This window comes from Variovorax sp. LARHSF232 (assembly GCF_052871435.1).
In genome coordinates this window covers 1-55,950 of sequence record NZ_JBIXJS010000012.1, presented here as the reverse complement: position 1 = coordinate 55,950, position 55,950 = coordinate 1, and the positions used below count along the sequence as shown (strand labels likewise).

Genomic DNA, 55,950 nt, shown 5'->3' with positions numbered 1-55,950 from the left:
CTTGGCAACCACACGATGCGCTGGTTCGACACGCCCCATCTTCCGCATGGCTGGGAATGCGGGCTGATGATGGACACGCGCACGCACACATTCTTCTGCGGCGACCTCTTCACGCAGCCGGGCAACAGCGAGAAGGCGCTCACCGATGCCGACATCCTGGGCCCCAGCGAGGCCTTCCGAAACCAGATGGACTACTACGCGCATGCACCGCAAACGGCCGCATTGCTGGCCGGGCTTGCGCAGCAGGAACCCCGCACGCTCGCCTGCATGCACGGCAGCGCATGGCAGGGCAACGGCGCGTCACTGTTGCGCCAGCTTTCAGTCGCGTTGTCCGCGCAGCGTTGAGTCAGGCGCACGGCCGCAGCGAAGGCCCGGTCTTGGCCGCATGCAGTCGCGAGAGCAGACCTAAGGTCGTGATGCAAGTAGCGGAAGTTCAATCGAAGCTGAAAGCGGAACTGCGTCCAGCTGCGCTGCGCTTGCCACAACGATGGCACGGCCGTTGGACCCAGCTACGTCGGCAAGCGCACGCCACAGGAAGCGGATAGACGCGTTGTCAAGCGCGGCTGTGGGCTCATCAAGCAAGGTCAATGCGCGTCCTGAAGCGAGCGCAGCCGCGAGCCAAACCTTGCGCTTCGAACCGGTCGAGAGCATGTACATCGGCTTGGCAAGATGCGGGGCCAAAGAGAATCCCTCAACACAGCTTTCCCACCTGGCTTCATCGAAGCCGGCATCGCCGGCCCGGAGCATTGAAGTGCACTCAGTCGCGGTGACCTCGTCGAACTCGCCTGTCACCGGGTCCACGAAGAACACGCTTCGCTGATAGGACTTGGGGTCTACGTTGCTGCTCGCACCCGCAAGGCTCAGTTGACCCTTTGCAGTCAACCTGCCTGCAATCAATCGAAGAAGCGTTGACTTTCCGCTGCCGTCGTCACCGTACAGCTGGGTGAGCCCCGCCCTGATGGACGCGCTCCATCCGGATAGGAGCGGCGGCTGACCTGGATAGGCGAAGCACAAGTCTTTGACGACAAGAATGGGCGCGGATGCCGCTGAGTTCATGCCCGAACCCTACCGCATCCCCGCACGAACACCGTTGCCGCTAGCACGCGCAATCGCCCCGTGAGATAGGAGTTATGAAGGCGCGCTCCCGCTACAGGCGGCAGAGCCTGCAGCAGCTGCTACTACCTTTGCATGCGCCTGGGCCGCTTCGACCTGCTTCACTCCCGAACATCGGGCGAGGCTGGTCGACTAGCATGCTCGGCATGAACCCATTGCAGTTCGAACTCGATCGCCTGTACGGACTTGGTGCGAGCGCCGCGCAAGGCGCTGCCCCGGCGGCTGCCCAGGGCGTTCGTGCCTTGGTGCTGGAGCTGAGGGCACCCGCGGGCTGGACCCAGCTTTCTTCGGTCTGGACGGGCGTGCAATCGGATCTCGGCCTTCCTCCCCCGGCCATCGCGGTATCGGGCGTCGACGGACTGCAGCTGTGGTTCTCCCTTGCATCGCCGACTTCGCCGGGTGTCGGCGAGCTTTTCCTGCAGGGCCTGCGTGCACGGTATCTGCCGGACGTCGGGTCGACACACGTACGTCTGATCGCCGACGCGGCGCAATTCCCGCCCGCGCCGCCCTTCGAGACCGGCCCGGATCGCTGGTCGGCGTTCGTCGCCCCCGATCTAGCCTCGGTGTTTGCCGATACGCCGTGGCTGGACGTTCCGCCCAACGGCGAAGGCCAGGCAACGCTTCTGCGCGCGCTTGGGCCCATGCGGCAAGTTGCCTTCGAAGCCGCGTTAAGCCGGCTTAGCGTCATCGAGGAAGGGCTGGCTGAATTGAAGCTGTCCGGCCCACCCGAAGTGCGCACCTTCGAACAAGGGGGCGCCGACGCGGAGCGCTTCCTAAGAGGCGTCATGAACGACGAATCGGTGCCTCTGGCTTTGCGGATAGAAGCCGCAAAGGGCTTGCTTGCCCATGCCAAGCGCTCGTAGGCGACCGCCGGAACCATCAGACAGATCCTTGGATGAAACTGCTGTCTCGCCTTCGGCTCGGTCGGCTGGCTGTTTCGCAGCGGGAGCGGTCCGTCGATCGCGGTCACCGAGTTCACGGTGTCAGCCACATCACGATCATTGAGGTGCTGGGCCTGGTGCGCCGCGGCCGACCGGTGCTGAGGGTGCTGCTGACATTCACGAGGTGACTGAGCAACACCTCGTGTCGCACCTCGACCAAATGACGGCTGCTCCCGTAGGCCTACTCACGCACCCGACCCATTGCTGCTGGTAGCGAATTTCGAGTCGAACGCCTGCTTGACTTCGAGACCGGCCATTGCCACCCGAGTTCCGCAGGGGGGGGCACGCTGTTGGCTCCACGCGTGCCCACGCAGCACGATGCCTTGACATCGCTTTCGAGGCGAGCGCACGATGTGGCCCCCTTCGATACAGCAGGAGGAAGGCATGTCACAGCTTCCACGGTTTACGCGCGGTTCGGCGTTCCTCGGCGCGGCGGTGCTGGGCCTAGTGCTCGCTGGCGCGCCCGATGCGGCGCGCGCGCAGGTGCTGATCAGCGGCTTGAGCCTCAACCCCGACGGCGGCAACCCGAACAACCCGCTCGCCGTCACCGCGTGCAACGGCGCGCCGCAGCTCGGCGTCGTCTATCGCAACAGCGAGTCTGAACCCTACCTCGCGGTCAACCCGACCAATCCAAGCAACATGATCGCCGGCTGGCACCAGGACCGCTGGAGCACCGGCGGCGCACAAAGCCTCGGCGCCGCGTATACGTTCAATGGCGGCGCGACCTGGCAGCAGGTGGTCATTCCGTTCACGCGCTGCTCCGGCGCGGTACCCCGCTCGGCCGGCGATTTCGAGCGCGGCAGCGATCCGTGGATCAGCTTCAGCCCGAACGGCACCGCGCACTACATGGCACTGGTCGTGCAAGACTCGGTTAACGAGAACGCGATGGTCGTCGCCCGTTCGATCGACGGCGGCGCGACGTGGTCGCCGCCCGTCGTCATCGCGCGCAACCCGGCGCAGGATCCCGGGCGCTCAGTGTTCCACGACAAGAACGCGATCACCGCCGATCCGTTCGATTCGCGGCTCGTGTACGCGACGTGGACGGTGTTCCGCACCGGGTTCGTGTCGCTCGTGTTCGCGCGCTCGACCGACGGCGGGCAGACGTGGTCGCCGGCGATCCCGATCGCCACGATGGGCAACGCGGCGCCTGCCCAGCAGGCCGTGTTTCGCCAAGGCGCGCAGATCGTCGTGCTGCCGAACGGCACGCTGGTGAACGCGTTCTTCCGCATCCTCGTCGATCGGGCCGCGGGTCGCGTCACGTTCGAGCAGGCGATCCTTCGCTCGGTCGACCAAGGCAAGCATTGGACGCGCGTCGACGCGCGCGTCGCCTCGTTCGCGAGCATCACCGCGGTCGATCCGGAACTCGGCATCCCCGTCCGCGATGCGCAGGAGATCCCCAACATCGCGGTCAACCGCACGACCGGCCAGCTCTACATGACCTGGCAGGACGGCAACGCCAACACCCAAGGGGGCGCCGGCATCGTCGTCGCGCGCTCGAGCGACGGCGGCGCCACGTGGTCGACGCCGGTGCGCGTCAACCAGGGGACGCCCGCCAGCGTGCAGGCGTTCCTGCCGGTCGTTGCGGTCGATGCGCAAGGTCGGGTCGGCGTGCTCTTCTACGACTGGCGCAACGACGTGCTCGGCGATCCGGCGTTGAGCACGGACGTGTGGCTGTCGCTGTTCGACGCCGACCTGAACTACCTCGGCGAGCGGCGGCTCACGCCGCAATCGTTCGACATGCGGCAGATGGTCATCACCGGAGAGCGCGGCTTCTTCCCCGGCGACTACGTCGGGCTTTCGACCGTCGGCACCGATTTCGTCGCCGCCTTCACCGTTGCCAACAACCTAGGTCTGCCGGTCATCTTCCCGCAGAACAACAATGGCGTGTTCGTCGACAGCCACGACCGCCAGAGCATCGTTTTCATCCGGCAGCCCTGACGATGGCCGTGTGCGAACGGTTCGGGCGGTGCTTGCGAATTGGGCGTCGCTGCGGCGGACCTGAGTCGTGGATCGGGCGCAGGCATCGCGGCAGAGATGGACGATCTGCGCGTACAGGTCCTTCGCGGCGCTGAACAGGCCGAGCGCCGGGTGTCGATGAAGGCCTCCGCGTTGGAGCGCGCGGATGGCATCCGTTGCAGGGCTGCGGAGCTGACGATCGACCAGCTTTCGTGTTGTCGCCCACGGCCCACGATGCAGGTCCGCCCTGGAGAAGTTCCCACGCCCTACGTCGACGTATGTCTGCAGGCAGCGATCGTTGCCTGCGGCGCCTTCGGAGCACACGGATGTCTCTTGATGGCCGAGTCCGTGAGTTCGCCCGTTCGCTCCAAAGCTGACCCCCAGCGCCGACCCGCCGGACCATCATGGGTACCGCAGACAATGCCGTTCATCGCGAGCCGTGGAACAAGGGGAAGCTCGTCGGGCAGAAGGCGCCGTTCAAGCTCAAAGACATATGGGCCCTGCGCGTTCGGCTACAGATGGAGGGCCGGGTTCGCGAACTGGCTCTCTTCAACCTCGGCATCGACAGCAAGTTGCGCGGATGCGACCTGGTCGGTCTCAAGGTCCGCGACATATGCCATGGAGACCAGGTGGGCGCACGCGCCATCGTCGTCCAGCACAAGACCCAGCGCCCCGTTCAGTTCGAGATCGCGCCCGCCGCCCGAGACGCCGTGCAGGCGTGGATCAAGCTCGCTAGGCTGAAGCCGGAAGACTTCCTGTTTCCCAGCCGGCTTCACGACTCGCCTCATCTCGGTACCCGTCAGTACGCCAGGATCCTTGGGCACTGGGTCGACGAACTGGGGCTGGACCGCGCCGACTACGGGACACACTCGATGCGAAGGACGAAGGCGACGCTGATCTACCGGCGCACGAAGAACCTCCGCGCCGTGCAGTTGCTCCTTGGACACTCCAAGCTGGCGTCGACGGTGAGGTACCTCGGCATCGAAGTCGATGACGCTCTCGAGATCTCCGAGCAGACAGAAATCTGAGGCAGTCGACCGCGGCCGCGCCCGACATGCTGCCGGAGCGGCCGCCTGAACGGCCGCTGTGTGGCGCCGGGGAGAACTGGAGGTCCCGGCCAGGAAGAGTCATCCACAAGAGCCAGAAGCGGTCCTTCGCCAGTACCCCGATGTTCGCAAGGCGCAGCACTTCATTTGATCACCTCGTAGGCGCGCAGCAGCACGCTTTGCGGGATCGTGAGTCCGAGCGCCTTCGCCGTCTTCTGGTTGATCGTCAGGTAGAACTTGCTCGGCTGCTCGACCGGCAGCTCCGCGGGCTTGGCGCCTTTAAGGACGCGATCGGCGAAGTACGGCAGCCGGCGCACGTCGTCGATGATGTTCGAGCCGTAGGACATCAGAACCCCGTCGCGCGCGACTTCCTGAAACGGAATGATCGCCGGCAGCCGCTGCTCGATCGCCAGCTTCGCGACCCGCGCGCCGTGCGCGAACAGGAATCCCTGACCGAAGATCAGCAACGCATCGACCGGCTCACGTGCGAGCGTCGCGAATGCGGCGTCGATATCGTCGGGCGAACGCAGCTCGATCGGTCGCAGCGTGACGCCGAGACTGCGCGCCGCCGGCTCGACTTCGGCAGCGATTGCTGCATGGAACGAGAGCGCTGGATTGAACAGGTTCGCGATGCGCGACGCTTTCGGGACTACTTCCCTGAGCAGCTCCAGTTGCTTCGCGTGCACCCCGGGGCCCAGTCCGCCCCGGCCAGTGACGTTGCCGCCGGGCCGGGCCAAGCTCGCGACGAACCCCGACCCGACCGGGTCGCCGACATAGTAGAAGAGGATGGGGATCGTCGCCGTCGCGTTTTTCAGCGCCGCCGTATGCGGCGATCCTGATCCGACGAGCAGATCGACCTTGCGCTGTACCAGATCGGCGGCAAGCGCGAGCACCCGCTCGCTGCGGCCCTCGGTATAGCGGTTGTCGATCATGTAGTGCCGGCCTTCGACCCAGCCCAGCTCGCGCATGCCCTGGTTGAACACTTCCAACGGCTGCGTGCCGGCCCACGGACCGCTGCTGAGCCAGCCGATGCGATAGACCTTGCCGGGCGTCTGGGCGCGGCCGGCGCGCCCTGCGGCGAGCAGCGCGACTGCGATGGCGCAGATCAGCGTTCGGCGTGTGCTCATTCGATCACCTCATCGGCGCGCAGCAGCAGCGATTACGGAATCGTGATGCAGAGGGCCCTGGGGGCAATGAAGGGAACCTGTGTGCGTCCGACCTGGCTCATTTCCACTGCTGCACGAGTTGCAGGGATACTCTACGCTTTAAACGACTGCTTCGGCCGAACTGAGACGTTCCCGTCTACTTCGGCTCTGGGCGGGTACAGCCGATCACTTCGGACGCAAGCAGTCGATCGCGAACCGCAACCCGATCGGGCATGGTCGAGCGACCGGTGACGAGGTGCAGAGGTCACTCAAGGCTACGTTTCTCGAACGACCGGTGATCGCCGCAGCTGCCGTTCAGGCCCTTGATCGCGAGTGACTGGGCCCAGTCTGAACCCGAAGTCCGGTGGGACTGCGGCGGCCCGCTCCGCGTCGGATCGGTTGGAGCATGATGCCGAGGTCGCCGCCCACGGAGAATGGATGGGGCCATCCGTCCCTGGCCCAGGTCGCGGCTGAGCGCGAGGATGTTTTCCGGGCCCGGTGCGACAAACACCACCAGGCAGGCCAGCGCGCAAGTGAGCAGCAGATCCGGTGGGGAACGTCGGCAGCTACCCCGCGAGTCCCACGAACACGTTCTGCACGTCGTCGTTTGCATCGATGGCGGCTAGGAAGATCTCGACCTCTTCCAACGCCTCAGCGCTCAGGCTGCCCGGATCGATAGGGTTCTTGGCCTTGTAGCCGAGCTTCGCGGACAGCACGGAAAAGCCCTGCGCCGGCAGCGCGCGGCTGACCATGTCGAGATCGACGGGGTCGGTCAGGAAGACCGTGACCCCCTCCTCGCCGCGCTCGAAATCCTGTGCGCCGGCCTCGATGGCGGCCAGTTCAGGGTCGGCCCCCGCTTGCTGCGGTTCGGCCTCGATCATGCCGAGGTGGTCGAAATCCCAGGCGACCGACCCTGAGGCGCCCAGCTGACCCTTGCGGAACAGCACCCGCATCTCCGGCGCGGTGCGGTTCACGTTGTCGGTCAGGCATTCGACCATCACCGGCACCCGGTGCGGCGCGAAGCCCTCGTAGACCACATGTTCGAAATGCACCGACTCGCCGGTCAGGCCGGCGCCCTTCTTGATGGCCCGCTCCAGCGTTTCCTTAGGCATCGAAACCTTGCGCGCCTGCTCAACCACCAGCCGCAGCCGCGCATTCGATGCCGGATCAGCCCCGCTGCGCGCGGCGATCATAATTTCCTTCGCGAGCTTACCGAACAAGCGTCCCTTGGCGTTGGCCGCAAGGTCCTTGTGCTTGGCTTTCCATTGCGCGCCCATGTGTGATGTTCCTCGAGTCTCGGCTTTGCCGCGGGTGAAGGATTCTGCCGCAGGCCCGAAGGACCGTGGCGCGAGGGCAGCTACAGATCCAGTCGGGCCAGACCGCCGAATTGCTTCCCGGCGGCACTGAAGGCCGCCTCCACTCCGCCGGCGCGCGCCCAGCTTGAGCCCTACGCTCTTGATCGACAACAGCTTCGCAGCGATAGCGGAATTCCGGGCATGCTGGCCGAAACGACTGCTTCGTGCCCCGAGAATCAGTAGAAGCTCCGCGACAAGTTTCGCCGCTGCGCCCGCTGACGGCGCAATTCGTGCCGCCCCTAGTTCAGTTCCTTGTCCTTCCAGACCTTCGAGCCTCCCAGGGCGACTCCCGCCTGAAGGCCGGCTTTGGTCAGCACATACGCATTGCCACCCGTGAAAGCAATTGCACCCGCCTTGACATTCGCATCGTCCTTGCCGGTGCCTGCGCCCGCGCCCGCGCCGACAGAGGCATCCCAGCCTTTTTCGATGAAATCGGCCAGCGACTTAGCGTCCTTGAAAATGAAGAGATAGCGTGTATCGGACGCCCCGATCTGCAGGCCCGCACTCGCCTGCGCCATGGACATATAAGTGTCCTTCTTGGATTTGCTGTCGTGCGCTATGCCCTTGCCGCCTGCGCCGCCAAGGCCGAAGCTCAAACCGTAGGTAGTGAACACAGCGTAGCCGGGCGCCTTGCTTACCGCGTCTTTGATCTTGGCGTCGGACTTGTAGAAGTCCTGGAGTGCCTGCATGGCCTTCGCCTTGACCTCGGCCTGCTGTGCGGCCTTGTCCTGCGCATATGCGCCGCCGGCCAGCAACGAGGTCAACGCTGCACTGATGACGAGTAACTTGCGACGATTCACAGCATTCTCCTTTTCAGGTGTCGTGAGGCCCCAAGCACGAGGGGCGGCAGGCTCGGAGGCACGTCTGCCCTCGGGCGATGCGGCGAATGTTGCCACGATCCGACGTTATTTGCTATCCAACTGCACCTCCGATAGCCTTTGCCCAATGGGGCAATCCATCGCATGCTGAAAGAGCTTCGCAGCGCTAGCGGTCAGTGCCGAGGCTTCTTGAGCGCACGCTCGCAAGATTTGCAACTCTCAAGACGCGCGTCCGCTGTAACGGCGCTGACACTCCAGCGCTCTCCAATGTGGGCACCCCACACCCACAGGAGTTCTCATGTCGCTCAATTCCCGCCGCGGCTTTCTGCGCGGCTCGACCTCGATGGCCGCCCTCGCCTTCGTCGGCACCATGCAGGCGCTGCAATCTCGCAACGCCAACGCGGCCACCGGCAGCAGCGGCCTCGTCGCCAGCCCCTACGGCCCGGTCGCGCCGGCGCTGGACGAAGCCACGGGCCTGCCGCTGCTGCAGCTGCCTGAAGGCTTCGCCTACCGTTCCTACGGCTGGAGCGGCGACCCAATGAACGACGGTCAGCCTTGCCCGAGCAACCACGACGGCATGGCGGTGGTGGCCTCCTACGGCCGCGGCAACAGCGTCGACGTGGTGCTGGTGCGCAATCACGAGCGCGGCCAGTCGGCCAACCTGATCCAGGCCCCGGCCATGTACGACACCGCCGCCAGCAGCACGAACGGCCGCTTTGCCGGCGGTGGCACCACCAACCTGCGTTTCAAGGGCCGCCAGTGGATCGGCATGGAAGCCAGCCTGGGCGGCACCCTCACCAACTGCGCCGGCGGCCCCACGCCCTGGGGCACCTGGCTCACCTGCGAAGAGACCGGCAGCAACCTCGAGTCGCAAGGCGGCAAGAAGCACGGCTACGTATTCGAAGTGCGTCCCAACGCGGCCGAGACCACCGGCAAGCCGATCGTCGCGATGGGCCGATTCAGCCACGAAGCCGTGGCCGTCGACCCGACGACGCGCTACGCCTACCTCACCGAGGACAGCCGCAACAAGTCGGGCTTCTATCGCTTCATCCCCAACGACGCGAGCGGCCGGTCGGGCAGCTACGAAGCCGGCGGCAAGCTGCAGATGGCCAAGGTGGTCGGCAAGACCAACGCGGACCTCAACGTCGCGTCCACCGGCGACACGCACCGCATCGAATGGGTGGACATCGCCGATCCCGATGCGAACCCGGTGGCGATCGCCCTGCCCGGCTTCGTGGGCACCACCTCGGTGGCCGGCCCCTTCGCGCAGGGCTGGGCGCAGGGCGGCTTGCGCATGGCGCGCGGCGAAGGCATCTGGCACAGCGACGGCAAGCTCTTCATCGTGGACACCGCCACCGGCGTCAATGCCGCGGGCGTGGGCGGCAACGGCGAAGGCGCGGTGTGGGAATACGACCTGGCCACGGGCCTGCTCAAGGCCGCCTTCGTGTCGCTCGACGCGGTGGCCGCCAACAACCCCGACAACATCACGATCAGCCCGCGCGGCGGCGTGCTGCTTTGCGAGGACGGCGGCGGCGTCGACGACCAGGGCCTGGGCCGCATCGAGCGCCTGGTTGGCCTGACCGCCGACGGCGCGAGCTTCGTGTTCGCGCGCCACAACGTGAACCTCGGTGCCGGCCAGATCGCCGCGGCGGGCAAGTTGGTCGCGCCGGGCGACTACCGCAGCAGCGAGTTCTGCGGGGCCTGCTTCGACCCGGCGGGCAAGGTGCTGTTCGTGAATGTGCAGCAGCCCGGCATCACCTTCGCGATCTGGGGGCCTTGGGCACGCGGCCCGCTTTGAGCCGCTCTACACCATCGTGTGCCAATCCGAGGCCTGCAGACGATCGTCGATCACGCCGACCACCCCCGGCGTGCCTTCCGCGGCAACCCGGGCGGCATCACGCGATGCCTCGTTGTCGACCATGCCGCTGAACATCACGATGCCCTTGTCGACCGACAGCTGCGACCAGATCGGGTTCCACCAATCCTGGGCCTCCAGCTTGGCATTCAAGCGCGCTTCGATGTCCTCGTCCGCCCGCACGCTCTCAGGCGTTGGCCGCGTGAGCCTCAACAGCGCTTCCATCATGTCCGAGCCGGTGACGATGCCGACAAGGTGATTGCCATGCAGCACCGGCACGCGGTGGATATGCCGTCTGCTGAGCACTTCAGCGATCACGCCGAGCGGCGCGTCGTCGTTCACCGAGATGACTTCACGCGTCATCACATCCGCGGCGCGCGTGCCGTGCGATCTGACGTAGTGCAAGGGCGAGGCACTCGGCCGAAGCAACCGGCCCCACCAGTTGCGCGACGACTCGACCGCACCATCCGCTTCATGCAGATGCAGCAGGTCGGCTTCGCTCACGATGCCGAGCACGTCCTCCCCCTCGACCACCGGCACGCCGCTGATGTGCCGGTCCAGGAGGAGTTCCGTGACTTCGCGCACCGGCGTGCGCGGTGCAATGGTGATCACGGGCGAGGTCATCACGTCTCTGGCGTTCATGGTGTGAGCTCCTTTGCGGCTCATCTTCCGCCTCGGATCAATCCGTGTACAACGAATGTTATTTTCGATTGAATGCAATTTTCTTGCATTCAAGCCATGGCGCGCAGCAAGCCGCGAGTCTGTTCAAGCTCCCGGCCTTGAGCCCTTAGCCGGTGCGCTCCGCGAAGGCGCGAACCTCGCCGGGCTTGCGCAGCATCTTGTCGACGTCAGCGGCATGGAGCTCTTCGGCATGGATCATCTGCCGTGCGAATTCCTCCAGCGCCACCGATCGCCCCTCGACCAGCGACAGCAGCTGGCGATACAGCGCCAGCGCGTGCCCCTCGGTTGCCAGCGACTCCTGCAGGATGGCTGCCATGTCGTGCTTGTGCGAATCGAGCAGCGGCCCGATGCCCAGCGAGGGATAGGCGCCCAGCGTGGTGATCCATTCGCCCACCTGTTGCGCGTGCAGAAGCGACTCGTCAGCCTGTGCCCGCAACCACGACACGATGGGAATGCGCGAAAAGCCGAACACCAGAAACGAATAGTGCGTGTAGCGCACCACGCCGGCCAGTTCGGCTTCGAGCAGCTTGTTCAGAACACCGACGACCTGGTCCTTGTCGAGCTGGGACATGGTTCACCTCCTGGGGTGTGATGGACGCCTGCACGAGCGGCGCGGCTGCAAGACTTGCACGATCCTCGCGCTTGTGCAAGCCTTGACTTGCCGCGCGTCCTGCCAAGTGCCCCGGGCACCGAAGTCAATCCACGTGAGGGATCTATGAACTTGCTGCGTGTCCTGCCGCTGCTGCTGTCGGTCTTGCTCGGCGCCTGCGCCAGCCGACCCGTCAATCCGCCCATCACACAGACCGACCCGCGCGGAGGGTATCGCCTGGAGTCGCGCCAGGCCGAGGTCAGGAACAAGGACAACCTGGTCATCCTGGCGTTTTCAGGAGGCGGCACACGGGCCGCCGCTTTCTCGTACGGTGCGCTCGAATTCCTGCGGCGTACCGAGATCGAAGGAGCCGGCGGCAGGCGAGTGCGCCTGCTCGACGAGGTCGACGTGATTACCGGCGTGTCGGGCGGCAGCTTCACGGCTCTCGCCTACGGCCTGTACGGCAAGCGTCTGTTCGGCGAATACGAGCAGCGCTTTCTGAAACGCGATGTCCAGGGCGAACTCATCGCCCGCTTCCTGAGCCCGACCAATTGGGGGAACCTGTGGTTCACGGGCTGGGGTCGCTCCGAACTCGCGGCCGAGCTGTACGACGAAATCCTGTTCGACCGCGCGACCTTTGGCGATCTGAAGCGCGGCAAGGGCCCGCTGATCCTGGCGTCCGCCACGGACATCTCGACCGGCTCGCGTTTCGTCTTCAACCAGGCGGTCTTCGACGTCATCTGCTCGGACCTCGATTCGGTGCCGCTGTCCCGCGCGGCGGCAGCATCCTCGGCCGTGCCGGTCGTGCTCTCCCCCGTCACGATCAAGAACTACGGCGGCACATGCAACGCGACCACGCCCGAGTGGGCGAAGCTGTTCCTCGACAAAGACAACCCGCCGCGGCCCGCAGCACGGGCCATACGCTCGCTCAACGCTGGGCTGGCCTATGGCGACAGTGCGCGTCGGCCCTATCTCCACCTCGTCGATGGCGGCGTATCTGACAACGTGGGCATGCGTGCCGTGCTCGATTCATTGCAGGTGCTCGAGGCGCTGCAAAGTGCCGGTGTGCCATCGCCGCTCGATGGCGCGCGGCGGATTGTGGTGTTCGTCGTCAACTCGCTATCGTCGCCGCCCACCAATTGGGATGAGTCGGAGACCCCGCCCGGCACCGCGAACATCCTGCTCAAGTCCGCTGGCGCGCCGATCGATGCGTTTTCCTACGAGACGATTGAACTGCTGCGCGACACCGCGGCGCGCTGGGCGACCCTGCGCCGGATCCGCCAATCTGCAGCCTTTGCCGGCAACAAGGACCCTGAAGTGGCCGCGGCTCTGCGCGTGCCTGCTGCCGAGATCTATGCGATCGACGTGTCGTTTCCCGCGCTGAAGGACAAGGCCGAAATCGCTTACCTGAATCAGCAGCCAACCGCCTTCTTTCTGCCAACGGAAGCCGTTGATCGCCTCCGCGCCGCGGCAGGCACGATCATTCTCGAGTCACCCGAATTCAGGCGGCTGCTGAAGGACGTGGACGCAAGAGTTGTCAGTTCGCAGGATGGGCCGTCGAAAGGAGCGAAGTGATGACACCTCGTCGATCGGCGCATTCCACAACACGCCCTGTTCGAATTGGTCCGCTCTGGGCCTGCGCTGCAGCGTTACCGGTAGCGAGCGTGCTGCTGCTCGCACCCCGCCCCGCCGCCGCCGACGAAGGCGGTGTGAGCTTCTGGCTGCCCGGCCAGTTCTCAAGCTTCGCCGCCGTGCCGGGTGAAGCGGGCTGGAGCCTGCCAGCCGTCTACTACCACACCAACGCCGAGGCAGGCGGCAGCCGCTCGTTCCCGCTGAGTGGCCGCGTGACGGCCGGGCTGGAGGCAAGGGCCGATCTGATGTTCATCGCACCCACCTATGTGCTTGGTGCACCGGTCGCCGGCGGGCAGGCGTCGTTCACCCTCACCGGCGTGTTCGGGCGAATGAACGTCGACATCAACGGCACGCTCACCGGACCGGGGGGTGGCGTGCTCACCGGCAGCCAGAGCGACTCGCTCACCAATGTGGGCGACCTGTACCCCATGGCGCAGCTCAAGTGGAACCACGGCGAGCACAACTTCCTTGCCTACACCATGGCCGGCGTGCCGGTGGGCAGCTACGAAGCGGGTCGCCTGGCCAACCTCGGCACCAACCACTGGTCGCTCGACGCTGGCGGCGGCTACACCTACCTCGATCCCAAGAAGGGCCATGAGTTTTCGGCCGTGCTGGGCTTCACCTACAACTGGAAAAACAAGGACACCGACTATCAGAACGGCGTCGACGCCCACCTCGATTGGGCCGCCTCGCAATTCGTCTCCGAGCAGCTCCACGTGGGCGTGGCCGGCTACTTCTACATGCAGCTGAGCGGCGACAGCGGCTCCGGCGCGGTGCTGGGTGACTTCAAGTCACAGGTATCCGGCATCGGACCGCAGGTCGGCTATTTCTTTCCGGTGGCGGGCAAGAAGTGGTACGTGAACTTCAGGGGCTACTACGAGTTCGATGCGAAGAACCGGCCGGAGGGCTGGAACACCTGGCTGACGCTGGCCATCCCGCTCGGCGCGTGAGGCAAGTGAAGTCAGCGCACTGGAGTGCAAGAGGAACAGATGATGAAACGAATCCACAGACCCCAAGTTGTTGCCGCGCCTCTCAGCCCTTCCCCAGCAAGAACAACAAGCGTGACAAGCTGATCGTCAACGCCGACGGGTCGGTCGACCTTTTCTTCGGCCCCAAGGCACCTGCCGGCAAAGAGGCCAACTGGATCCAGAGCGTGCCCAAGAAGGGCCGGTTCGCCGTCATCCGGCTCTACGGCCCGCTGGAGCCGTGGTTCAGCAAGACATGGCGACCGGGCGAGATCGAAGAGGTCAAGCCATGATTCCGTGAAGGGCCAATCGCCCGGGACGCGCACGCGGGCGTTGCGAACAAGTCCGCTACGCCACGGCCTTCAGCGGCCCCAGCCGGCGCATCTTGTCGTACAGCGTCTTGCGCGGCAGGCCCAGCCGCTCGGCCGCGGCGGCGGCGCTGCCGTTGCAGGCTTCCAGTGCCTCGTTGATCAGGTAGCGCTCGAATTGCGCCATCTGCTCTTCCAGGCTGCGCTCGCTGCGCGCGGCCTCGTGCATGCGCGCTTCGCCATCCCACAGGCCCAGCACGAAGCGGTCGGCGATGTTGCGCAGTTCGCGCACGTTGCCCGGCCAGGCGTGCGCCATCAGCGCTTCCAGGTGGCGGCTGTGCACCGGCGGCAGTTGGCGCTCGTGGCGCAGTGCGCCCTGGGTGGCGAAATGGGTGAAGAGCAAGGGAATGTCCTCGCGGCGCTCGCGCAGCGGCGGCAGCTGCAGCACCACCACGCCCAGGCGGTAGTAAAGATCGTCGCGAAACTTCCCTTCGCGCGCAGCGGCCAGCAGATCGGCCTTGGTGGCGGCGATGACGCGGCTGTCCATGGGCCGCAGTTCGTTGGAGCCCAGGCGCTCGAACTGCCGCTCCTGCAGGGTGCGCAGCATCTTCACCTGCAGGCTCATGGGCATGGTCTCGATCTCGTCCAGAAAGAGCGTGCCGCCCCGCGCGTGCTCGACCTTGCCGATGCGCCGCTTTGCCGCGCCGGTGAAGGCGCCGGCCTCGTGGCCGAACATCTCGCTTTCGAACAGCGCCTCGGGCATGCCGCCGCAGTTGATGGCGGCAAAGTTGCCGCCGCGCCGCCGGCTGCCCTCGTGCAGGCAGCGCGCCACCAGTTCCTTGCCGGTGCCGGTCTCGCCCAGCACCAGCACGTCGGCGTCGGAGCTGGCCAGGTCGCGCACCAGGCGGCGCAGCCGCTGCATGGCGGGCGAGCGGCCGATCAAGCGGGCTTCGATGGATTCATAGCCCGCCAGTTGGCTGCGCAGGCGTTCCACCTCCAGGCTCAGCGCGCGCTTTTCCAGGGCGCGCAGCACGACCTCACTCAGCTGCTCCGGCGAGAACGGCTTTTCCAGGAAGTCGTAGGCGCCAAGGCGCATCGCGTGCACCGCCATCGAGATGTCGCCATGGCCCGTGATCAGGATCACCGGCAGCGTGGGTTCGATCCTGAGGGCGCGCGAGAGCAGTTCCAGCCCGTCCATTCCCGGCAGCCGCACATCGGTGACCAGCACCGCGGCCAGGCCCGGCACGACCTGGGCCAGCACCTTCTCGGCCGAGCCGAAGCCGGATACGCGCAAGCCCGCCAGTTGCAACGCCTGGGTGCTGCCCAGGCGCACGGCGGCGTCGTCTTCCACGAAAAGTACTTCCAGCGCTTTGGGTTCAGTCATGGGCAATCTCGCAATGTCCGTTGCGCAAGGAGACGACGAAGGCCGCGCCGCCCAGCGTGCTGCGGGCCGCCCGCAGCAGCCCGCCGAAGTCGCGCACGATGCCGGCCGAGATCGCCAGGCCGAGGCCCAGGCCCCGTCCCTGCTCCTTGGTGGTGAAAAAAGGTTCGAAAAGACGGGGCATCGCCTCGGGCGCGATACCCGGGCCGTTGTCATGCACCTCCAGCGCCACCCCTTCGGGCGTGCGCTGCGCCACGATGCGCACCCGCCGCGACAGGCCACTCGCCGCGGTGGCGTCGAAAGCGTTGACCAGCAGGTTCACCAGCACCTGCTCGAGCCGGTTGCCTTCGCACAGCGCGCACAGGCCGGGCTCGATGTTCTGCTCCAGCGCGATGCGTTCCTCGCGAATGCGCTGGCCCAACAAGAACACCGCATCGGCAATCACGTCCGCCAACGGCACCGGCTGCAGTTCCACGCCCGAGCGGCGCGCAAACTTCTTGAGCTGCGCGGTGATCTGGCCCATGCGGTCGGTGAGCTGGCAAATGGTGCGCAGGTTCAGGTCCACCTGCCCGGCCTGCCCGCGCTGCAGGAAAACCACCGCGTTGGCCGACAGCGTGCGCAGCGCCGCCAGCGGCTGGTTGAGCTCGTGCGTGATGCCGGCCGACATCTGGCCCAGCACGGCCATCTTGCCGGTCTGCACCAGGTCTTCGAGGGTGGTTTTCAGAATTTCCTCGGCGCGCTTTCGCTCGGCCACTTCGGTCTGCAGGTGCAGGTTGGCCTCGCTCAGCGCCTCGGTGCGCAGTTGCACCTTGTGCTCCAGTTCGTCATAGGCGCGCTGCAGTGCCTCGCGCGCCGCCAGCCGCTGGTGAACGATGCGCTGCCGTTGCTGGAAGAACAGCACCAGCAGCGTGAGAAAGACGAGGGCGAACATGGTCATCACGGCGGCCGTGCGCGCGAAGGCATGCACCGGGCCCATGTCCGAGAGCATGATCAGCTTCCAGTCCGTGCCGTCCACCGGGCGGCTGTCCAGCAGAAGGTCGGGGCCGAAACCGCCGTTGGCAGCCTTTGCGCGCGGCGCGTCGGTGCCGATCTGCACCACCGTTGCCGCGCCGCCCGACCAGGGCTGGTGCTCGCGCAGGTCGAGCGCGGTGAGCACGCCCGCCTCGGTGTACTGGCGCGTCTGCGCCAGCTGCTGCAGTGTCTGGGTGGACAGCGGGCGCAAGGTGCGGAACTTCCACGCCGCAACCGACGACAGCACCACCACGCCGTTGCGGTCGATGGCCAACACTTTGTCCGCCGAGTTCGCCCACGGCGCGTCGAGCTTGTCCAGGCCCACCTTGACGGTGGCCACGCCGATCCGCCGCCCGTCATGGGAGATCGGGAAGGAGAAGTAGTAGCCCGCCTCCCGGCTCACCGTGCCGATGCCGTAGAAGCGGCCCGGCACGCCGCCCATCGCGTCACGGAAGTAGGGCCGGTACGAGAAATTCATTTGCACGAAGCTGCCCGGCTGGCCCCAATTGCTGGCCGCCAGCGTCAGGCCCGCGTCGTCCATCACGTAGCTCGCGCTGGCCTGCGCATGCGCGTTGACCGTTTCCAGGTAGACGTTGGCGTCGCGCCGCAGCACGTCGTTGCCGGGAGACCGGAGCAGGTCCAGCACGTCGGGGCTGAGCGACAACACCTGGGGCAGGTATTCGTAGCGGCTGAGCTCGCTGCGCAGACCGGTGGCGTAGATGTCGAGCTGATGCAATGTGCCCTGCTGCAGCGAGCGGATGCCCGCCCGCTCGGCTGCCAGATAGGCCAGCGCGCCAGCCACGGCGAGCAGGCAGCCCCACACGCCCACGGCCGCCCAGCGCCGCCACCGCGCGCGCGGCGCCGAATGCTCGCGAAGCTCGCCCAGGGAGCCGGCCAGGCTGGCGCGGTACGGCTGGGAGAGCCTCAGCACGGCGCGTCCTGCCGAAAGAAGCGATGACACGGGAATGAAAAGCGGCGCGGCTTGAGTTGGCGACAACGGGAAAGGATCATAGGGATGCCCTCCTCCAGCCGCGAAGGCGGAATTACCCTCGTGCTGCACGGCCGCATGACCGCCGCCCCGCGTCAGTCCGCGTAAATCCCCGCGGCCTTGATGACGGGCCCGAAGCGCGCCACTTCACTCTGCACGAACTTCTTGTGCTCGGCCGGCTCCACGCGCTTGTCAGCCACCACCACCGCGCCCAGGCCCTCCTGCTTCTTGATGAACTCCGGGTCCTTCAGCGCCACCTTCAGCGCATCGTTGAGCTTCTTGAGCACCGGCGCCGGCGTGCCCTTGGGCGCGTACAGGCCGTGCCAGATGGTCACTTGGAAGTTCTTCAGCCCGGATTCGTCCAGCGTGGGAATGTCCTTCAAGGCCGGCGTGCTCAGCTGCTTGAGCGTGGTCACCGCGTAGGGCTTGACCTTCCTGGCCTCGATCTGGCCCGTGGTGTTGGTGGTCTGGTCGCACAACAGGTCGATCTGCCCGCCGATCAGGTCGGCAATGGCCGGGGCGGTGCCCTTGTAGGGCACGGTGGTCATCTCGGCCTTGAGCTCGCTTTGAAAAAGCAGGCCGCACAGGTGCGACGCCGAGCCGATGCCCGCGTTGCCCAGGTTGACCTTGCCCGCGCTCTTGGCGATCCACTCGCGCAGGTCCTTGAAGTTGTTGGCTTCCAGCTGCGGCTTGCCGATGAGGGTCATGGGCACGTCGTTGATTAGCCCCAAGTACTCGAAGTCGGTTTCGTAGTTGTAGCTGAGCTTGCGGTACAGCACCGGGGTGGTGGCCATGCCCACGTGGGTGACCAGCAGGGTGTAGCCGTCGGGCTTGGCGCGCGCCACCTTGGCGTTGCCGATGGTGCTGCCGGCGCCGGCAGCGTTGTCGATGACGACGCTCACGCCATCCAGCGGCTTGCGCAGCGCCTCGGCCAGGTCGCGGGCCACGCGGTCGGTGGGGCCGCCGGCGGAAAAGGGCACCACGATGGTGATGGGCTTGCCGTCGGGAAAGGTCTGGGCATGCAGGCCCAAGGAAGCGGTGGCTGCTGCAGCAACCAGGACCAGGGATTTGAGTTTTGTTGAAGCGTTCAAGGTGTCACTCCGCAAGGCGGACAGATCGTGGAAAAAGGGAACGAGGAAGGCGGCCGCCGGGCGCACCCGGCGGCCCATGCATCACTACTGCAGCACGCTTTGCGTGACCAGGCCCGTGATGTCGAACAGCAGGTTCACCGGCGAGGGCCCGAAGGACAGCCAGGTGCCGGCCAGCGGCTGCTGCCCCACGCCGGGCTTGGTCCAGTCGCACACGCCTTCAGGGAAGACGGCGGCCAGCCGCGCCCATTGCGCGCCGCTGAAGATCACGCCGTAGTCGGACGGGTTGAGCGGCTTGAGCTGGCACTTGGCGATGTCGTCGGCCAGCGGGCCGCCGGCCGCCATGCGCGGCGTGGTGCCGGCCGGGTAGAAGGTGTTGCAGGCGCCGGGGCCGAACGCGGTCTGCTCTTCCTCATACTTCAGGCCGTTGGCCCAGCAGGCGTCCTTCAGGTCGGCCGGGCGGTCCGCCCTCACCTTCTGCGCCAGCGTGCGGTCCGAGGTGTCGGCCTTCACGGCGCGCAGCCAACGGCCCATGGCATCGAAGGCCTCGGCGCTGCTGGCGCCCTTGGTCCACATCACGTGGTTGCCGATGTCGCCGTTGGCGCGGCGCAGGCGTTCACGCATCGAGAAGGAGTGGATCTTGGTGTGGATGTCGCCGTTCACCACCTGGTCGTTGTAGTCGCGCAAGTCGATGACGGCGGTGGACGCCAGCCCGCCGCCGCCGTCGACGATGCGGCCCGACTGGTAGGCCCGGCGCAGCGCGTCGATGTCGCCCACGGTGCGGGTCGCGGTGCGCTTCATGTCGCGGTCCACGCCGCCCACGCGCTCGTTCAGGTCGAGGAACTTGTCGATGCCGAGCTTGCCCTCGTTGAGCGCGTTCAAGCCGTACTGGATGCCCACGTTGTCGATCGGCCGCAGCGCGAAGCCTTCGGCCGCCGTCTTGCCATAGACGTTGACCGTGTGGTCCCACACCGTGGCGCGCGCGCCGGTCGGGTTGTTGACCGGGTGATAGCGCTGGGCCGCCGGCACGCCCGAGGGGAAGGACACCACCGGGTCGAGGCGCCCGGCGCTGTTGCTCATGTTCGGGATGTTGCCGATCTGCAGGTAGCCCGATATGGCTTGCTTCTCCGCCACCGTGTAGCTCAGCGCGGCGGTCGCCGGGTCGTTGAAGTAGTTGTTCAGCACCCGCGAGTCGTGCAGCTTGAAGATGGTCGACGAGGTGACGTCGGCGAACACCGAACTCACCACCACGCCGTCGAACAGGCCGGGGTAGTTGTCGCTGGTCTGGTGGCTCTGGTAGGAGCCGCCCGAGCCACCGGTGCCGATGGTGTAGTCGGGCACGCCGAAGTTCTCGACGAAGCGCTCCTTGACCATGGCGATGGTCTCGGACGAAAGCTGGTCGTTGCAGTTGGTGCCGAATACGTTGAGCGTGGAGGTGGTCACCGCCAGGCCGCGGCTCTGGTAGGTGGGGTTGATCAGCGTGGCGAAGTCATTGCCCTGCTGGAACCAGCCGCCCTGGCAGCCGCCGCCCAGCGGGTAGATCAGGCCCCCGGTCCAGCCGGCCGGCCTCGACGTGGGCGACGGCGGCGGCTCGTTGAGCACATCGTGCAGGATCGCCGACTGGTAAAGGCCACGGTTGATGGTGCCGCTTTCCAGCCGCACCACGTAGGGCACCGTCTTGCCGTTGACCGTGAGGTAGGCCATGTTGGCCGGGTAGGCGGTGATGCTCTCCGGCACGAAGCGCGTGTTGCCGCCCGAGGTGGTGCGGTAGTAGTAGTCCACCCGCGTCACGACCGAGCACTTGTCGTCGCCGGTCGGCGTGAGCTTCTGGCCGCCCATGCGGGTGAAGGTCTCGTAGCCGCAGACGAAGGGCTGCTCGTGCGGGCCCGAGATCATGGGTCCGGTGACCGGGTAGGTCGTGAGCACCTGGTGCGCGCGATAGCCGCGGAACTTGGCCACCAGGTCGTTGTCGCCGAGCTTGAGGCCCGTGAGCCTGGCGATCAGCCGGCCGGTGACCGGATGCGCCTGGAACGCATCGGTCACGTCGGTTCCGTTGAGGGTCACCGAGAAGTCCGTGCTGGGCTGGGGCACCAGCTTTTCCAACTCGACCAGGGCGTCGTCGCCCGACACCAGGTGCGGCTTGGAAGACAGCACGCCGATGCGGATCGTCGGCTCGCTGTTGCGCGGCTCGCCCGGCACCGTGGGCTTGGCCGAGGCGGCGGCCCCGGTGGCGCTGCCGGAGCCACCGCCGTCGCTGCCGCCGCCACAGGCAGCCAGGAGCAGCGCGGCGGACAAGGCGCTGAGCCTTGCGGGCAGTTGGCGCGTGCGAAACCTCTTCTGGGCTTGGAACATCGTCTTTGTCTCCTTCATGGGTGTTGGAATGACCGAAGGGCGCGGGGCCCTGCAGGCCAGCGCTCAAAAGCAATGCGCATGCCACGCCGGGCATGGCTTGCAACCCATTGAATTCAAAGGAAACGCGGGACGCGGATCGTGGTTTTCCCGGGCCGATGCGGCTGGAAATCCGGACATGCAACGGTCGCGCTGTCCGGGAAATGGCACGCGCGGTGCCGGCCTGGCGCCGTCAGAGCACGGGGAGCGTGCCGTCAGCCGAGCACGTCATTCACCTGCTCGTTGAACTCCGCCAGGCTCCAAGCCGTTCCCAGCTCCCTGGGCAGCGCATCCCGGACCGAGAACACGCCCAGCACCTTCTTGCCGGCCACCAGCGGCAGGTGCCGAAAGCCTCGCTCCAGCATCAGGCACACGGCGTCCGACACCGGCGTCTCGGGCGGAATGCAGATGGGGTTGGGCGTCATCACGTCGCGCGTCTTGGTGCGCTCCGGGTCCAGCCCCTTGGCCAGCACGCGCGTCATCAGGTCGCGCTCGGTCAGGATGCCCAAGAGGATGTCGGGCGGTTCCATGATCAGGACGCTGCCGCAGTTGGCATGCGTCATCACGCCGGCGGCTTCGCGGATGCTGGCCTGCGGGCCGATGCACAGCACGTGCTTGCGCGAGATGGATTGGAAGACGGTGCGCTCGTCACCGCCGTTGCTGCCGTAGCGGCTGCCGGTTGTCGAGATGGTGATGGCCATGGCATTGCCCCTCTCTTCGAACGACGACGATTTCGAAGCGCGTGATGTTGAAGCAGCCGCCGCCTCAGCGCAAGGCCGCGTTGAGATTTTTCAGCGCGCCGGCGCCCGGGCACAACTCGGCGGGACCCAGGCTGTTGAGCGGCCGGTCGGTGGTGTTCAGGGCCGTGTGCAGGTCGGTGGCCAGCGGATCCACGTACAAGAGGCCCGTCAGCACCTCGCCCATCTCCTGGTGTTTCTGCATGTACGCCATGGCGGCGTAGCGGTCGCCAGGGTTGTAGTCGGGGTGCAGGCTGCGCAGGCGCAGCAGGGTGCCGTCGTGCTGGCGCACGTCCATCACCTCGCCGGGGCCGATGTCGGCGGTGATCTCGTCCTTGCTGCTGATGAAGTCGATGCGGCTCACCGCTTCGTTGTGTTCGCGCACATAGTCGTAACTCTTCGTGCTGCCGGGGTGGTTGTTGAAGGCCACGCAGGGGCTGATGACATCGATGAACGCCGCGCCGCCATGGCTGATGGCGCCCTTGATCAGCGGCACCAGCTGCGCCTTGTTGCCCGAGAATCCGCGCGCCACATAGCTCGCGCCCAATTGCAGCGCCATGGCCACCAGGTCGACGGCGCTGTCGGTGTTGACCACGCCCTTCTTGCTCTTGCTGCCCTGGTCGGCGGTAGCGGAGAACTGGCCCTTGGTCAGGCCATAGACGCCGTTGTTCTCCACGATGTAGGCCATGCGCACGCCGCGCCGCATGGCGTGGGCGAACTGGCCAAGGCCAATGGAGGCCGAATCGCCGTCGCCCGACACGCCCAGGTACAAGAGGTCGCGATTGGCCAGGTTGGCGCCGGTCAGCACACTGGGCATGCGCCCATGCACCGTGTTGAAGCCGTGCGATGCGCCCAGAAAGTAGTCCGGCGTTTTGGAGCTGCAGCCGATGCCCGACAGCTTGGCCACGCGGTGCGGCTCGATGTCCAGCTGCCAGCAGGCCTCGATGATGGCGGCCGAGATGGAGTCGTGCCCGCAGCCGGCGCACAGGGTGGAGATCTTTCCCTCGTAGTCGCGCCGCGTGTAGCCGACCTTGTTGGTCGCCAAGGTGGGGTGGTGCAGACGGGGCTTGGCCAGGTAGGTCATGGGCTCTCCTTCATTTCGCCGACGCGCCGATCATCGGCGGCGGCTCGGCAACAACGTGCTCGGGCCCGGCCTTGCCGCGCGCCTTCTCGCTGATGGCCTTGGCGATGAAGCGCGCGGTGATCGGCGTGCCGTCGTAATGCAGCACCGGCACCAGCCGTTCGGGCGCGATGCCCAGCTCGTTGACCAGCAGGCTGCGCATCTGCGCGTCGCGGTTCTGTTCCACCACGAACACTTGGCCATGCGTTTCCAGAAACTTCGCCACGCTGTCGCCAAAGGGAAAGGCGCACAGGCGCAGCGCGTCGAGGTGCACGCCCTCCTCTTCTTCCAGCACGGCCAGGGCTTCCCGCATGGCCGGGCTGGTCGATCCGAAGTAGATGACGCCCAGCTCGGTCTTGCCTGCGGCCGGCCGCAACACCGGCGCCGGCACCAGCTTGGCGGCGCTGGCAAATTTGCGCAGCAGCCGTTCCATGTTGTAGATGTAGTCGGGCCCGCGCTCCGAGTAGCGGGCATAGGGGTCGCGCGTGGTGCCGCGGGTGAAGTAGCTGCCCTTGCTGGGGTGCGTGCCCGGCAGGGTGCGCCACGGAATGCCGTCGCCGTCCACGTCCTTGTAGCGGCCGAACTCCTTGCCGGCTTCCAGCTCTTGCGCGCTCATCACCTTGCCGCGGTCGTAGGATTTGGCGTCGTCCCAGGCAAAGGGCTTGCACAGGCGCTGGTTCATGCCGATGTCCAGGTCGGTCATGACGAACACCGGCGTCTGCAGGCGATCCGCCAGGTCCAGTGCCGCGGCCGCGTGCTCGAAGCACTCGTGCGGGTCTTCCGGGAACAGCAGCACGTGCTTGGTGTCGCCGTGCGAGGCATAGGCGCAGCTCAGGATGTCGGCCTGCTGTGTGCGCGTGGGCATGCCCGTCGATGGGCCGCCGCGCTGCACGTTGATGATGGTCACGGGGATCTCGGCGAAGTAGGCCAGGCCGATGAACTCGGTCATCAGCGACACGCCAGGGCCGGATGTGGCGGTGAAGGCGCGCGCCCCGTTCCACCCCGCCCCCACCACCATGCCGATGGAGGCGATTTCGTCTTCCGCCTGCACGATGGCGTAGCGCGCCTGGCCGGTGGCCGGGTCGGTGCGGAACTTGGCGCAGTAGCGCTGAAAGGCCTCGGCCACCGAGGACGAGGGCGTGATCGGATACCAGGCTGCCACCGTGGCGCCGCCGTAGACGCAGCCCAGCGCGGCGGCGCTGTTGCCGTCCACGAAGATCTGGTCGCCCACCCGGTCGGCGCGCCGCACCTTGAGGCCGATGGGCTCGCGCAGGTTCTCGCGCACGAAGTCCAGCCCCAAGTGCAGCGCCCGCACGTTCGAATCGAGCAGTTTCTCCTTGCCCTTGTACTGTTCGCCGAAGAGCTTCTCGATCACCTCGGGCTCGATGCCCAGCAGCACCGCCAGCGCGCCGACGTAGACGATGTTCTTGAACAGCTGCCGCTGGCGCGGGTCTTGATAAACCGCGTTGCAGATCTCGGTGAGCGGCATGCCGATCACGCGGATGTCCTCGCGGAACTTCGAGGGCGGCAGCGGCCGGGTGCTGTCGTAGAACAGGTAGCCGCCGCTTTCCAGCTCGGCCACGTCCGCGTCCCAGGTCTGCGGGTTCATCGCCACCATCATGTCGGTGCCGCCGCGCCGGCCCAGGTGGCCCTCTTCGTTGACGCGCACCTCGTACCAGGTGGGCAGGCCCTGGATGTTGCTGGGGAAGATGTTGCGCGGGCTCACCGGCACGCCCATGCGCAGGATGGCCTTGGCAAAGAGCTCGTTGGCCGATGCGGAGCCCGAGCCGTTGACGTTGGCGAACTTGATGACGAAGTCGTTGGTGGCTTGAATCTGTTTCATCACGCGGCCACCTCCTGCGGCACGGCGGAACGGCAGGCCGGCCCGGCCGGCGTGATCTCCAGCAAGAACTTCTGCATGTCCCAGGCGCCCGTGGGGCAGCGCTCGGCGCACAGGCCGCAGTGCAGGCAGACGTCTTCGTCCTTCACCATCACGCGGCCAGTCTTCAGGCCACCGGACACGTACAGGTCTTGCGCCAGGTTGAGGGCGGGTGCCTTCAGCCGCGTTCGAAGCTCCCGCTCTTCGCCGTTGCTGGTGAAGCTGATGCAGTCCATCGGGCAGATGTCCACGCAGGCGTCGCATTCGATGCAGGCGCTTTCGGTGAACACGGTCTGCACGTCGCAGTTGAGGCAGCGCTGCGCCTCCTTGAAGGCGGTGGCGGCATCGAAGCCCAGTTCCACCTCCACCTTGATGCTGGCCAGCGCCTTCTCGGCCTTGGCCCAGGGCACCTTGAAGCGCAGGTCGTTCGAGGTGTCGTTGTCGTAGCTCCACTCGTGGATGCCCATCTTCTGCGAGACCAGGTTGGTCATGGGCGGCGGGCGCTCGCGGACGGGCTCGTCGTGCAGCAGCTTGTCGATGGAGACGGCCGCATCGTGCCCATGCGCCACCGCCCAGATGATGTTCTTGGGGCCGAAGGCCGCATCGCCGCCGAAGAAGACGTGCGGCACGGTGGATTGGAACGTGACCTTGTCCAGCTTGGGCAGCCCCCATTCGTCGAACACGATGCCGCAGTCGCGCTCGATCCAGGGGAAGGCGTTCTCCTGCCCCACCGCCACCAGCACGTCGTCGCATTCGAAGTAGGGATCGGGCTCGCCGGTGGGCACCAGCCGGCGCCGGCCCTTGTCGTCGTACTCGGCCTTGACGATCTCGAACGTCATGCCCACCAGCTTGCCGTCCTTGTGGACAAAGGCCTTGGGCACATGGAAGTTGATGATGGGAATGCCCTCGTGCGCCGCGTCTTCCTTCTCCCAGGGCGAGGCCTTCATCTCGTCGAAGCCGCTGCGCACGATCACCTTCACGTCGCTGCCGCCCAGGCGGCGGGCGGAACGGCAGCAATCCATGGCGGTGTTGCCGCCGCCCAGCACGATCACGCGCTTGCCGATGGTCGTGACATGGCCAAAGGACACCGAGGCCAGCCAGTCGATGCCGATGTGGATGTTCGCCGCCGCCTCCATGCGGCCGGGCAGGTCGAGGTCGCGACCGCGCGGCGCGCCGCAGCCGACGAAGATGGCGTCCCAGTCCTCGTCCATCAGGGCCTTCATCGACGCGATGGCCTGGCCGCCGCGAAACGCCACGCCCAGGTCGAGGATGTAGCCGCACTCCTCGTCAATCACCGACTCGGGCAGTCGAAAGCGCGGGATCTGCGTGCGGATGAAGCCGCCGGCCTTGGCCTCGCCGTCGAACACCGTCACCTCATAGCCCAGCGGCGCCAGGTCGCGCGCCACGGTGAGCGATGCCGGCCCGGCGCCGATGCAGGCAATGCGCTTGCCGTTTGGCGGTGCGACGGTGGGCATGCGCGATCGCACGTCCTCCTTCATGTCGGCCGCCACCCGCTTCAGGCGGCAGATGGCCACCGGCTCCGGATCCTGCGCATTGCTTTCTTCCACCCGGCCCCGGCGACAAGCGGGCTCGCAGGGCCGGTCGCAGGTGCGGCCCAGGATGCCGGGGAAGACGTTCGACACCCAGTTGACCATGTAGGCATCGCCGTAGCGGCGCTGCGCGATCAAGCGTATGTATTCGGGGACGGGGGTGTGCGCCGGACAGGCGTATTGGCAATCGACGACCTTGTGAAAGTAGGCCGGGTTCGCAATATTCGTACGCAGCAAAGTGGTCTCCTGGCTGCCGCCCGCGGCTCCCGGGGGAGAAGCCGGTGCGGGTCTTTCTGTGTCCGCTCGGTCAGCGGACTGCTGCCAGTATGCGCCGCTACAAAAGGTGACAAGACTTGGTGGATTCCCGCAGCCCCGCCCCACCCACTTCCGATTTGGCACTGTCTTACTGTCTTGTGGCCTCGGGATAATCGCCGCCGCGAGCACCAGACCACCCATGACAAAAATTCTTCTCTTGAGCGTCAGCGCCGGCCACGGCCACGTGCGCGCGGCCCAGGCCCTGGAGGCCACCGTCCGGCAGCACCATCCGGATTGCAGCGCGGTGCACATCGATGCCATGGCGCACGTGGCGGCGGGCTTTCGCAAGATCTACGCGGACGGCTATATCCGGCTCATCAACCGCGCGCCGGAACTCTGGTCCTACCTGCATCAGAAGAGCGACAGCACGCCGCACCACGCGGCTTCGCAACGGCTGCGCCGGGCCATCGAGCGGCTCAGTTCCACGGCGCTGCTGCGCGCCATCCGCCGCGAGCGGCCGGACGCAGTGATCTGCACCCACTTCCTGCCGGCCGAGCTGCTGATGCGCGAGCAACTGAAGGGGCGCCTGGCCTGCCCCGTGTGGCTGCAAGTGACTGACTACGACCTGCACAACATGTGGCTGGTGCCCGGCATGGCCGGCTACCTGGCGGCCACGCCGGAAGTGGCCTTCCGGCTGCAGGCGCGCGGGATGGCGGCCGACCGCATTCACGTCACCGGCATTCCCGTCATGCCCGCCTTCACGGCGCTGGCTGCCGCGCCCGCCCCGCGCCCGGCCTTGTTCGAAGCACTCGGCCTCGACCCAGCGCGCCGCACGGTGCTGATCACGTCCGGCGGCGCGGGCGTGGGCGATCTGCCCAGCATGGTCCGGCGCCTGCTGGCATTGGGCGATGGCTTCCAGGTGATTGCCGTGGCAGGCCGCAATGCGGACGCGCTGGCGACGCTGCAGGCCATGGCGCCGCACCATGCGGGCCGGCTGCGGCCCTTGGGCTTCACCCACGAGATGGAAAAGCTGATGCACGCCGCCGACCTGGTGGTCAGCAAGCCCGGCGGCCTGACGGTCTCCGAGTGCCTGGCGCTGGGCCGGCCCATGCTGCTGATCTCGCCCATTCCGGGCCAGGAGGAGCACAACGCCGGCTTCCTGATGGAGGAAGGCGCGGCCTGGCTGGCCTACGACGCGATCGGCCTCGAGTACAAGATCGGCCAGCTCATGCGCATGCCCGCCAAGCTGGCCGACATGGCCGAGCGCAGCCGCGCACTGGGACGGCCCGATGCGGCCCGCGAGGTGTTGCGCCATGTGCTCGGCGGCGCCGCTGGCGACAAGGTGAACGCATGACCCGGACCGCGGTCTACCTGGCCTGGGTGGCGCTCATGGCCTTTTTCTTTGCAAAGGTCGAAGTGCAGATCGAAGGGGCCGCCGGCTGGGCCACCGCCTTGCCGACCTGGCGCATCGAACAGCACTGGCTGCTCGACATCTTCTGGGGCGGCCGCCCCATGACGGGCTACCACGCCTGGGTGTTTTCCTTCATGGCACTGGCCTTCCTGGCGCCGCTGGCGTTCAACGGCCGCTGGCGCCTGGGCGATGCGCTGCTGGCGCTGGCCGGGCTGTCGCTGTTCTGGGTGGCGGAGGACTTCCTGTGGTTCCTGCTGAACCCCGCCTGGGGCTGGCAGCGCTTCGGTCCCGCGCACATCCCCTGGCACACGCGCTGGCTGGGCGGTGCGCCGGTCGACTACTGGCTGGGCTTGCTCGGCTGCGCCGCGCTGCTGACCTGGCGCCAGCGCCGCGGCGTCTAGGAGCCTGCTCCTAGGGCGCCTCGGTGCTTCGGTCGGGCGACGAGCCGCTGCGCAGCACCCGCAGCTGGCTGCTGTCGAACACTGCGGTGAAGACCATCGGCGAGTTGGGCGGCTGAACCCAGCGCCATTCCCATTCCAGCTCGTTCTTCAGCGGATAGGGCGTGCGGCTGGCCGGCTTGCCCAGCATCTTGCGCAGGTCTTCCGCGCCCATGCCGGGCTGTACCTTGGCAAAGTTGGCCGGCGTCAGCACCTGGCGCAGGGCGGCCATCTTGCCGTCCGGGCCGATGGTGATCATGTAGTTCTTCTGGCCGGCCGGCTGGCGGTTGTATTCGAACACCCGGCCCGCGGACGAGTCCCATACGGCCTCGGGTTCGCCGAAGGTCTTGCGCACATCGGCCTCGGTCGACACACCCTCTTCCAGCTTCTCGATGCGCCGCGAATCGCAGCCCAGCAAGGACAACGCGGCGCCCAGCAATCCACCCGCCATCAGGCACCTCCATCGTGTCGTCGATCGGTTCGTCATGGTCATGCGCCTATTGGATCACCTTGTCGGCGCGGTTCAGAACCGAGCGCGGAATCGCGAAGCCCAGGCGCTTGGCGGTCTTGAGGTTGATGACAAGCTCGAACTTGGTCGGCTGCTCGATCGGCAGGTCGCTCGGCCTGGCCCCCTTGAGGATGCGGTCCACGTAGCGGGCGCCGTCCTTGCCCTCGGTGTCGTAGCCCGGGCCGTAGGCGATCATGCAGCCGTTTTCCGCGTAGTCGCCACGGGCGCAGATGGACGGCAGTCGGTTCTCGACGGCCAGCTCGGCGATCAGCTTCTGGTTGGAGTTGGCGACCGGGTTGAGCGTGACCCACACCGCGGTGCTGCGCGCCTTGAGCGCCTCCTGGAACGCAGCCGCGTAATCCTGAGGACTGCTGGCCACCATCGAATGCAGCTGCAGCCCCAGCTTGCGGGCCGGCTCCTGGCTGGCCTCCCATTGCGGAATGGAGCCTGGCGCCTTCGGATCCCACAGCACCGCCACGTGCACCAGCTTCGGCACGGCCTCCTTGAGCAGCTCGAGCCGCTTGCCGGTCAGCACGGCCGCCACGTTGGTGATGCCGGTGGCGTTGCCGCCCGGCCGCGCCAGGCTTTCCGCCAGACCGGCGCTGATGGGGTCGGTCACGCCCATGAAGACGATGGGCACCGTGGACGTGCTCTTGCGGCCCGCCTGCGCCGCATTGGTGGTGACGGTCACCAGCACGTCGATGTCCTGGGCGACCAATTGCGCTGCCAGTTCCGGCAGGCGCCGCAGGTCCTGGCTCTCGTGCCGGTATTCGACATGGATGTTCTGGCCTTCGACATAACCCAGCTCGCGCAGGCCGCGCCGGAAGGCCTCCAGCCGCGGCGCGTCGGCGCTGGCCGAGACAGCCGCCAGGTAGCCCAGGCGCGGCATCTTGCGCGCCTGCTGGACCTGCGCCGCAATGCCCAATGATGCCGCCGCCATCAGCAGCAGCCCACGCATCACGGCCCAAAGGAACTTGTTGCCGCGCATCGAAGCGCTCCTTGTTGCAGCATCGGCAAAGCGCGAATTTTGCGCCTCCGGCGACCCTTTGCCTGTGCCGCATGCGGCCGGCTGCCCTCGGCCAATCGCACTAGGACAGTGGTCTTCCCATCGCCCGAAGCCCGATGTCCAATTGACAGGCCATGAAGCCGCCGGATTCTTCGCCTGCCTCCCTGTCGGGCGAGCTTGCGCCGACGGCCCAGGATGCGCGCGGCATTCTGCGCGGCCGGCTGTTCCGCAAGTACCTGCTGCTGATCCTCTCGCTGGTGACCTCGGTGCTGCTCGCTTCCAGCGCCATCAGCCTGTATTTTTCCTACCAGGAGAACAAGTCGGCCGTGGCCAGCATGCAGCACGAGAAGGCCGTGGGCGCGGCCTCGCGCATCGAGCAGTACGTGCTGCAGCTGTCGCAGCAACTGGCCTATGCTTCGCTGGCACAGATCGACGCGACCGACCTGGAGTCGCAGCGAACCGAGTTCTGGCGCCTGCTGCGCCAGGCGCCGGAGGTGACCGACATCGCCCAGCTCGACCACGCCGGGCGCGAAGAGATCGCGGTGTCGCGCCTGGGCCTGGACGTGCAGGGCTCGGGAAACGACCGCTCGGCCGAGCCGGCCTTCCGCCATGCGCTGCCGGGCACCACCTGGTACGGCCCCGTGTACTTCAACCGCGACACCGAGCCCTACATGACGGTGGCGATCCGCGCCGAGGGCGCGCAGGCGCCGGTGACGGTGGCCGAGCTCAACCTCAAGTTCATCTGGGACGTGGTCTCGCGCATCCGCATCGGCGAAAAAGGCAAGGCCTACGTGCTGGACGGCAACGGCCTGCTGGTGGCCGACCCGGACATCGGCCTGGTGCTGCGCAAGACCAGCCTGGCCGCCCTGCCCCATGTGCAGGCCGCGCTGGCCGACGACGGGCTGCAAGAGCAGGCCATGGTCTCGCGCAACCTGCGCGGCGCCACCGTGCTCAGCTCGATGGTGCCGATCAAGCCGCTGGGCTGGAAGGTGTTCGTCGAGCAGCCCATCGCCGAGGTCTACGCCAAGCTCAACGCCTCCATCCTGCGCGCCGCCATCCTGCTGCTGGCGGGGCTGGCGATCTCGGCGCTGGCGGCCTCGCTGCTGGCGCGCAGCATGGTGCGGCCGATCCGCACCCTGGCCCGCGGCGCGCAGCGCATCGGCCGGGGCGAGCTCAGCCAGCAGATCGTGGTGGGCACCAACGACGAGCTGGAAGGCTTGGCCGAGCAGTTCAACCGCATGTCGGCGCAGCTGCGCGAGTCCTACGGCGAGCTGGAACGCAAGGTGGAGCTGCGCACCGCCGAGCTGCGCGCCTCGCTCGAGTTCCAGACCGCCACGGCCGACATCCTGCGCGTGCTGAGCCGATCGCCCACCGACCTGCAGCCGGTGTTGCAGGCGGTGGCGGAGCGCGCCGTGCGCCTGTGCCGCGCGCACGGCAGCCGCGTCTGGCTGCCCGATGGCGAGCAGCTGCGCGCCATGACCGGCTACCAGGTGGACGGCGGCGTCGACGCCGGCCGCGACGACGTGCTGGACCAGGCCGGCACCACGGTGGTGGGCCGCGCCTTCGTGGAGCACCGCACCATCCACGTGGAAGACGTCACCCGCTTGCTCGACTCGCGCTACCCCGCCTCGCGCGAGGCGCAGACGCGCCTGGGCTTTCGCACCGTGCTGGCGGTGCCGCTGGTGCGCGAAGGCGCTTCCATCGGCGTCATCAACGTGCTGCGCAAGGACGTGGCGCCGTTTTCGAGTGCCGAGGTCCGGCTGGTGGAGACCTTCGCCGACCAGGCGGTGATTGCCATCCTGAACGCCCGCCTGTTCCGCGAGATCGAGGACAAGAGCCGGCAGCTGGAGGACGCCAACCGCCACAAGTCGGCCTTCCTGGCCAACATGTCGCACGAGCTGCGCACGCCGCTCAACGCCATCATCGGATTTTCCGAAGTGCTGACCGAAGAAATGTTCGGCCCGCTCAACGACAAGCAGATGGAGTACCTGCGCGACATCCATTCTTCCGGCCAGCACCTCTTGACCCTGATCAACGACGTGCTGGATTTGTCGAAGATCGAGGCCGGCCGCATGGAGCTCGAGCTGAGCTGCTTCGACCTGGGCCTCCTGCTGGACAACGCGCTGATGCTGGTGCGCGAGCGGGCCCAGCGCAGCGGCCTTGCGATCTCGCTCGAGGTGGGCGAAGGCCTGGCCGATTGGGTGGCGGACGCGCGCAAGCTCAAGCAGGTGGTGGTGAACCTGCTGTCCAACGCCGTCAAGTTCACTCCGGCCGGCGGCAGCGTGCGCGTGACGGCACGGCGCATCGATCAGGACGGGCGGACGCTGGCCGAGCTGCACGTGAGCGACACCGGCGTTGGCATCCCGCCCGAGGACCAGGCGCTGGTGTTCGAGGAATTCCGCCAGGCCGGCGGCGACTACCTGCGCAAGGCGGAAGGCACCGGCCTGGGCCTGGCGCTGGCCAGGCGCTTTGTCGAGCTGCATGGCGGCAGCATCCGCGTCGACAGCCGCCCGGGCGAAGGCACCACCTTCACCCTGTCGCTACCGCTGCAGACCCTGGAGGCGGTGATATGAGCGCCGCGCCGAGCCGCCCCAAGCAAGCTCGCGCCCCGTCGGGGGCAGCGCAGCACACGAAGTGGCAAGCGTGGGGGTAAACATATGAGCAAGATTCTGATCGTCGAAGACAACGAGAAGAACATGAAGCTGGTGCGCGACGTGCTCCAGCACCACGGCCACGCCACGCTGGAAGCCCGCACCGGGGAACAGGGCGTGCAGCTGGCCATCGCGCAGCGGCCCGACCTGATCCTGATGGACATCCAGCTGCAGGCCATGGACGGCATCGCCGCCCTGCGGGCCATTCGCGAACATGCGGCGCTGGACGCGGTGCCGGTGATTGCCGTGTCGGCCTCGGTCATGCCCGAGGACCAGCGCCACATCGGCAGCTCCGGCTTCGATGCCTACCTGACCAAGCCGATCTCGCTGCGGCCTTTCCTGGCCGTGGTCGAGCGCCTGCTGAAGGAGGGCCGCGCGCCATGACGAGTGAACACATCCTGGTGGTGGACGACGTGGCCAAGAACGTGCGGCTGCTGGCCGACGTGCTGGGCGCGCGGGGTTATCACACCAGCACCGCGGCATCGGGCGCCGAGGCCTTGGCCTGCATCGCCGCCGACCGTCCCGACCTGGTGCTGCTGGACGTGATGATGCCTGGCATGAACGGCTACGAGGTCTGCCGCGCGATCCGCGCCGACCCGGCCTGCGCCGTGCTGCCGGTGGTGCTGGTGACCGCGCTCGACCCGGAGCAGGAACGCATCAAGGGCCTGGAGGCCGGCGCCGACGACTTCTTGAGCAAGCCCATCCACCAGGCCGAACTGATGGCGCGCGTGCGCTCGCTGCTGCGCGTGAAGTCGCTCTACGACGAGGTGCAGCGCCAGCGCGCCGAGCTGCAGGCATGGAACATCACGCTGGAGCAGCGCGTGGCCGACAGCGTGCAGCAGTTGGAGCGCGTGGGCCAGCTCAAGCGCTTTTTTTCGCCACAGCTGGCCGAGGCGATCCTGGCCGGCGGCGCCGACGATCCGCTCAAAAGCCACCGGCGCGAGATCACCGTCGTCTTTCTCGATCTGCGCGGCTTCACCGCCTTCACCGAAACCGCCGACCCGGAAGAAGTGATGGGCGTGCTGGCCCAGTACCACGCCGCCATGGGCCAACTGGTGCTGCAGCATGAAGGCACGCTGGAGCGCTTCTCCGGCGACGGCATGATGATTTTCTTCAACGACCCGCAGCCGATCGCCGACGCACCGGCGCGGGCGCTGCGCATGGCGGCGCAGATGCAGGCGCAGATGGCCGCCCTCAGTGGGCAATGGCGCCGCCGCGGCTACGACCTGCACATGGGCATCGGCATCGCGCAGGGCTTTGCCACCCTGGGCGGCATCGGCTTTGCGGGGCGCATCGACTACGGCGCCATCGGCACCGTCACCAACCTGGCGGCGCGGCTGTGCGGCGAGGCGGCGGGCGGCCAGATCCTGATCTCGCAGCGCGTGCGCGCCGCGCTGCAGGACATGGGCGAGGACGGCGGCTGGGTGATCGAGCCGGCGGGCGAGCTGGAGCTGAAGGGCTTTGCGCGCAAGGTGCCGGCCTGGCGGGCGAGCGCTGGCGCTTGAGGTTCGGGATATTCGACGGCGCGCAATCCTTCACATCGTTGCATTGCTTTCCTACTCGACTTTGAGGAAAACGCGCGCGCATCCGCCCGCCTCTGCGGGATAACTTGGATGCGTCGACTCACATCCTGGTTCATTCAATGCGCGCAATTCGCTCCACCTGTTTCGCTATCGCTGTGCCACTCACGCTTGTCGCCTGCGGCTCCTCCGGGCCTCGTTACGTCAAACAGGGAATCAGCGAGGAAGATGCGCAGACGGCCATGTCTGAATGCGAATACCAGATCCGACTGAACAAGACACCCAAGGCGGAGCAGGACGAACTTCGCAATTTGTGCATGCAAGGAAAAGGCTTCCGGGCCGGTAAGTGATGCAGTGCGCTGCGAGCCTTCACAGGGCCTCGCTCTTCAACTTGCGCAGTTGCTCCTCTGCATGGTCGAGCTCCTTGCGCAGTTCCCGGATTTCTTGCTCCAACCTCTCGATGCTCGCTGCGCGGCTCTCCTCCGGGGCGAGCGCCTCGCAACGCGCTTGCAACGCGGCCAACGCCTCAGCAAGTTGCCGGCGGCGCAGCATTTGGCCTTTGGAGCGGGCCAAGTCCATGTCCCGCTCGATAGCGGCTATTTGGGCCTTGCATTCAGCGTTGTCCACCTGGCCCGCGGGCTGTGCGATGGCGGGAGTCGCCAGAGCCAGCGCGATGGCCAAAAAGCAAGGGTTCACGCGCATATAGGCAGCATCAGCCCACCGGCTTGGCCGCAGGCGGATCGCTCCACAGCTTGCCGCCGGTAGCCCAGTCCTCTTTGGCGATCTCGAAAAACAGGACGTCCACCGAATCGGGCGAGGTGCCCAGGGTGCGCGCGGCAACCTCGGTCACGGCTTGGGCGAAGGCGCGCTTCTGCTCGACCGTGCGGCCTTCGAACATTTCGACGCGGATGGTGGGCATGGGTTGTTTCTCCTGTGAATGAATGAATGAATGAATGAGTGAATGAATGAATCAGTCGCGGTAGCCGGGCGAGTCGCGGTCCAGCCGGCGCAACAAGGCCGGCCACTCCACGTCGCCGTCCCACTCGCTGCCGTCGCCGACCCATTCGGCGTACGTTCGCGCCGCCAGCTCGTCGCTCACCGCACGCACCACGCCGCCGGCCGCGGCCATGGCGCGCAGCTGCGCCTTGGCGGCGCGCTCCAGCAGGTGCATCAGCATCCAGGCCTCGGCCACCGTGCGGCCGACGACCAGGGTCCCGTGGTTCTCCAGGATCAGGCCGTCCAGATCGCCCAGGGCCTGCACCAGCCGCTGCTGTTCGTCGGCGCCCAGGGCCAGCCCTTCATAGGCATGGCGGCCCAGGCGATTGAAAAGGCGCATGGCGTACTGCGACGTGGGCTGCAGACCGCCCGGCAGCATCGACAGCGCCACGCCCCAGGGTGTGTGCAGGTGGATCACGCACTCTGCGTCGGGCCGCGCCGCATGCACCGCGCCGTGGATGGCAAAGCCGCTGGGGTTGACGCGTGCGCCCGAGCCATCGACCACTTCGCCGCGCACGTTGACCTTGACCAGGCTGGAGGCCGTGATCTCGTCGAAGGTGGCGCCAAAAGGATTGAGCAGGTAGTGCCCCGGCTCGCCGGGCACGCTGGCCGACAGATGCGTGTACACAGTGTCGTCCCAGCCGTTTTGCGCGGCCATGCGGTAGGCGGCGGCCAAGTCGATGCGGACTTGCTGTTCGGTGCGTGTGGGACGCTGGCGGGTGGCGGCGTTCATTCGATGGATCGAGGCATGTGGCCGGGCCGAGGGGGCCGCCACTTTAGCGCGAGGACGCCGGGCGGCGCGATCGAAGGCTTCCATTCCGGAACCGCTTCCTGATAGCCATCCAGCCGACGGAACGGCGAGCAGGCGCTATCGGCACTTCTTTCCAGCAGCATCCTGCGAACGCAGCGCATCGACCACCAACGAAAAGGCGGGTGATGGCTGTCGTCGACTTGGGTAGTAGAGATAGTAGCCCTCGAATGGCACACACCAGTCTTCCAGCACCCGGACGAGTCGCCCTTCGTCAATGTGCGGAGCAAATTCTTCTTCCGGGAGATACGCAATACCCAAGCCGTCCAGTGCCGCAAGAACGATATGCGGAGTGCTGTTGAGGGTGACTTGGCCATCGACGCGAACATTCAACTGCTTCCCCCGGCGGCCGAACTCCCAGACGTACAGCCCGCCATGCGTGGGAAAGCGCAAGTTGATGCAACTGTGCTTGGTCAGGTCTTTTGGTGTTTTCGGCACAGCATGCTTGGCGAAGTATTCCGGCGTTGCAACCGCGGCCATTCGCAGCTTGGGACCAATCGGCACCGCGATCATGTCCTTGTCGATCGTGTCGCCCAAGCGCACGCCCGCATCGAAGCGATCCGCCACGATGTCCCTCAATCCATAGTTCACGTCGAATTCCACCCTGACGTCTGGATACTCGTGCAACAGTGGCGCGACCTTTGGCAAGAGCGTGGTTTTGAGCACATGGTCGCCACAGGTGATGCGCACCGTGCCGGCCGGCTTGTCGCGCAGCTCCGACAACTCGTCCAGCTCCGATTCGATCTCGTCGAAGCGATGCCCGATGGCCCGCAGCAACCGTTCTCCGGCGGCCGTCGGCGACACGCTGCGGGTCGTTCGGGTCAGCAAGCGGATCTCCAGCCTGGCCTCCAGGCCACTGATGGCCTGGCTCAGCGCCGATTGGGTCACGCCCAGCAACGCGGCCGCGCGCGTGAAGCTGCCTTCCCGCGCTACCGTCACAAATGAGAGGAGATCGTTGAGGTTTCGTCTGACCATGCTTTCAGTTTCCCATGGCTTTTGATTAGTCTTTCTTATAGACCTTTTAAGTATTGATTAGCTAGTCAAGGTGTTCGACACACGGGAAAATTCGCTACATACCGATGGACGGGCCTGCGCTTTCGGCCGAGATGGAAGCATGAAAGGAAATTCACCATGGACAATTCCAATGGAGGTGGCAACGCAATTGCCGATGTGGGCGTTGCCGGTGCAAGCCGTCGCAACTTGCTCAAGATGACCGGCACAGGCATCGCCGCGCTGAGTGTCGGCGCGATCGCCACGGCGCCCGCCTTCGCCCAATCGCGCGTGAAACTCAGCGACAAGTGGGACAAGACCTTCCCCAAGAGCACCAAGGTCGACCACAAGAAGGTCACCTTCAAGAACCGCTATGGCATCCTCCTGGCGGCGGACCTGTACCGGCCGAAAAATGCCGGCGGCAAGCTGCCGGCGATTGCCATTGGAGGCCCGTTTGGCGCAGCGAAGGAGCAATCGTCAGGCCTCTATGCGCAGACGATGGCAGAGCGCGGCTTCGTCACGCTGGCGTTCGATCCGTCCTGCACCGGGGAGAGCGGCGGCGAGCCTCGCAATGTCGCCTCGCCAGACATCAACACCGAGGATTTCAGCGCGGCAGTCGATTTTCTTGGCCTGCAATCCACCGTCGATCGCGAGCAAATCGGCATCATCGGCATTTGCGGCTGGGGCGGCATGGCGTTGAATGCCGTCGCGGTGGACAAGCGCGTCAAGGCCGTCGTAGCCAGCACCATGTACGACATGACACGCGTCATGTCCAAGGGCTACAACGACAGCGTGACTCTCCAACAGCGCACGCAGATGCTGGAGCAACTTGGCCGGCAGCGATGGAAAGATGCGGAAAATGGAACCCCGGCCTATCAACCGCCCTACAACGAACTAAAGGGTGGCGAAGCGCAGTTCCTGGTCGACTACCACGACTATTACGGGACGCGGCGCGGTTACCATGCGCGCGCGGTCAACTCAGGCAACTCCTGGACGCAGACTACGCCGCTGGCGTTCATGAACATGCCGATCCTGACCTACATCGCGGAAATCTCCCCGCGTCCGGTCCTGTTCATCCATGGCGAAAAGGCCCACTCGCGCTACTTCAGTGAAACCGCCTACGCGGCTGCGGCGCAGCCGAAGGAACTGATGATCATCCCGGGCGCCAACCACACCGATCTGTACGACCGTGTGGACGTGATCCCGTTCGACAAGCTGACGTCCTTCTTCAAGCAACACCTGGCATCGGCATGACGGCTTGAAGGAGCCGCATCCAGGCGGACGGACGGTGCGCGTCCGCCGGACGCGTGGCGGTTCCCTTTGAGCATCGGAGCACAACAACGAACTCCATGACACCCAACACATCTGATGCCCCCGCGGGGGCTCAATCCGAAGCTGGAGATCGACCCGCCTACTGGAGCGGCATCTTCGCCATGTCGCTGTGCGTGTTCGCACTCGTCGCCTCCGAGTTCATGCCCGTCAGCCTGCTGACGCCGATCGCCACCGACCTTCGGATCACCGAAGGGATGGCCGGTCAAGGCATCGCGATATCGGGCGCATTCGCGGTGCTGACCAGCCTGACGATTTCGGCGCTGGCCGGCACCATGGATCGCAAGACGCTGCTGCTGGTGATGAGCATTTTGATGGGGATCTCCGGCGCCATCGTGGCGCTGGCTCCGAACTATCTGATCTATATGGCCGGCCGCGCACTCATCGGTGTGGTGATCGGCGGCTTCTGGTCCATGTCCGCAGCCATGGCGATCCGTTTGGTGCCCTCCAGCCTGGTGCCGAAGGCCTTGGCCATCTTCAACGGCGGCAACGCGCTGGCCACCGTGATTGCCGCACCACTGGGGAGCTATCTGGGATCCATCATCGGATGGCGCGGGGCGTTCTTCGCCCTGGTGCCCGTGGCGCTGATCGCATTGGCCTGGCAATGGATCGCATTGCCTCCCATGAAAACAGATGCACGCGCACCGGGCTCCGGCAACGTGTTCAAGATGTTCAAGAGCCGCACCGTCGCCTTCGGCATGGCAGGGTGCGGCGCGTTCTTCATGGGCCAGTTCGCGCTGTTCACCTACCTGCGTCCGTTCCTCGAAACGGTGACGCACGTCAACGTGTCCGCGCTGTCGCTGCTGCTGCTGGTGATCGGGATAGCGGGCTTCATCGGCACCCTGGTCATCGGCGCGATCCTCGAGCGTGGCCTGTACGGTCCGCTCATCACCATCCCGATCCTCATGTCGGTGATTGCCGTGGCGATGATTCCGCTTGGCGCCTGGGTGGTTCCGGTGGCCGTGCTGCTGGGTCTGTGGGGATTGATGGCAACGGCCACACCCGTGGGTTGGTGGAGCTGGATCGCGCAGGCGATGCCGCATAACGCCGAGGCGGGGGGCGGCCTGATGGTGGCTGTCATCCAGTTTGCCATCGCCCTGGGTTCGACCGTCGGCGGTGTGCTGTTCGATACCAGCGGCTTTCGAAGCACCTTTTTGGCAAGCGCGGTCGTGTTGCTGATCGGCGCCTTCCTAACCTTTCAGACCTCACGCGCGCATGCGCAGCAAAGCGCCTAATCCATTTCCGCGCTGCAAGTAGAACCCCATGGCCAACGAAACCTTTGATGCCGGCAAAGGCAGCCGATACGTCCCGGTTCCCGTGGCGAGCCGTCGTCATTCCTGGCACCTGCGGGTCATGCGACGGCTGAGTCTTCCGCTTCTTCTCCTTGCGCTCGGTGGCTGCAATGCCGACCAGTCAACCGCCCCTGCGGCGCCTGCTGTCGCCGCGCCGGATGCCGCTCAGGCATCCATGAGATCGGAGGAATCACGCATGTGGATGATCGTCGGCAAACGTCGCTTCGCTATTACCGTGGCCGACACCGATGCTGCTCGCGCATTCGCCGCCATGTTGCCGCTGACGCTGGACATGGAGGAACTCAACGGCAACGAGAAGCACGGCGAGTTGCCGAAGGCGCTGCCGACGGATGCGAACCGGCCCGGCACGATCCGCGACGGCGATCTCCTGCTGTGGGGCTCGCGCACCGTGGTCGTCTTCTATCTGACCTTCGATTCGCCCTACTCATACACGCGTCTCGGCCGCGTAGACGACCCCGCCGGTCTGGCCCAGGCGCTCGGCCGGCGCGACGTACGGGTGGTCTTTTCCAAGAACTAGAAAGCCGGATGCCGAGTTGGGGCGCCACTTCAGCGTGAGGACGCGCTCCCTGCTGACGACGCCGCAATGCCGCCCTTGATAGTCTTGCTTCATGCCCAGCATCAGCTTCCGTCCGCTCGCACGCGCCGACTTTGCGCTGCTGGGCCACTGGCTGTGCCAGCCGCACGTGGCGCGCTGGTGGGCCGACGACCCCTCGCCCACGGCGCTGGAGCAGGACTACGGCGCTTGCATCGACGGCCGTGAGCCCGCCCAGGTCTTCATCGCCCTGGCCGACAGCGCACCCTTGAGCCTGGTGCAGCGCTACCGGCTTGCCGCCTACCCCGAGTACCTGGCCGAGCTTGCAGCGCTGATCGACGTGCCGGCACGCGCCAGCAGCATCGACTTTTTCCTGGGCGAACCGACCCTGCTGCGCCAGGGCCTGGGCAGCGCCATGCTGCGCGCCTTTGCCGACGCCAGCTGGCGCGCCGACCCCGGCGCCTCGTGCATCCTGGTGCCGACCCATGCGGACAACCTGCCGTCGCAGCGCACGCTGGAGCGCGCCGGCTTCGCGCGCGTGGCGCAGGGCGAGCTCACGCCGGACAATCTCGCCGATACGCGCGCGCATGTGCTCTACCAACTGGATGCGCCCGCCACCCATACCTCGCTTCCGGAAGGCAGACCAAGTTGAAGCCCACCAATGTTTTCTTCACTCTGCCTTGATTGAGATGGCAAGAAACATCGAGATCAAGGCCCGCGTTTCCGATCTTCGCCCCATCGCCGAAGCGGCGCAGCGCCTGGGTGCACAAGGCCCCATCGACATCCAGCAGGACGACAGCTTCTTCCCCTGCCCCAATGGCCGCCTGAAGCTGCGCGCCTTTGCGGACGGCACGGGCGAACTGATCTTCTACCGGCGCGCCGACCAGGCCGGCCCCAAGGAATCCTTCTACCTGCGCACCGCGACCGGTGAGCCCGATGCCTTGCGCGAGACATTGGCCTTGGCGTACGGCAGCGCGGGCCGCGTGCTGAAGCAGCGCATCCTTTACCTGGCCGGACGCACGCGCATTCACCTGGACGAGGTGCAGGGCCTGGGCAGCTTTGTCGAGCTGGAGGTGGTACTGAACGAGGGCGAATCCGCCGAGCACGGCATGCAGGAGGCGCACCGCCTGATGCGCGAGCTGTCCATCGAGCCGAGCCAGCTCGTGGAGGGCGCGTACGTGGACCTTATCGCGTGGGACGCGTGATTGCGCAGCTCGCGAGGAAGCGCAAGACTTGTCATCCTCGATCCCCTTGGAGCCACATGCCATGACCCCAAAGCGACAACGCCTGCGCGTCAACTGTTTCGCCCTCTCCCTCGACGGCTACGGCGCCGGTGTCGACCAGAGCCTGCAAAACCCCTTGGGTGTGCACGGCGAAGAGCTGCACGGCTGGATGCTCACCACCCGCACCTTCAAGAAGATGATCGGCCAGGACGGGGGCGAGACCGGCACCGACGACGATTTGGCGCAGCGCGGCTTCGACAACGTGGGCGCCTGGATCCTCGGGCGCAACATGTTCGGCCCGATCCGCGGTCCCTGGCCGAACGACGAGTGGAAAGGCTGGTGGGGCGCAAACCCGCCTTATCACGTGCCGGTGTTCGTGCTGACGCATCACGCCCGCGCGCCCATCGAAATGGAAGGCGGCACGACCTTTCACTTCGTCACCGATGGCATCCATGCCGCACTGAAGACCGCAAAGGCCGCCGCCAAGGGCAAGGACGTGCGACTGGGCGGCGGCGTGTCGACCGTCCGCCAGTATCTGCAAGCCAAGCTCATCGACGAGTTGCACCTGGCCGTATCGCCGGTGCTGCTGGGCGCCGGCGAATCGCTGTTTCACGGGCTCGACTTGCGCGCGCTCGGCTACCGCTGCGTCCGGCAGACGCCCACCGAAAAAGCTGCGCACGTGTTCCTGCAGCGAGAGGCGCCGTGACCAGGCCCTGGTGTGCTTACTTAGGTTGTACGAACGCGGCGCAAAGCATTGCTTTGCATCGCATCTCGGCGCGCCGTCTTACACGGCGGCCGCGCGACGGGCAGATAGCCTAGCTCCATACAGGAGTACCGGCATGCCGCTTCGCACAAGTCCCAAAGGTAAATGGTCTCCCCTCATGTACGGCGTCACGCTGACCCTGGGAACGGTCGGCGCGATTGCGCAACCGCCCGAGCCCAGCGCGCATGAAATCGTGAAGGCCACCATCGGCTGGTGCCCCGCGCCGCACGAGACCGGAGCGGATGCGCACGACGGGCAGCCGGGTGCTGCCGCTCAGAGCGTGAGTCCCTAGTGTCCTGTCCCAGTAATTCGCCCGCAGAGCCGGGCGAATTTCCCAAGGATTGAATCGGCGGTGGCGGTCCAGGTGAACGGCTTGCAGTTTTCGTTGTATTGCAGCTGGCCAGCACCGCTCCATTGAGCACGTTCAGCGCCGCGTGGTCGTGCCATGACGCACGTAGTCATGGGTGAAGGATGCCTCAGCCCATGCAGTTTCTCTGCCTATGAATTAACGGGACAGAACACCAGGCGATCACGCCCGCGACCACATTGATGCTGTGGGCCAGCACCAGCATGTTGGAGCCGAAAGAAAAGAAAACACGCTGTGCACGCGCGTGATGCGGCGCAGCCCGGACCTCTCAGGCAATGACCTTCGTTCGTGCCAGCTCGGCTTTGAGCCACGTTGCGATCGCGCCCGGCTTGGCCTCGACGCTCCAGATCAGGTCGAGCCCGATCGACCATTCGGTGAATGGATAGGCCTCTAGCGTGAGTTCCTTCAGCTCGCCACTGGCAAGTTCTGCCGCGATCAGGCGCCTGGGCACGATCGACCAGCCTATTCCGCTCTTGAGCAACTCGATCAACGCCACTTCACTCTGCACGAACCACTTCTTCGGCGAGTTGAGGTACTCGCTGGTCAGAAGGTGGGCGGTTTGGGCCAGCAGCAGCAATTGGAGGTGGTCGGCCAATTGTGCGAACCGAACGCGCTCCAGCCGGGCCAGCGGATGGTCGTGGCGCGCCGCGTTGACCAAAGTGACCTGTCCGAGGCGGCAGAAGCCGATGCCCTTGGGATAGTTGGCCCTCGCGCAGCCCAGCCCTAGTGCAGCGACCCCCGACAACACCATGTCGAGCAGTTCCGCGCTGGACGGTTGCAGCAAGTCCAGCCGGACCCCGGGATGCTGCTGGTGCAACTCCCCGAGGACCTCCGCCAGCGCCGTGCCCGGAAACGCATCTTCAATGGCCAGGGCCAGTTGCGCTTCGGACGTACTGGTCAATGCACTCGCGCGCTCCTGCAAGCTCCCGCAACGCGACAGGATGGCCTCGGCCTCTTCCAGCAGGGCTTCGCCTTCGGGCGTGAGCAGGGGATAGCGGCCGCCTCGATCGAACAGGGCAACGCCAAGGTCCACCTCGAGGTCGGCAATAGCAGTGCTGATGGCCGACTGCGTCTTGCCCAGCCTCCGGCCGGTCGCCGAGAAGGATTTTTCGCGCGCTGCAGCCACAAAGACGGCCAACTGGTCGAAGGAGAACCTCATGCCGATGCATCTGGATTTTTGATGGATCCCATTTTTACACCTCGCGGCTCCACTACGAGAATTTCCTCGACCTCACAAGCCGACCCCGTTGGCCATCAAAGAAAGGAATGGAGACATGAACTCGAGGGACAAAACGCCTGACCCGGTGGATCAACAGTTGCCCGCAGGGCGCACGGCCCTTCTGGGCTTCCAGCACGTGCTGGTGATGTACTCAGCCTGCATCGTGGTGCCGCTCATCCTGGGGGCGGCCCTCAAGCTGCCCCGCGATCAACTGATCCTCATCATCAACGCAGACCTCTTTGCGGCCGGGCTCGCGTCCCTGGTCCAGTCGCTGGGCTTCTGGAAATTCGGCATTCGCATGCCCGTCATGATGGGCGTGACCTTCACGGCCGTCACTCCGATGATCGTGATCGGCAGCAACCCATCGCTCGGATTGCCGGGCATCTACGGCGCCATCATCGCCTCGGGTGTGTTTGGCATCCTGTTCGCGCCATTGATGGGCCGCTTCCTGCGCTTCTTTCCCTCGGTCGTGACGGGCTCGGTGCTCCTGGTCATCGGCATCAGCCTGATGAAGGTCGGCATCGACTGGGCCGCAGGCGGGCAGCCATTGCTGCCCGACGGCAGCGCCAACCCGAACTACGGCCGTCCGTTGTACCTGGGCATCTCGCTTGGCGTTCTGCTGGTGATTCTGCTGCTGTCGCGCTTCGCCAAGGGCTTCGTTGCCAACATTGCCGTGCTGCTCGGTGTCGCGTGCGGCTTTGTTGCCGCTTGCCTTTTCGGCGAGGTTCGACTTGACGAACTGGGGGCGACGCCGTGGGTCGGCGTGATCAAGCCCTTTGCCTTCGGAATGCCGGTCTTCGACCCGCTGGCCACCGTCTCGATGTGCCTGGTCATGCTGGTCACGCTGGTGGAGTCCACCGGCATGTTCCTCGCGCTTGGCCAGATTGTCGGCAGGCCGACCACACCGGAGCGACTCGTCCGAGGCCTGCGCGCCGACGGGCTTGGCGCCGTACTGGGCGGCATCTTCAACGCCTTTCCCTATACGTCGTTCTCCCAGAACATCGGGCTGGTCACGCTCACGGGCGTCAAGACCCGCTTCGTCTGCGTTGCAGGCGGCCTGATCCTGGTTGCGCTGGGCCTGTTCCCGAAAATGGGCTACATCGTCGCCGCGACGCCGTCCTTCGTTCTCGGCGCAGCGGCGCTCGTCATGTTCGGCATGGTCGCAATGATGGGAATCCGCATCCTGGCAACGGTGGATTACGAGCGCCACCGCGGCAATGCCTTGCTGGCCGCGGTCAGCGTCGGCGTGGGTGTGATTCCGCTGTTGTCGTCCGCCTTCTTCTCGCAGCTGCCCGCGTGGACACGCGTCGTGACGGACAGCGGAATCATCCTGACCACGATCACGGCCATTGCGCTCAACCTGCTCTTCAACGGGCTGGGCACGCGCCAGCAGGCGCAGGAGGCCGCAGCCCGCGGCGCCGCGATGGCAGAGGCCTGAAATCCTTCCCTTGAAAGACTCACTTCACCATGAATGCACAAATCCTCCATCCCGACCATCTCGTGACGATGGACGCCAACAACACTGTCGTCAGCGATGGGGCCGTCCTGACCAACGAGGACGGCCGCATCGGCGCCGTCGGCGTGATCTCTTCCCTGGTTGGCAGCCACCCCGGCGTACCGGTGCGACGCCTGAAGAATCGCCTGCTCATGCCGGGCCTCGTGAACACCCACGCGCACTCTGGCCTGCTGCGGGGCACGGCCGAGGGCTTGCCGGTCTGGGAATGGCTGCAGCAGCACATCGATCCGATGCACCGCGTCATCAATGCCGAAGAGGCCGAGCTGGCTTCCCGCCTGTGCTATGCCGAGGCCTTGCTGTCGGGCACGACCACGATCGTTGACATGTGGCGCCATATGGAGGGCAGCGCGCGGGCCGCCGCCGATCTGGGAATCCGGGCCGTGCTCGTGCCCTACGTCGCCGAGCATCCGGAGCACGACTATTTCGAGACCCTGGACACCAACGAGGCGCTGATCGAACGCTGGCACGGTGGTGCGGACGGTCGCATCCATGTCTGGGTGGGCCTGGAGCACATGTTCTATGCCACCCCCGCGGCATGGCGCCGATGCGCCGAGATCAGCCGGCGACATCGGGTCGGGTTTCACACGCATAGCAACGAAAGCCGATTCGATGTCGACGAAACGCTTCGACGCCACGGCATGCGTCCGATCGAAGCACTCGAGGAGTTCGGCCTGCTCGACGCACACCACGTCATGCTGGCGCATTGCGTTTGGCCATCGGACAAGGAGATGGACATCCTTGCCGCACGTCGCATCGGCGTGGCGCACAACCCGATCAGCAACATGAAACTCGCCAGCGGTGCCGCGCCGGTTGAAGCCATGCTGGCGCGGGGCATCGCCGTTGGCCTCGGAACGGACGGCGAAAAGGAAAACAACAACCTCGACATGTTCGAGGAGATGAAGACCGCATCATTGCTGGCCAAGTTCTCCAGGCTGGACGCCGCCGCGCTCGATGCGTGGACGGTGTGCCGCATGGCGACCATCGGCGGTGCCCGGGCGCTGGGACTCGATGACACGATCGGTTCGATCGAAGTGGGCAAGGTCGCTGATCTGGTCGCGCTGCGCACCGACACCCCGCGTATGACGCCTCTTCTGGGCGGTGCCGATGGCAATCTGCACCACAACCTGGTGCATGCGGTGCAGGGTGGTGACGTGGACCTCACCATGGTGGCGGGCCGCATCGTCGTCGAAGGTGGTCGGCTGCTGTCAGGCGACCTGTCGGAGACCATCGCGCGCGCCAATCGCGCCGTGCCCCAGCTGTTCGAGCGCCGCGCCCAATGGCTGCGCACGCATGGCACGGTCAATGCGCTCTTGGCATAAAAGGGCTGGTTGCCTCTGGCATCCGTCGTAGCGCGTGGCAGGCAGCGTCCGGCAAATGGCGGAGCCGTCCTGGGGCGCCGGACGGCAACTGTGCAGCGGTTGCGGACAGTCAGCAATGCCGCTCAGATTGACCGCTTCGAGGTCCAAGCAGTCGCTCGTCGTACAGCCATGGTCGGCCACCAGCTGGCATCAGACTGATCAGATGCGACCTGCAGCTTGTGGCCCTGTTCCCAAAGTGTTGTCCGTTCGATAGCGCACATAGGGCAATGCAATCCCTATACTGACTTCACCATGGCCAAGGCCCCAGATCCTCTCGACAACCATCTGTTGGCCGCCTTGCCAGAAGCGGAACGGCAGCGTTGGTGGCCTCAGCTCGAGGTGATCGACATGCCGCTGGGCCAGGTACTCTACGAGTCGGGCCGCACACTAAGCCATGTCTATTTCCCGACCAACTCCATCGTGTCGTTGCTGTACGTGATGGAAAACGGCGCCTCGGCCGAAATCGCCGTGGTCGGCAACGAGGGCATCGTCGGCATCTCGCTCTTCATGGGCGGCGAATCGACGCCCAGTCGCGCCGTGGTGCAAAGCGCCGGACGAGGTTTTCGCCTGGAAGCACAATGCATGAAGGACGAGTTCAACCGTGCGGGTCCGGTACTGCATCTGCTGTTGCGCTACACGCAGGCATTGATCACGCAGATGGCGCAGACCGCCGCGTGCAACCGCCACCATTCGCTCGATCAGCAGTTGTGTCGCTGGCTCCTACTTAGTCTTGACCGTCTTGACGGCAGCGAGCTCGTGATGACGCAGGAACTGATTGCCAACATGCTGGGCGTTCGCCGCGAAGGCGTCACCGAAGGCGCGCTCAAACTGCAACATGCGGGGCTGATTCGCTATGCGCGTGGCCGCATTTCGGTGCTCGATCGAGAAGGTCTGGAAAGACGCACTTGTGAGTGCTATGGGGTGGTCAAGACCGAGTACGACCGCCTGCTTCCGCCAACGGCCGCAAGCTGAGCTGCTCTGTGCGCTGGCAGACAGTCAGCCCCGCGCGGGTGCGTGCACACTGGTGCGTCGCCCTGTTCGTGGAGCACCTTTGGCCGACGCACAGAACCACCTCATCGAATTGCTCCCCGGCGCCGACCGCGAGCGGCTGCTAGCCTCGTGCGAGCCCATTCGGCTCGCACTGGCGGAGGTGCTCTATGAACGTGGTGCGTTCACGCAGCATGCATGGTTCCCAATCGACAGCTTTGTCTCGCTGATTGCACAAGTCGACCTCCATCCGGGCCTGGAAGTTGGCATGGCGGGTCGCGAAGGCATGCTTGGCGCACACTTGACCCTTGGTGTGACCAGGGCACCGCTGCACGCGCTGATGCAAGGGCCTGGCACGGCGTGGCGCATCACGACCGACAACTTCCGCGAAGAGCTCGCCCGCAGTGCCGCGCTGCGGAGCAGCATGGCGCGGTATACGCACGTGCTGATGGCACTGTTGGCGACGTCGGCGGACTGCCTGCGCTTTCATCTGATCGGACCTCGCCTGGCGCGCTGGCTGCTGATGAGCCAAGATCGCGCGCAAGCCAACCACTTTTGCATGACGCAAGAGTTTCTCGCCTACATGCTGGGCGTGCGGCGCGTGGGCATCACGGCTGCCGCCAGTGCCCTGCAGCGCCGGGGATTGATTGCCTACAGGCGTGGCGAACTGACAGTGCTCGATCGGGGCGGGCTCGAAACGATGGCCTGCGCCTGCTATGACGCAGACTGCAAGACTTACGGGCAATTGCTCTGATGCCTACAGCCGCGTCGTCCGGACGGTCCGTGCGCTAGCGTACGGACGGCAGGTGCAGCGCGTTCTATAAGTGTTCTTTGGACCTCAGCGCGAGCAATGCATGGACCACGACCCCGACATCGACCAAGGCGAAGCACGCGCAAGGACAGCCATGACGAGCCCGCCCTTCTTCGATGAAGCGTCAGGCACTGTTCGGTTCTGGGTGACCATCGACGGCACGGAAGTGGGCGCCATGATCGGCAAGGAGACGCTGCACTACCACTATCGGCCGGCTGCCATGGACGATCTGCCCTTGGACACCTTCGTGCATCACGCGGAGGAGCTCGATGCCGCCGTACGTCGGCGCGTCATTGCCGGCGCCTACGTGCCGGTGATGCTGCGCGAGTTCGATCTCGCGGTCTGACCGCTGAGCTTCTGTGCGCCGGCGTTCGTCATATCGTGAAAAGAGAGATCTCCGATCGCGAAGCGGTCGCTGGCGTCGTGGTCTCGCTGGTCCACTCAAGGCTGATCAAGTGTGGATCGAGCAAGACCTTGCGCACTGGACTTCACGCGAGCGTGCCGGTCAGCGAACGAGCTTCTGTGCGCCGGGGACTTATTGCGCTGATGGACCATGGGGTCCTGGCAATGTCCGGCGAGGACATCGGATTTACTTACAAGGGGCGATTGCTTCTCGCATACGTGCAACGTGCGCACCACAAGGCGCCTGCGGTCGACGAGCGCAATGATCAGCGCCCGGAAGAGATCGGTTCGATTCTCGGAGCCATTGATCGGGACGATCGCTTCGACTCCCGAGGACCCGTCGAAATGGTCCAATCGCTGCCAGTTCGGCTGCACACTGCACGCGAATCTCGTCGATCTGTCTTCTCGGCAAGGGGGATTGCCTATGCCTGCCTACTCGCGGTCGCGGCCGCCGGGATCGGGACAGTTCTGCCTAGTTGATCGCGTCCGAGAGCCGGTCATATTCGGTTCGCAGCCAGCGTTGAAGTTTGATGTCCTGAACTGGTCTTGATCATTCTTGTTCGAAGGCGAAGGAGCACAACATGAGGATTGCACAGGTGGCCCCGTTGTACGAGGCGGTGCCGCCGAAACTGTATGGCGGCACGGAGCGGGTGGTGGCCCATCTCACGGACGCTCTGGTTGATCAGGGCCACGAGGTCACGCTGTTCGCCGCTGGCGAGACACAGACCAAGGCCAGGCTGGTCACGACACGTGCCCGGCCGCTGCGCCTGGACGGCGGACGCCTGAACTCGGACCTGGCCAGCCACCTCACCATGATTCACGAGGTGCGACGGTGTGCCGATGCATTTGACGTCATTCACTTTCACGTCGATCTGATCCACTTCCCCTTCTTCGAGGACATGCCCGAACGCACGCTCACCACCTTGCATGGTCGGCTCGACATCGACGATCTGCGCGGCGTCTATGGACGCTGGCATTCGTATCCATTGGTCTCCATTTCCAGCAGCCAGCGCGCTCCGCTGCCGGATGCCAACTGGTATGCCACTGTGCAACACGGCATGCTGCCCGATCACTACCAGTTGAGTCCACGGACTCAAGGGGGCTACCTGGCCTTCCTGGGACGGATCTCGCCGGAGAAGCGACCCGATCGCGCGATCGAGATCGCGAAGGCGGCTGGTGTGCCCTTGAAGATTGCGGCCAAGGTCGACGCAGCAGATCGCGCCTACTTCGACGAGTGCATCCGGCCTCTTCTGGACCATCCTCTGATCGACTTCGTCGGCGAGATCGGCGACTCCGAAAAAAGCGCCTTCCTGGGCGGCGCGCGGGCATTGCTGTTTCCGATTGACTGGCCCGAGCCTTTTGGCCTGGTGATGATCGAGGCGATGGCGTGCGGCACACCCGTCATCGCCTGGCGTTGCGGTTCGGTCCCGGAGGTGGTGGAGCATGGCGTCTCGGGTCTCATCGTCGACGACATCGCTGGGGCCGTGAAGGCTGTCCACAGTATCGGAGAACTGTCGCGCACGCGCGTGCGCCGAGCGTTCGACGAGCGCTTCACTGCACAGGCGATGGCGAAACGCTACGCCCGCCTGTATTGGCAACTCGTTGGCAACCGCCGTCTGCACGAAAGCGAGGTGGCATGAACGCGCCCCATCCGCAGGAAGTGCCGCACCCTCAGAGCGCAACGGCGAGCGCATCGGTGCCGCGCACGCCCGACCATCTCTACGTCCTCAAGGATGGCGACAGTTTCGTGGTTGCCGACACCTATGGCGACATCGCGGGTTCGGGCGATGGCTTCTTTCAGGAAGATACGCGCCTGCTGTCGTGCTTCTACCTGTTGCTGGGAGGCGAACGGCCGACCCTGTTGTCCAGCGCGGTCAGCCGTGACAACGTGTTTTTCACCGCGCATGCCACCAACCGGCCGCTGCCCCCGCTCGGGGACGAATCCTTGCCGCAGGGCATCGTGCATATCGAGCGGCGACGCCTCCTGTGGGACGGGCTGTTACGCGAGAGCATCACCTTGAGGAACTACGGCAAAGCGGTGACACGGCTGCAGCTCACCTTGGCCTACGGTGCGGATTTCAGCGACACCTTTGAGGTGCGCGGGGAGCGCCGTTCCCGACGGGGCGAATTTCTGCCCGCCAAGGTGCAGAGCAAGGAGGTCGAATTGGGATACCGAGGGCTGGATGGTGTGGAGCGGCGGACCCGCGTGGTGTTCTCGACCCAGCCCACAGTCATCGATGAGAAGCACTGCCGCTTCGACCTTGTCCTGAACGGTCGCGAGGATGTTGTCCTGTATGTGGACATCGGCCCGGCTGCGCTGGCACCGACGTGCGCGCAGTTTCGAGCCGCGAGCGCTGCTGCACGGCGCAGCATGCGCACTCGTCAGCGCGCCGGTGCGCGCGTGCGGACTTCCGCCCGGCAGTTTCAGACCTGGCTGGATCGCTCGGAAGTCGACCTTGCGTTGCTGACCACTGCACTGCCGACCGGGCCCTATCCCTATGCTGGCATTCCGTGGTTCTCCACGCCCTTCGGTCGCGACGCAATCATTACCGCGCTGCAGACCCTGTGGCTCAAGCCTTCCCTGGCGCGTGGCGTGCTGGCCTACCTGGCCAGTCATCAGGCTCGGGAGACGTCGGCCTTTCACGACGCGGAGCCGGGCAAGATCATGCATGAACTGCGCAAGGGCGAAATGACGGCGTTGGGTGAATTGCCCTTCGGCCGCTACTACGGCGGCGTGGACACAACGCCGTTGTTTGTTGCGTTGGCGGCTGCATATGCCCGGCGCACCGCGGATCGGTCCTTCATCGTGGAGCTGTGGCCTGCATTGGTGGCAGCGACCGCCTGGATTCTGGGCAATGCGAGTCGGCATGGCGGATTTCTGTCTTACGCGCGTGCGCAAGCTTCCGGCCTGGCCAACCAGGGTTGGAAGGACAGCCACGACGCCATCTTCCACGAGGATGGGCGCACGCCCGAAGGGCCAATTGCACTAGTCGAAGTTCAAGGCTACGCGGTCGCTGCATTGCAAGGAATGGCGCTGCTGGCGAATTGGCTTGGGCATGACATGGCAGTCGCGCCCTACGCGCAGGCGGCCGAGGCTTGGCGGGAGCGGGTCGAGGCAAGCTTCTGGCAGGAAGACATGCAGTTCTACGCCTTGGCGCTGGATGGTGCCGGTGCGCCGTGTCGCGTCTATGCCTCCAACCCGGGGCACTTGCTGTATGTGGGACTGCCAGGCGCCGAGCGCGGCCGGGCCGTAGCGCGCCAACTGCTTGCTGCCGGCCTCGAGTCGGGCTGGGGACTGCGCACGCTGTCGTCCAAGGCCATTCGCTTCAACCCCATGTCCTACCACAACGGGTCCGTCTGGCCCCACGACGTGGCATTGTGCGCTGCCGGCATGGCGCGCTACGGCGAGCGGGACAGCACAGCGCGATTGACCAGCGAGATGTTCGAATGTGCCAGCCAGGTGGGCATGCGCCTGCCCGAACTGTTTTGCGGTTTCGAAAGGGTGAATGGTGAGGCGCCGGTCTCCTATCCGGTGGCATGCTTGCCCCAAGCTTGGGCCGCCGGCGCGGTGTTCATGCTGCTGCAGGGCTGCCTGGGCATCGACATTGATGCCATGCGCGGACGCATTGTGGTTGAGCAACCGGTTCTGCCCGCCGAGATCGATGCGCTCGTGCTGCGCGACCTGCGCTTGCCCCAAGGCGCCGTCGACCTCAGTTTGACCCGCAGGGGCGCCAATGTGCAGGCGACGGTCTCGCGGCAGTCAGGGGCGGATCAGCTGCAGATTGATCTGCGCTTGTGAAACGACGTGCCGCCATGGTGGCAGGCGCCATCGCGTGTCCGTCCTCGTTCGCGAAGAAAAGCGCCGACGTCAGCTTTCGACGTTCGCCGTCGTTCGGCAGAGAAAATCGACCGGCCGCAGCCAGTCTTTCTCTGCCGTAGACCCTCGCGCCTCGCTCGGCTCTCATCGGCCAACTGCGGACCCTCATCTCGTGCAAATGGGCGGCCGCTCCAGAGGCGAGCGGTCGTCGGCCCCCTCAGCGCACCTCGACTCCACGTACACCACCAGCTTCGATCAGGTCGGTTGACACAAATAGACGTCCAGCGTCTCTCAACGGACCGAACCGGGATGGGACCTCAGACCGAGATGCATCGAACCTTCCCTTTAGGGCAATTGCCAAACCATTCGGGCCGCTGTCATCATCGCGCGGGGCCACTGCGACGGTGCAGGGATCACGATTTGCAAAGGACAAGGTCAATCATGAATGCCGAACTTCCTTCATTCTTGAAATGGGCAGCTATCGCCACAGCCGCGGTGGCTTTGATTGCGGGCTGCGCCAGCAAGAACGACCCCGTGGCCCAGGCCGCGAAAGCAGATGCTGCCAAGGGCATCGCCGCGCCCGGTTTCGCCGAGACCAAGGCCATCGCGGAAGAGGCCTTGATCTACGGGCTGCCGCTGGTCATGAACTATGCGGTGATGTACGAATACGCCGTGGACAAGGGCGGCCCGCAATACAAGGCACCGTTCAACCAGATCAAGAACGAGTCTCGCGTCTTCACCTATCAAGACACGGCCATCATCACGCCCAACAGCGACACCCCGTACTCGTTTGTCTGGCTGGACGTGCGCGCGGAGCCAATGGTGATCTCGGTGCCGGCAGTGGAAAAGCGCCGTTACTACTCGGTGCAGTTGATCGACGGCAACACCTACAACTACGGTTACATCGGCAGCCGTGCCACGGGCAGCGAGCCAGGCCACTACATGGTGGTCGGTCCCGACTGGAAAGGCGCGACGCCTCCTGGGATCAAGAAGGTCTTCACCTCGAGCACTCCCTTTGCCTTGAGCGCCATTCGGACTCAGCTTTTCGACGCCAAGGACATGCCGAACGTGGTGAGGGTGCAGGCGGGCTACAAGGCGCAGCCTCTGTCCGCCTTCCTCAAGCAGCCTGCTCCAGCGGCCGCGCCGGCGATCGATTTCCTCCCCGCCACCACCAAAGGGATCAAGGAAAACTACCTGGCGTATCTGGATGCCGCGCTCCGGTTTGTCCCCGCGACGCCGGCAGACAGGGATGTCCGTGCCCGGCTCGCCCGTATCGGCGTCGGCCCGGGCAAGACTTTCGAGTTCAAGGATCTTTCGCTGGAGCACAAGGCGGCCGTCGGTCTGGGACTGAAGGAGGGTGAGGAGAAGGTGGACAAGTTCCTCGCCAGCGGCGTCAGGAATGTCAACGGCTGGAACATCGGCGCGCTCTTCGGCGACCGCGATTTCTTCAAGGGCGATTGGCTCAAGCGTGCCGCTGCTGCCAAGGGAGGGCTCTACGGGAACGATGCCGTGGAAGCGATGTATCCGTTCACACGCGCCGACTCGAAGGGCGAAGTGCTCGACGGCAGCAAGCACAACTACACCATCACATTTCCAGCCGGGCAACTTCCACCAGTGAACGCCTTCTGGTCGGTGACGATGTATGACGGCAAGAGCCAGCTCCTGATCAAGAACCCGATCGACCGATACCTCGTGAATTCGCCGATGCTGTCCGCGATGAAGAAGAACGCCGATGGATCGCTCACCCTCTATGTTCAGAAGGAGTCGCCAGGCAAGGCACTGGAATCCAACTGGCTGCCTGCACCGAGCGACACAATCTTCCTGGTGATGCGCCTGTACTACCCCAAGGAAACACCGCCTTCCATCTTGCCGGCCGGCGAAGGAACATGGAAGCCGCCGGGAATCGTGGCGTCGAAGTAGATGGTCAGAGCACGTCCTTTGGAAAGGGCATCTCGCTGAATCGAGTGCCGCGTCCAATTCAAGGACTGCTCAGACTTTCATTGCGGTCGCTCAATGGCATATATCGAAGGCCGGCAGTGGGCCCGGCTCAGCCCGTCAGCATCGACAGCTGTCCGGCGGGTCTGCAGCGTAGCAGGCAGTCAGCGATGCACGTTTTTTCGGCGGCTACCTACCAGGTTGCGGGCATTTGCAGCCGCGCCCGGATCGGACTACAAACGTAGCCGTCAGGACTGCCGGAGCACTGTCATGAACCCCTTGGCCTCCAGTCGCGTCACCTGCATGCTGCCAGTGAAGGATTTGGACCGCGCACGCCGTTTCTACGAGGAGGCGCTGGGACTGGAGCCGCTCGGCGCAAAACCCGACGGCAAGTTCATTTACCAGTGCGGCGGGACCGAGCTAGCGCTTTTCCCGAAGCCAGAAGGCACGAAGGCCGAGCACACGGCAGTTAGCTTCCGCGTGGCGCACATCGGCGAGGCCGTGGCCGCGCTCGAAGGGCGCGGCGTGCGCTTCGCCGACTACGACCTGCCGGGCCTGAAGACGGTCGATCACGTCTGCGTACTCGGCTCCGAGAAGGCAGCCTGGTTCGAAGATCCCGAGGGCAATATCCTGTGCCTGCACGAGGACCTGGCCTGAGGCCTGATCAGCCGCGCGGCGCCGTCGCTGCTCCTTGACTGAGCCCCTGCCGCTGCGTACGCCGTAGGCGCACCAAGGCCAAGTCATCATGCCGCAATACGCCACCTTCTATGACTCGTCCACGGCTTCTAGCAATGGGATCTCCAGTTAGCAGGTTGGACGTGACCGGCACCTGAGCACTTTGCAGCGGGAGCGGTCGTAGACTTCGGCCTCGCGATGCGCTGGATCCGGCCATGACGAGTCATTCACGACTGGCCGCTTACCGACGGTGCGCAAAGTCGCTGTTGGTGTCGCTAAGTCCGGGCCGGGAAGGCCATGGCGATCACTTCCTCCGCGCTGAGCCGGGAACCCTCGTTGCGAAGGCGACCGAGCGCTTCGGTGTCGAGACCCGTCTTGACGATGGCGAGTGCCTCTTCGTAGCAACGCTCTGGCACCGGGGGCATACGCACGCGGTCGGGCTCCAGCGTGCAGCTGTCGATATAGGCAATCGTCTTTGCTGCTTCGAAGAACCGACCCTGACGCGCGAGCAGATGCGCGATGTAGCAAAACAACCAGGGAGCAGGACCTGTCGTGTGCGTGACCATGGTCGTCGC

Annotated in this window: 54 protein-coding genes (1 of these 54 only partly in view); 32 read left to right on the top strand and 22 right to left on the bottom strand. The window is 65.6% G+C overall.

What is annotated here, in order from left to right:
• Positions 1–345 carry the final stretch of an MBL fold metallo-hydrolase gene (locus tag ACIPRI_RS23500; protein WP_446623993.1) on the top strand. Its footprint begins 387 nt before the window's first position, so only the last 345 of its 732 coding nucleotides appear in the window; the start codon falls outside the window, past its left edge; its stop codon occupies positions 343–345.
• 60 nt (positions 346–405) lie between these two features.
• Here the strand turns inward: ACIPRI_RS23500 and ACIPRI_RS23495 are convergent, their stop codons facing one another.
• The gene (locus ACIPRI_RS23495) at positions 406–1,056 is read right to left on the bottom strand and encodes an ABC transporter ATP-binding protein (RefSeq protein WP_446623913.1); all 651 of its coding nucleotides are present in this window, start codon (positions 1,054–1,056) and stop codon (positions 406–408) included.
• 203 nt (positions 1,057–1,259) lie between these two features.
• Here ACIPRI_RS23495 and ACIPRI_RS23490 point away from each other — a divergent pair, with 203 nt between their 5' ends.
• The 4 genes from ACIPRI_RS23490 to ACIPRI_RS23475 all read left to right on the top strand — a co-directional run bounded on the left by ACIPRI_RS23490 (position 1,260) and on the right by ACIPRI_RS23475 (position 5,038).
• Complete coding sequence (locus tag ACIPRI_RS23490; protein ID WP_446623912.1) at positions 1,260–1,976, top strand: hypothetical protein; 717 nt, start codon at positions 1,260–1,262, stop codon at positions 1,974–1,976.
• Positions 1,977–2,008: 32 nt separating this feature from the next.
• The gene (locus tag ACIPRI_RS23485; protein ID WP_446623911.1) at positions 2,009–2,182 is read left to right on the top strand and encodes a hypothetical protein; all 174 of its coding nucleotides are present in this window, start codon (positions 2,009–2,011) and stop codon (positions 2,180–2,182) included.
• Between the two features lie 256 nt (positions 2,183–2,438).
• Positions 2,439–3,992, top strand: a complete 1,554-nt coding sequence (locus ACIPRI_RS23480) for a sialidase family protein (protein ID WP_446623910.1) — start codon at positions 2,439–2,441, stop codon at positions 3,990–3,992.
• Between the two features lie 422 nt (positions 3,993–4,414).
• Positions 4,415–5,038 (top strand): tyrosine-type recombinase/integrase, encoded by a 624-nt coding sequence (locus ACIPRI_RS23475; protein ID WP_446623909.1) that lies wholly within the window; start codon positions 4,415–4,417, stop codon positions 5,036–5,038.
• A gap of 161 nt (positions 5,039–5,199) precedes the next feature.
• Here ACIPRI_RS23475 and ACIPRI_RS23470 read toward each other — a convergent pair whose 3' ends face one another.
• The 3 genes from ACIPRI_RS23470 to ACIPRI_RS23460 all read right to left on the bottom strand — a co-directional run bounded on the left by ACIPRI_RS23470 (position 5,200) and on the right by ACIPRI_RS23460 (position 8,356).
• The gene (locus ACIPRI_RS23470) at positions 5,200–6,183 is read right to left on the bottom strand and encodes an ABC transporter substrate-binding protein (protein ID WP_446623908.1); all 984 of its coding nucleotides are present in this window, start codon (positions 6,181–6,183) and stop codon (positions 5,200–5,202) included.
• Between the two features lie 584 nt (positions 6,184–6,767).
• The gene (locus ACIPRI_RS23465; RefSeq protein WP_446623907.1) at positions 6,768–7,478 is read right to left on the bottom strand and encodes a YebC/PmpR family DNA-binding transcriptional regulator; all 711 of its coding nucleotides are present in this window, start codon (positions 7,476–7,478) and stop codon (positions 6,768–6,770) included.
• 317 nt (positions 7,479–7,795) lie between these two features.
• A complete protein-coding gene (locus ACIPRI_RS23460; RefSeq protein WP_446623906.1) occupies positions 7,796–8,356 on the bottom strand; it encodes a lipid-binding SYLF domain-containing protein in 561 nt (186 codons plus the stop codon).
• Positions 8,357–8,672: 316 nt separating this feature from the next.
• Here ACIPRI_RS23460 and ACIPRI_RS23455 point away from each other — a divergent pair, with 316 nt between their 5' ends.
• Entirely contained in the window at positions 8,673–10,172 is a 1,500-nt protein-coding gene (locus ACIPRI_RS23455; protein ID WP_446623905.1) for a PhoX family protein, read from the top strand.
• Positions 10,173–10,178: 6 nt separating this feature from the next.
• On the opposite strand, the gene ACIPRI_RS23450 is transcribed toward ACIPRI_RS23455, so the two are convergent.
• Both ACIPRI_RS23450 and ACIPRI_RS23445 read right to left on the bottom strand, forming a co-directional pair.
• Complete coding sequence (locus tag ACIPRI_RS23450) at positions 10,179–10,871, bottom strand: CBS domain-containing protein (protein ID WP_446623904.1); 693 nt, start codon at positions 10,869–10,871, stop codon at positions 10,179–10,181.
• Positions 10,872–11,016: 145 nt separating this feature from the next.
• Positions 11,017–11,481: a ferritin-like domain-containing protein gene (locus ACIPRI_RS23445; RefSeq protein WP_446623903.1), complete on the bottom strand. Its 465-nt coding sequence runs from the start codon at positions 11,479–11,481 to the stop codon at positions 11,017–11,019.
• Between the two features lie 144 nt (positions 11,482–11,625).
• Here ACIPRI_RS23445 and ACIPRI_RS23440 point away from each other — a divergent pair, with 144 nt between their 5' ends.
• From ACIPRI_RS23440 to ACIPRI_RS23430, 3 genes are all read left to right on the top strand, one after another.
• Entirely contained in the window at positions 11,626–13,074 is a 1,449-nt protein-coding gene (locus tag ACIPRI_RS23440; RefSeq protein WP_446623902.1) for a patatin-like phospholipase family protein, read from the top strand.
• An 89-nt stretch (positions 13,075–13,163) separates the two neighbouring features.
• Positions 13,164–14,081 (top strand): SphA family protein, encoded by a 918-nt coding sequence (locus tag ACIPRI_RS23435; protein ID WP_446623901.1) that lies wholly within the window; start codon positions 13,164–13,166, stop codon positions 14,079–14,081.
• 5 nt (positions 14,082–14,086) lie between these two features.
• Positions 14,087–14,389: a DUF1214 domain-containing protein gene (locus tag ACIPRI_RS23430; RefSeq protein ID WP_446623900.1), complete on the top strand. Its 303-nt coding sequence runs from the start codon at positions 14,087–14,089 to the stop codon at positions 14,387–14,389.
• Between the two features lie 55 nt (positions 14,390–14,444).
• On the opposite strand, the gene ACIPRI_RS23425 is transcribed toward ACIPRI_RS23430, so the two are convergent.
• From ACIPRI_RS23425 to ACIPRI_RS23390, 8 genes are all read right to left on the bottom strand, one after another.
• Positions 14,445–15,788 (bottom strand): sigma-54-dependent transcriptional regulator, encoded by a 1,344-nt coding sequence (locus ACIPRI_RS23425; protein ID WP_446623899.1) that lies wholly within the window; start codon positions 15,786–15,788, stop codon positions 14,445–14,447.
• The gene (locus ACIPRI_RS23420; protein ID WP_446623898.1) at positions 15,781–17,727 is read right to left on the bottom strand and encodes a sensor histidine kinase; all 1,947 of its coding nucleotides are present in this window, start codon (positions 17,725–17,727) and stop codon (positions 15,781–15,783) included. The genes ACIPRI_RS23425 and ACIPRI_RS23420 overlap by 8 nt, the downstream gene beginning before the upstream one ends.
• A 152-nt stretch (positions 17,728–17,879) precedes the next feature.
• Entirely contained in the window at positions 17,880–18,875 is a 996-nt protein-coding gene (locus tag ACIPRI_RS23415) for a tripartite tricarboxylate transporter substrate-binding protein (protein WP_446623897.1), read from the bottom strand.
• A gap of 84 nt (positions 18,876–18,959) precedes the next feature.
• Positions 18,960–21,224, bottom strand: a complete 2,265-nt coding sequence (locus ACIPRI_RS23410) for a DUF6351 family protein (protein ID WP_446623896.1) — start codon at positions 21,222–21,224, stop codon at positions 18,960–18,962.
• Between the two features lie 251 nt (positions 21,225–21,475).
• Positions 21,476–21,961 (bottom strand): CBS domain-containing protein, encoded by a 486-nt coding sequence (locus ACIPRI_RS23405; protein WP_446623895.1) that lies wholly within the window; start codon positions 21,959–21,961, stop codon positions 21,476–21,478.
• Between the two features lie 64 nt (positions 21,962–22,025).
• Positions 22,026–23,081 carry a 2-oxoacid:ferredoxin oxidoreductase subunit beta gene (locus ACIPRI_RS23400; RefSeq protein WP_446623894.1) on the bottom strand — a complete coding sequence of 352 codons (1,056 nt, stop codon included), beginning with the start codon at positions 23,079–23,081 and terminating at the stop codon, positions 22,026–22,028.
• Positions 23,082–23,091: 10 nt separating this feature from the next.
• A complete protein-coding gene (locus tag ACIPRI_RS23395; protein ID WP_446623893.1) occupies positions 23,092–24,960 on the bottom strand; it encodes a 2-oxoacid:acceptor oxidoreductase subunit alpha in 1,869 nt (622 codons plus the stop codon).
• On the bottom strand, positions 24,960–26,783 hold the full coding sequence (locus ACIPRI_RS23390; protein ID WP_446623892.1) for an FAD-dependent oxidoreductase: 1,824 nt from the start codon (positions 26,781–26,783) through the stop codon (positions 24,960–24,962). Before ACIPRI_RS23390 ends, ACIPRI_RS23395 begins: the two co-directional genes overlap by 1 nt.
• A gap of 217 nt (positions 26,784–27,000) precedes the next feature.
• Between ACIPRI_RS23390 and ACIPRI_RS23385 the strand changes: the two genes are divergently transcribed.
• The gene (locus ACIPRI_RS23385; RefSeq protein ID WP_446623891.1) at positions 27,001–28,155 is read left to right on the top strand and encodes an MGDG synthase family glycosyltransferase; all 1,155 of its coding nucleotides are present in this window, start codon (positions 27,001–27,003) and stop codon (positions 28,153–28,155) included.
• Positions 28,152–28,613 carry a hypothetical protein gene (locus ACIPRI_RS23380; protein WP_446623890.1) on the top strand — a complete coding sequence of 154 codons (462 nt, stop codon included), beginning with the start codon at positions 28,152–28,154 and terminating at the stop codon, positions 28,611–28,613. The genes ACIPRI_RS23385 and ACIPRI_RS23380 overlap by 4 nt, the downstream gene beginning before the upstream one ends.
• 10 nt (positions 28,614–28,623) lie before the next feature.
• Here the strand turns inward: ACIPRI_RS23380 and ACIPRI_RS23375 are convergent, their stop codons facing one another.
• Together ACIPRI_RS23375 and ACIPRI_RS23370 are read right to left on the bottom strand one after the other, a co-directional pair.
• Positions 28,624–29,100 carry an outer membrane protein assembly factor BamE gene (locus tag ACIPRI_RS23375; RefSeq protein WP_446623889.1) on the bottom strand — a complete coding sequence of 159 codons (477 nt, stop codon included), beginning with the start codon at positions 29,098–29,100 and terminating at the stop codon, positions 28,624–28,626.
• 46 nt (positions 29,101–29,146) lie between these two features.
• Complete coding sequence (locus ACIPRI_RS23370; RefSeq protein ID WP_446623888.1) at positions 29,147–30,145, bottom strand: ABC transporter substrate-binding protein; 999 nt, start codon at positions 30,143–30,145, stop codon at positions 29,147–29,149.
• A gap of 152 nt (positions 30,146–30,297) precedes the next feature.
• Between ACIPRI_RS23370 and ACIPRI_RS23365 the strand changes: the two genes are divergently transcribed.
• From ACIPRI_RS23365 to ACIPRI_RS23350, 4 genes are all read left to right on the top strand, one after another.
• Entirely contained in the window at positions 30,298–32,736 is a 2,439-nt protein-coding gene (locus ACIPRI_RS23365; RefSeq protein WP_446623887.1) for an ATP-binding protein, read from the top strand.
• 84 nt (positions 32,737–32,820) lie between these two features.
• Positions 32,821–33,198: a response regulator gene (locus ACIPRI_RS23360; protein WP_446623886.1), complete on the top strand. Its 378-nt coding sequence runs from the start codon at positions 32,821–32,823 to the stop codon at positions 33,196–33,198.
• Entirely contained in the window at positions 33,195–34,319 is a 1,125-nt protein-coding gene (locus ACIPRI_RS23355; protein WP_446623885.1) for a response regulator, read from the top strand. The genes ACIPRI_RS23360 and ACIPRI_RS23355 overlap by 4 nt, the downstream gene beginning before the upstream one ends.
• A 137-nt stretch (positions 34,320–34,456) precedes the next feature.
• Positions 34,457–34,684: a hypothetical protein gene (locus tag ACIPRI_RS23350; protein ID WP_446623884.1), complete on the top strand. Its 228-nt coding sequence runs from the start codon at positions 34,457–34,459 to the stop codon at positions 34,682–34,684.
• Between the two features lie 19 nt (positions 34,685–34,703).
• Here ACIPRI_RS23350 and ACIPRI_RS23345 read toward each other — a convergent pair whose 3' ends face one another.
• From ACIPRI_RS23345 to ACIPRI_RS23330, 4 genes are all read right to left on the bottom strand, one after another.
• The gene (locus ACIPRI_RS23345; protein WP_446623883.1) at positions 34,704–35,036 is read right to left on the bottom strand and encodes a DUF1090 family protein; all 333 of its coding nucleotides are present in this window, start codon (positions 35,034–35,036) and stop codon (positions 34,704–34,706) included.
• A gap of 10 nt (positions 35,037–35,046) precedes the next feature.
• Positions 35,047–35,277 carry a 4-oxalocrotonate tautomerase gene (locus ACIPRI_RS23340; RefSeq protein ID WP_446623992.1) on the bottom strand — a complete coding sequence of 77 codons (231 nt, stop codon included), beginning with the start codon at positions 35,275–35,277 and terminating at the stop codon, positions 35,047–35,049.
• 27 nt (positions 35,278–35,304) lie between these two features.
• Positions 35,305–36,063 (bottom strand): class II aldolase/adducin family protein, encoded by a 759-nt coding sequence (locus ACIPRI_RS23335; RefSeq protein ID WP_446623882.1) that lies wholly within the window; start codon positions 36,061–36,063, stop codon positions 35,305–35,307.
• A gap of 135 nt (positions 36,064–36,198) precedes the next feature.
• Positions 36,199–37,113, bottom strand: coding sequence for a LysR family transcriptional regulator (locus tag ACIPRI_RS23330; RefSeq protein ID WP_446623881.1), 915 nt, complete (start codon positions 37,111–37,113; stop codon positions 36,199–36,201).
• Positions 37,114–37,269: 156 nt separating this feature from the next.
• Here ACIPRI_RS23330 and ACIPRI_RS23325 point away from each other — a divergent pair, with 156 nt between their 5' ends.
• The 7 genes from ACIPRI_RS23325 (at position 37,270) to ACIPRI_RS23295 (ending at position 42,580) form a co-directional block, all read left to right on the top strand.
• Entirely contained in the window at positions 37,270–38,382 is a 1,113-nt protein-coding gene (locus ACIPRI_RS23325) for an alpha/beta hydrolase (protein WP_446623880.1), read from the top strand.
• Positions 38,383–38,477: 95 nt separating this feature from the next.
• On the top strand, positions 38,478–39,692 hold the full coding sequence (locus ACIPRI_RS23320) for an MFS transporter (RefSeq protein WP_446623879.1): 1,215 nt from the start codon (positions 38,478–38,480) through the stop codon (positions 39,690–39,692).
• Positions 39,693–39,720: 28 nt separating this feature from the next.
• Entirely contained in the window at positions 39,721–40,287 is a 567-nt protein-coding gene (locus ACIPRI_RS23315) for a cyclophilin-like fold protein (RefSeq protein ID WP_446623878.1), read from the top strand.
• 91 nt (positions 40,288–40,378) lie between these two features.
• Positions 40,379–40,954 (top strand): GNAT family N-acetyltransferase, encoded by a 576-nt coding sequence (locus ACIPRI_RS23310; protein ID WP_446623877.1) that lies wholly within the window; start codon positions 40,379–40,381, stop codon positions 40,952–40,954.
• Positions 40,955–40,991: 37 nt separating this feature from the next.
• Positions 40,992–41,507: a class IV adenylate cyclase gene (locus ACIPRI_RS23305; protein WP_446623876.1), complete on the top strand. Its 516-nt coding sequence runs from the start codon at positions 40,992–40,994 to the stop codon at positions 41,505–41,507.
• Between the two features lie 61 nt (positions 41,508–41,568).
• On the top strand, positions 41,569–42,231 hold the full coding sequence (locus ACIPRI_RS23300) for a dihydrofolate reductase family protein (RefSeq protein ID WP_446623875.1): 663 nt from the start codon (positions 41,569–41,571) through the stop codon (positions 42,229–42,231).
• A 133-nt stretch (positions 42,232–42,364) separates the two neighbouring features.
• Complete coding sequence (locus tag ACIPRI_RS23295) at positions 42,365–42,580, top strand: hypothetical protein (protein ID WP_446623874.1); 216 nt, start codon at positions 42,365–42,367, stop codon at positions 42,578–42,580.
• 343 nt (positions 42,581–42,923) lie between these two features.
• Here the strand turns inward: ACIPRI_RS23295 and ACIPRI_RS23290 are convergent, their stop codons facing one another.
• The gene (locus ACIPRI_RS23290) at positions 42,924–43,814 is read right to left on the bottom strand and encodes a LysR family transcriptional regulator (RefSeq protein ID WP_446623873.1); all 891 of its coding nucleotides are present in this window, start codon (positions 43,812–43,814) and stop codon (positions 42,924–42,926) included.
• 115 nt (positions 43,815–43,929) lie between these two features.
• Here ACIPRI_RS23290 and ACIPRI_RS23285 point away from each other — a divergent pair, with 115 nt between their 5' ends.
• The 10 genes from ACIPRI_RS23285 to ACIPRI_RS23240 all read left to right on the top strand — a co-directional run bounded on the left by ACIPRI_RS23285 (position 43,930) and on the right by ACIPRI_RS23240 (position 55,357).
• Entirely contained in the window at positions 43,930–45,312 is a 1,383-nt protein-coding gene (locus ACIPRI_RS23285; protein WP_446623872.1) for a nucleobase:cation symporter-2 family protein, read from the top strand.
• Between the two features lie 68 nt (positions 45,313–45,380).
• Complete coding sequence (locus tag ACIPRI_RS23280) at positions 45,381–46,709, top strand: amidohydrolase family protein (protein ID WP_446623871.1); 1,329 nt, start codon at positions 45,381–45,383, stop codon at positions 46,707–46,709.
• A 291-nt stretch (positions 46,710–47,000) separates the two neighbouring features.
• Entirely contained in the window at positions 47,001–47,720 is a 720-nt protein-coding gene (locus tag ACIPRI_RS23275) for a Crp/Fnr family transcriptional regulator (protein ID WP_446623870.1), read from the top strand.
• 79 nt (positions 47,721–47,799) lie between these two features.
• Complete coding sequence (locus ACIPRI_RS23270) at positions 47,800–48,489, top strand: Crp/Fnr family transcriptional regulator (protein WP_446623869.1); 690 nt, start codon at positions 47,800–47,802, stop codon at positions 48,487–48,489.
• A gap of 100 nt (positions 48,490–48,589) precedes the next feature.
• Positions 48,590–48,892 (top strand): DUF1488 family protein, encoded by a 303-nt coding sequence (locus ACIPRI_RS23265; RefSeq protein WP_446623868.1) that lies wholly within the window; start codon positions 48,590–48,592, stop codon positions 48,890–48,892.
• A gap of 35 nt (positions 48,893–48,927) precedes the next feature.
• Positions 48,928–49,428: a hypothetical protein gene (locus ACIPRI_RS23260; protein ID WP_446623867.1), complete on the top strand. Its 501-nt coding sequence runs from the start codon at positions 48,928–48,930 to the stop codon at positions 49,426–49,428.
• A gap of 101 nt (positions 49,429–49,529) precedes the next feature.
• Positions 49,530–50,588: a glycosyltransferase family 4 protein gene (locus ACIPRI_RS23255; RefSeq protein WP_446623866.1), complete on the top strand. Its 1,059-nt coding sequence runs from the start codon at positions 49,530–49,532 to the stop codon at positions 50,586–50,588.
• Positions 50,585–52,747, top strand: a complete 2,163-nt coding sequence (locus ACIPRI_RS23250; protein WP_446623865.1) for an amylo-alpha-1,6-glucosidase — start codon at positions 50,585–50,587, stop codon at positions 52,745–52,747. Before ACIPRI_RS23255 ends, ACIPRI_RS23250 begins: the two co-directional genes overlap by 4 nt.
• Before the next feature lie 459 nt (positions 52,748–53,206).
• Positions 53,207–54,685: a DUF1254 domain-containing protein gene (locus tag ACIPRI_RS23245; RefSeq protein ID WP_446623864.1), complete on the top strand. Its 1,479-nt coding sequence runs from the start codon at positions 53,207–53,209 to the stop codon at positions 54,683–54,685.
• Between the two features lie 285 nt (positions 54,686–54,970).
• Entirely contained in the window at positions 54,971–55,357 is a 387-nt protein-coding gene (locus ACIPRI_RS23240) for a VOC family protein (protein WP_446623863.1), read from the top strand.
• 293 nt (positions 55,358–55,650) lie between these two features.
• On the opposite strand, the gene ACIPRI_RS23235 is transcribed toward ACIPRI_RS23240, so the two are convergent.
• The coding region (locus ACIPRI_RS23235; protein ID WP_446623862.1) for a hypothetical protein at positions 55,651–55,950 on the bottom strand (300 nt) is incomplete at its 5' end.

What these genes read in the sequence shown, in the direction of transcription:
- ACIPRI_RS23395 (WP_446623893.1), bottom strand. Translation starts at nt 24,960, where the DNA reads ATGAAACAGATTCAAGCCACCAACGACTTCGTCATCAAGTTCGCCAAC.
- ACIPRI_RS23300 (WP_446623875.1), top strand. Translation starts at nt 41,569, where the DNA reads ATGACCCCAAAGCGACAACGCCTGCGCGTCAACTGTTTCGCCCTCTCC.
- ACIPRI_RS23450 (WP_446623904.1), bottom strand. Translation starts at nt 10,871, where the DNA reads ATGAACGCCAGAGACGTGATGACCTCGCCCGTGATCACCATTGCACCG.
- ACIPRI_RS23240 (WP_446623863.1), top strand. Translation starts at nt 54,971, where the DNA reads ATGAACCCCTTGGCCTCCAGTCGCGTCACCTGCATGCTGCCAGTGAAG.
- ACIPRI_RS23445 (WP_446623903.1), bottom strand. Translation starts at nt 11,481, where the DNA reads ATGTCCCAGCTCGACAAGGACCAGGTCGTCGGTGTTCTGAACAAGCTG.
- ACIPRI_RS23400 (WP_446623894.1), bottom strand. Translation starts at nt 23,081, where the DNA reads ATGACCTACCTGGCCAAGCCCCGTCTGCACCACCCCACCTTGGCGACC.
- ACIPRI_RS23250 (WP_446623865.1), top strand. Translation starts at nt 50,585, where the DNA reads ATGAACGCGCCCCATCCGCAGGAAGTGCCGCACCCTCAGAGCGCAACG.
- ACIPRI_RS23440 (WP_446623902.1), top strand. Translation starts at nt 11,626, where the DNA reads ATGAACTTGCTGCGTGTCCTGCCGCTGCTGCTGTCGGTCTTGCTCGGC.
- ACIPRI_RS23490 (WP_446623912.1), top strand. Translation starts at nt 1,260, where the DNA reads ATGAACCCATTGCAGTTCGAACTCGATCGCCTGTACGGACTTGGTGCG.
- ACIPRI_RS23255 (WP_446623866.1), top strand. Translation starts at nt 49,530, where the DNA reads ATGAGGATTGCACAGGTGGCCCCGTTGTACGAGGCGGTGCCGCCGAAA.
- ACIPRI_RS23275 (WP_446623870.1), top strand. Translation starts at nt 47,001, where the DNA reads ATGGCCAAGGCCCCAGATCCTCTCGACAACCATCTGTTGGCCGCCTTG.
- ACIPRI_RS23385 (WP_446623891.1), top strand. Translation starts at nt 27,001, where the DNA reads ATGACAAAAATTCTTCTCTTGAGCGTCAGCGCCGGCCACGGCCACGTG.
- ACIPRI_RS23245 (WP_446623864.1), top strand. Translation starts at nt 53,207, where the DNA reads ATGAATGCCGAACTTCCTTCATTCTTGAAATGGGCAGCTATCGCCACA.
- ACIPRI_RS23495 (WP_446623913.1), bottom strand. Translation starts at nt 1,056, where the DNA reads ATGAACTCAGCGGCATCCGCGCCCATTCTTGTCGTCAAAGACTTGTGC.
- ACIPRI_RS23345 (WP_446623883.1), bottom strand. Translation starts at nt 35,036, where the DNA reads ATGCGCGTGAACCCTTGCTTTTTGGCCATCGCGCTGGCTCTGGCGACT.
- ACIPRI_RS23280 (WP_446623871.1), top strand. Translation starts at nt 45,381, where the DNA reads ATGGACGCCAACAACACTGTCGTCAGCGATGGGGCCGTCCTGACCAAC.
- ACIPRI_RS23330 (WP_446623881.1), bottom strand. Translation starts at nt 37,113, where the DNA reads ATGGTCAGACGAAACCTCAACGATCTCCTCTCATTTGTGACGGTAGCG.
- ACIPRI_RS23375 (WP_446623889.1), bottom strand. Translation starts at nt 29,100, where the DNA reads ATGGCGGGTGGATTGCTGGGCGCCGCGTTGTCCTTGCTGGGCTGCGAT.
- ACIPRI_RS23360 (WP_446623886.1), top strand. Translation starts at nt 32,821, where the DNA reads ATGAGCAAGATTCTGATCGTCGAAGACAACGAGAAGAACATGAAGCTG.
- ACIPRI_RS23350 (WP_446623884.1), top strand. Translation starts at nt 34,457, where the DNA reads ATGCGCGCAATTCGCTCCACCTGTTTCGCTATCGCTGTGCCACTCACG.
- ACIPRI_RS23465 (WP_446623907.1), bottom strand. Translation starts at nt 7,478, where the DNA reads ATGGGCGCGCAATGGAAAGCCAAGCACAAGGACCTTGCGGCCAACGCC.
- ACIPRI_RS23365 (WP_446623887.1), top strand. Translation starts at nt 30,298, where the DNA reads ATGAAGCCGCCGGATTCTTCGCCTGCCTCCCTGTCGGGCGAGCTTGCG.
- ACIPRI_RS23485 (WP_446623911.1), top strand. Translation starts at nt 2,009, where the DNA reads ATGAAACTGCTGTCTCGCCTTCGGCTCGGTCGGCTGGCTGTTTCGCAG.
- ACIPRI_RS23295 (WP_446623874.1), top strand. Translation starts at nt 42,365, where the DNA reads ATGCCGCTTCGCACAAGTCCCAAAGGTAAATGGTCTCCCCTCATGTAC.
- ACIPRI_RS23480 (WP_446623910.1), top strand. Translation starts at nt 2,439, where the DNA reads ATGTCACAGCTTCCACGGTTTACGCGCGGTTCGGCGTTCCTCGGCGCG.
- ACIPRI_RS23310 (WP_446623877.1), top strand. Translation starts at nt 40,379, where the DNA reads ATGCCCAGCATCAGCTTCCGTCCGCTCGCACGCGCCGACTTTGCGCTG.
- ACIPRI_RS23475 (WP_446623909.1), top strand. Translation starts at nt 4,415, where the DNA reads ATGGGTACCGCAGACAATGCCGTTCATCGCGAGCCGTGGAACAAGGGG.
- ACIPRI_RS23285 (WP_446623872.1), top strand. Translation starts at nt 43,930, where the DNA reads ATGAACTCGAGGGACAAAACGCCTGACCCGGTGGATCAACAGTTGCCC.
- ACIPRI_RS23265 (WP_446623868.1), top strand. Translation starts at nt 48,590, where the DNA reads ATGGACCACGACCCCGACATCGACCAAGGCGAAGCACGCGCAAGGACA.
- ACIPRI_RS23305 (WP_446623876.1), top strand. Translation starts at nt 40,992, where the DNA reads ATGGCAAGAAACATCGAGATCAAGGCCCGCGTTTCCGATCTTCGCCCC.
- ACIPRI_RS23425 (WP_446623899.1), bottom strand. Translation starts at nt 15,788, where the DNA reads ATGACTGAACCCAAAGCGCTGGAAGTACTTTTCGTGGAAGACGACGCC.
- ACIPRI_RS23290 (WP_446623873.1), bottom strand. Translation starts at nt 43,814, where the DNA reads ATGAGGTTCTCCTTCGACCAGTTGGCCGTCTTTGTGGCTGCAGCGCGC.
- ACIPRI_RS23355 (WP_446623885.1), top strand. Translation starts at nt 33,195, where the DNA reads ATGACGAGTGAACACATCCTGGTGGTGGACGACGTGGCCAAGAACGTG.
- ACIPRI_RS23370 (WP_446623888.1), bottom strand. Translation starts at nt 30,145, where the DNA reads ATGCGCGGCAACAAGTTCCTTTGGGCCGTGATGCGTGGGCTGCTGCTG.
- ACIPRI_RS23380 (WP_446623890.1), top strand. Translation starts at nt 28,152, where the DNA reads ATGACCCGGACCGCGGTCTACCTGGCCTGGGTGGCGCTCATGGCCTTT.
- ACIPRI_RS23455 (WP_446623905.1), top strand. Translation starts at nt 8,673, where the DNA reads ATGTCGCTCAATTCCCGCCGCGGCTTTCTGCGCGGCTCGACCTCGATG.
- ACIPRI_RS23410 (WP_446623896.1), bottom strand. Translation starts at nt 21,224, where the DNA reads ATGTTCCAAGCCCAGAAGAGGTTTCGCACGCGCCAACTGCCCGCAAGG.
- ACIPRI_RS23315 (WP_446623878.1), top strand. Translation starts at nt 39,721, where the DNA reads ATGGCCAACGAAACCTTTGATGCCGGCAAAGGCAGCCGATACGTCCCG.
- ACIPRI_RS23320 (WP_446623879.1), top strand. Translation starts at nt 38,478, where the DNA reads ATGACACCCAACACATCTGATGCCCCCGCGGGGGCTCAATCCGAAGCT.
- ACIPRI_RS23470 (WP_446623908.1), bottom strand. Translation starts at nt 6,183, where the DNA reads ATGAGCACACGCCGAACGCTGATCTGCGCCATCGCAGTCGCGCTGCTC.
- ACIPRI_RS23335 (WP_446623882.1), bottom strand. Translation starts at nt 36,063, where the DNA reads ATGAACGCCGCCACCCGCCAGCGTCCCACACGCACCGAACAGCAAGTC.
- ACIPRI_RS23405 (WP_446623895.1), bottom strand. Translation starts at nt 21,961, where the DNA reads ATGGCCATCACCATCTCGACAACCGGCAGCCGCTACGGCAGCAACGGC.
- ACIPRI_RS23325 (WP_446623880.1), top strand. Translation starts at nt 37,270, where the DNA reads ATGGACAATTCCAATGGAGGTGGCAACGCAATTGCCGATGTGGGCGTT.